The organism is Hahella sp. CR1 (assembly GCF_029813005.1).
GTDB lineage: Bacteria > Pseudomonadota > Gammaproteobacteria > Pseudomonadales > Oleiphilaceae > Hahella.
On the sequence record NZ_JAPELK010000007.1, the window covers coordinates 173014 to 230684 of the forward strand.

A 57671-nucleotide genomic window follows, 5' to 3' on the forward strand; every position below is an offset into this window, starting at 1 on the left:
TCGCCCATTGCGTCGGCGCCACCGCCACCACCATGGCCATACTCAAAGGCTGGCTGGACGATCCCGCCGATTCCTTTATCGGACGGGTGGCCTTCAATGCGATCCATCCTTGGATTATCCCTTCCCCGGTCAACCGCAGCCGCGCCAAGCTTGGCAGCTTCCTGCGCGACTCGGTGAATGACGCTCAGCTCAACCCTATCCCGCAACCTGACCCCAGCGCCTTCGACTCCATGTTCGATCGCCTGGCGTTCTCTTTCGCACGCCTGGGCGAGCTGCAGGAGGCGGAAGAAGGCAGAGCGCGCAACGGCGCCGAGCTGCATACACACAGCGACCATGCGCCCGATGGCGGCGTGGAAATATCCCAGGGCATCTGCGACAAAATGAGCTTTCTGTACGGCCGCATGTGGCGACACGATCAGATTTCTCCCGCCACCCACAAAGCTTTTCAGGATATGCTGGGGCAAGCTCCCGGCGCCGTCTATCGGCATCTGTATTACTTCGCCCAGCAACAGCGGGTGACCTCCCGGGACGGCGAAAACACCTTTCTTACCCCCTCTGCGGTGCGCAAACACTGGAGTTATCCCACGCTGTTCATCCATGGCGAGCAAAGCAAGGTGTTCAATCCGCAATCCGCCACTCGTTCCGCCATCCGGCTCAGTGAAATGCTGAAAGGCAGCCCATCCGCGCCGCCAGTGCTATTGAAGCGGGTGCCGCAATACGGCCACATGGATGTGATCCTGGCTCAACACGCTTACAAGGAGGCCTTTCCCAGTCTGCGCGCCTTTTTCAGCGAAGATGTAGGGTGTCTGCGCCACTCCGCCGGGGACCGCGTTGAATTTCACCATCAACTGTTCGACAGCTATCGCGCTGCGGATGACTTGCATGCGGTAAGCGCCAACCTGTTCAGCGCCGGGCCGATCATCCGCGGAGCCTGGCTGGATAGCGCCGGGATTGGCCGCCCGCGTATTGTGCTGCGTTTGTGGGCGGAGCTTTCCGATCTGGCGGATCTGGCCGACGCCCTGGCGACGCCGACACGACGTCTGGCGTTGGAAGGCGCGGAATTGATTCAATGTCAGTTCTGCTCCGCCAATGATCCGCATCACTTGTTGCTGGATGTGGCGGTGAAAGTCGATCCGGGACAGGAACGAGAGGTACGCATCCGCTTCAGTCTGACCCAGCGCCAGTTCGATCCGGAAACCCAGCTGGCCCTGTCGCAGACATTGCATATCCCCGCCTCCGCTGGGTGGCTGCGGCGTTTGCGCGAGCTTTGCCTGCATCGCGGCGTCAGCCCCGCCATGCGCTTTCTGGTTGGCTCCTGCCGCTATCCGGGCGCGATGCTGGAACGGGATCTCGCCGATCAGGCGTTCGTCGGTATGGGACGTCAGGTCAGAGGCGACGCCCAACTGCCCGGCGCGGATTCGGTCTTTTTTATCGGGGATCAGATATACGCAGACGCCACCGCCGAGGCGTTCGATAACACCGCCCTGAAAGAGCGCTACATCACGCGCTACCGGGAGGCGTTCAACTCGCCCAATATGCGCAAACTGCTGCAACTGGCGCCCGTTCACTTCACGGTGGATGACCATGAGTTCAGCGACGATTGTTCTGGGCGCCCTCCCCAATTGGACGCTCACCTGAAGGAACGCGAACGCTTTGACTTCGCCCTGCGCGCCGCCCGTAGTTTTCAATGCAGCGGACGCCAACCGGACGCCGCGCTCTGGTATCCCCAGGGCGTTAGCGCGGCTCGGGAATTCGACTGTCCGATCTTCGTCATGGACACCCGCACCGAACGGCGACTACGCAGCGCTGGCGCCGTCGGCGCGCAAGCGGAAATGATCGACGCGACCCAATTCGCCGCCCTGTCCAATTGGCTGTCCGAGGCACAACGGCTGACGCCGGAACGACCTAAATTTATCTTTTCCGGCAGCGTGATTGCGCCAGTGGAAAAACGCCTCACGCAGCACCCTGACCTGTGGCGCAATCACGACAGCTGGTGCGGCTATCCTCATACCCTGGCGGCGGTAATGGGGCTGATCTACGAGCGGCAGATCGCTAACGTCATTTTCGTCGGCGGCGACCAGCATTTATGCGCTCTGGCGCGCATGACTCTGGCCAACCCTGCGGATCAGGCGGTATCGAACCGCAAGCCCGTGACGGTATGGCAGATCGTGTCGTCCGGTCTGTACGCGCCACTGCCCTTCGCCAACGCCAATCCCCGGGACTTCGAGTGGGATAAACCCAGCGTCGTTCCCATGCACGGATCGCAGTTACAACTGCAGGCGGAAGCGCGCTTGTTGCGGGCGGATAAATCCCAGTTCGTGCGCGTGGACGCCGTCCCCACAGGAGAGTGCTGGACGCTGGAAATCCGCGTATGCGACCCAGGAGGTTTCGTGGCGCCAGTGGCGCAACCAACGGCGCTGAAAGATGGCGAACTGGCGGACGACGACAAAACCTGGCGCATCCGGCTGACGGCCAATGTCGAGGCGGAACCGGGTAAGCCCGTGCGCCCAGAACCTGCGTAATCAGGACACTCAATCAGCGACAAGGAATGTAAATAAATGCAGACGTGAAGGGATAGAGAGGTGAAAAAATAAGGGCAAAGGGAAATAGGAAAAGAGAAAGAGAAAGAAAAGAGTAAAGAAAGGCTGCGACGGCAAAAATCGGGGGCCGCGCAGCCAAGGCAATGGAAACTATGACTTTAACAGGAGGAGAGCGGGCATAGTTTCCACACCGAGGAAAAAGGGTCTCTCGACCCGAAAATGGGACCAAGACTTACAATCAAATCTCAGTTGCGCGCCCGTCCCTGGACGCAAGGGTCAATCGGCGGTCACCGCCTCGTCCACTTCGTGATCGACGCCTTTCATGCGCTTGCGCAGAATCGGCCCGATAACGTAGGGAGCGATTAGACCCACTCCAGCGACAATCCAAAGCGTGATGGACAGACCGCTGCTCCAAAGGATGCTCCAGTCGCCGTCCGACAACGTCATGGCGTGACGCAGGTTTTTCTCCATCTCCGGCCCCAGCAAAGTTCCAAGAATGACAGGAACCAGTGGGATCTCGACCTTGCGCAGAACATAGCCAAGCACGCCGAAGAAAATCATAAAGTACAGATCAAACACACTGTGGCTGATTGAATAGACGCCAACAAAAGCGACCATGGTGACAATCGGCAACAGATATTTGGGCGGCACCGACAGCAGTTTCACAAACACGCCGACCAGCGGAATGTTGAGCAACAGCAGCATCAGGTTACCGATCAACAGCGCGGCGATAACGCCCCAGACAATGTCGCCATGCTGCTGGAACATCAGCGGGCCTGGGGTGATGTTCATGGAAATCAGCATCGCCAGCAGAACCGCTGTGGTGCCGCTGCCGGGTACGCCCAGGGTCAGCATGGGCACCAGCGCGCCATTGGCGGCGGCGTTGTTGCCCGCTTCCGGCGCAGCCACCCCGCGAGGATCGCCTTCGCCGAACTTGGCCTTCTTGCCCAAGATGCGTTTTTCCAGGGTATAGCTGACGAAGCTGCCCAAAGAGGCGCCGGCGCCGGGCAGAACCCCCGCCAGAAAGCCGATGACGCTGCCGCGAAGCGATGTTGGGAAGACGCTGGTGAAGTCTTTCCACTTCATTTTCAGCTTGTTCATCGCAATCATCTTGCGGCCTTCTCCGGCATGCGCTTCGATGAAAAACAGCAGTTCCGAGATAGCGAACAGACCCACGATCAGAATGATGAAGTCAACGCCTTCATACAGCTCCAGGGTATTGAAGGTGAAGCGCTGCACGCCGGTGTTCATGTCGATGCCCACCGTCGCCATCATCAAGCCAATGGCCGCCGCCAGAATCGTCTTCACCGGGTTCTTGCCGGTGATGCCGCCCAGGGTGGCGAACGCCAGCACGAACAGCGCGAAGTATTCCGCCGGCCCAAAGGTCAGGGCGAATTTCGCCAGCCAGGGAGCCAGCAGAATCAAGCCGATCGTCGCGATCACGCTGCCGATAAAGGAGGCTACTGCGGAAATCGCCAGCGCTTCCGCGGCTCTGCCGCTTTGCGCCATGGGATAGCCGTCCAGGCAGGTCATCATCGCCGGCTCGTCGCCGGGAATATTCAACAGAATCGACGAAATGCGTCCGCCGTACATGGCCCCGGCGTACACCGAGGTCAGCATGATCAAGGCCGTTTCCGGTTTCAGCCCGAGGGTGAACGCCAGCGGGATCAGGATCGCCACGCCATTGGCGGGGCCCAATCCCGGCAGCGCGCCGATCAGGGTGCCCAGGAAGCAGCCGAGGAGCGCGAACATCAAGTTTTCCGGCGTCAGGGCGACAGCAAAGCCCTGCATCAGAAAGTTCAAGGTTTCCATCAGCTTACCTCCAGTACGCCCAGCGGCAACGGCAATTCAAGCACGTAGTTGAACAACACGAACACCACTACGCCGCCAATCAGGCCGGACATATAGGCCGGGAACTTGCGGGCGCCCATGCGCCAGCTCAGGGTGCCCACCGCCAAGGTCGTGGTGATGATGAAGCCCAGCGGCTCCAGCAACACGCCATACAGCGTCAGCACCACCACCGCCACCACCATTTCAGCGCCGGTGCGGTTCCAGGGCCAGTGATTGTCCGGGTCAGGACGCAGCATCAGATAAAGACTGCTCAGACCAAGCACCACCGACAGGAGAATCGGGAAGGTCTCGGGTCCGACCGATTCATTGCCGCCGAAGGGCTCGGGCAGTTGATACGCGCCCCAGCCATAGGCTATGGCCAGGACGAGCATCACTAAACCGAAAATACGGTCATTCATGGCGATTAACGGATCAAGCCAATTTCTTTAGAAAGCGCTTGGATGTCCGAGATTTGCGCTTTCACGAAATTGTTGAATTCAGCGCCGCTTTTGTGGAACGGCATCAGTCCATTTTTCTCCATCAAGGTTTTCCACTGCTCACTGGCGTAGATTTTGTCGATGGCTGCAGTCCAGTACTCTTTTACATCCGCCGGCGCGCCGCCAGGGATGTAGAAGCCGCGCCAGTTAGGAGCGACGGACTCAATGCCCTGCTCGCGAGCGGTAGGGATAGTTGCGAATTTGCCTGGCAGACGATCTTCAGACAGCACCGCCAATACGCGCAGGTCGCCGGATTCGAAGAAGCCCTGCACCTCAGTGATGTCGCCGGTGAACGCGTCAACGTGACCGCCCACGACCTGAGTCATGGCTTCGCCGCCGTTGTTGTAGGACAGGTAAGAGATTTTCGGCAGATTAGTGACGCCGGCCGCCTTCGCGCTGATCAGCACTTTCAGGTGATCCCAGCCGCCGTTGGCGCTACCGCCTGCGAATTTAACGGAGCGCGGATCTTGTTTCAGCGCCGCCATCAGATCGCTCAGGCTTTTGTAGGGAGAGTTCTTGGATACCGCGATAACGCCATAATCCGCGCCGATTGCGCCAATCCAGTTAACCATTTCCGCGTTCATGCCGGGATACTGTCCCTGAGCCAGACGGGTTGTGGTGGCGGTGGAAGCGGCGACCACCAGATTCTGATCGTTCTTGCGCTTGCTGACGGTATGCGCGAATGCGACACCGCCGCCTGCGCCCGCCATGTTAATGGTCTGTACGCTGCCGGGAACTAACTTCAGTTCCTCCATCACGTTGCCGACGCTACGACAGGTGAAGTCCCAGCCGCCGCCAGGATCTGCAGGAGCGATACATTCAACTTTGCCTTTAGGTTCGTAGGCCATGGTCAGGGTAGCGCTGACGGTCAACGCTGCGGCCACAAGCATTTTAATCGGAGTTCTGATTGTCATTATTGTTACCTCACACAGGTTACAGGAATTAATTCGATCGCAAATATATTGGTTTTGCCCTTGTGGGGCTACCGGCGTCAGCCGTCCTGCTTATTAAGCCGGCGGCATTCCAGGTGCTGGGGGGTGGGATTGTCGAAAAAGATTCGTTGTGTTCATGTCACGCTCCTATTATTTTTGTTGCGCTTTATATTTAGTCGCTTGTTGTGGTTTTGGAAACTTTGTTTCGATTACCTCTTCAGCGACCTATGCTTGATATGGAACAGGTAATGACTGCATCCTAACTGCTGAACCTGTCATAAACCTGTCACGTCCTGATTCGAAAAAGTGAAGTCGGCGCATGCATATCCTTGTTGTAGAAGATTCTGAATTGCTGGGTGAATCCATCCAGGCGCGGCTACAGAAAATGGGCCATGGCGTAGACTGGGTGAACAACGGACGCCAGGCCAACGGTTTGTTGCAGCACCAGCAATTCGATCTGATCATTCTGGACCTCAACCTGCCAGAACTGGGCGGCGAGCAGATTCTGTCGGAGCTGCGCAAACGCAAAGACACCACGCCGGTGTTGATCCTGACCGCCCGCGAACAGGTGGATGATCGCATCAAGCTGCTCGACGCCGGCGCCGACGACTACCTCACCAAGCCCTTCGATTTTGGCGAACTGGAAGCCCGCTGCCGGGTGCTCATGCGACGCAACCAGGGCTTTTCCAGCAACCTCAGCCGACACGGCAATCTGTCTTTTGACCGCTCCGCTAAAGCGGTATACGTCAATGAAGAAAAGCTGGACCTGAAGAACCGCGAGTTCCGCCTTCTGGAAGTGTTTCTCGGCCATCTGGGCCGGGTTATGAGCAAGGAGGAGCTGGCCGATCGCCTGTTCGCCTTCGATGAATCGCCGGGACCCAACGCCATCGAACTGTACATTGCGCGCCTGCGCAAAAAGCTCGCGGAGTCCTCCGTTCAGATACGCACCTTGCGGGGATTGGGGTATCTGGCGGAATGCGATGATGACTGATTCGCCGTTGCGTCCGGATCAGCCGGTCTCACTGCGCAACAGGTTGATCCTGGGCGCCGTGGCGCTGATTCTGGTGCTCGGCACTCTGGCTATCATCGCTATCGACGGATACGGCAAGCGCGCGGCGGAACTCTCTTATGACCGGCTGCTGGCCAGCGCCGCATTTCAGATTGCGGACGCCATTCACGTTCGCGACGGCGTGGTGGATGTGGATCTGCCAGTGGCCGCCTTCGAAACCCTCGCCCTGGCCCGCGACGACCGCGTGTTCTATCGCATCAGCGGCCCCCGCGACGCGTACCTCACCGGCTACGCCGACCTGCCCCGCCCGGCGGCGGACCAGGGCTTCAGCAAAGACGGCGCACGCCTGATCCAGCAACGATTTTTCACCAGCCGCTATCTGGACGAACCGGTGCGCTTCATCGTGTTGCGGCGTTTGTTGACGGAGGCGGACATCACCGGTTACATCACCGTGCAACTGGGACAGACCATCAACGCCCGCGCCGATCTGGCCGAAGACATCACCGGCAAAGGTTTACAACTGATCGCCATCGCGTCCGTCATCGCTTTGGGACTATTAGGCTACGGCATCAAACGCGCCTTCTCGCCCCTGGATCAGATCGAAAGAGAGCTGGCCGCGCGCTCCCCTACCGATCTGACGCCCCTGCACGTTACGCCGATCAAGGAAACCTGGCGCTTACAGCAAACCATCAATCACTTCATGCGGCGCCTGCAGGATACCCTTGACCGCATGCAGCGCTACACTGGCGAGGCGGCTCATCAGATTCGCACGCCTCTGGCGGGGCTGCGCGCAGCTTTGCAGAACCTGCGCGACCATCCCGATATCGACGATCCCAAGCCGGTATACAACCGCATCATGCAGTCGGTGGATCAACTTAACACCACCGTGTCGCAACTGCTCAATCAGGCCACTATCACCCATCGCCTGCAAAGCGAGGCGCTGCGGCGCATCGAACTCAACAAAGTGGTGAAAGAGGCCTGTTTGGAGCTGGCGTCGCACGCCATCAACGAGAAAGTGGAACTGGCTTTTGAGGCGGACGCCGAGGACACGAACCTGCTTGGCGACGCCTTTGCATTGAAGCAGTTGTTCCGCAATCTGATCGAGAACGCGGTCCGCTACAGCCCGGTGGATGGCGTGGTGGAAGTTCGCGTCCACCAAAGCGTCAACCGACTGTTCGTGGAAGTAAAAGACAACGGCCCAGGCATCCCTGTGGAATATCGGGACAAAGTCTTCACCCGCTTCTATCGTGCGCCAGCCGCCGTCGGCGTCGGCAGCGGACTGGGTCTGGCCATCGTGCGGGAAATTGCGGAGCGTCATAACGCAGAGGTGGGACTGATGGATAATCAGCCTCAAGGCCTGACGGTGCGTGTCGGTTTCCGCAAGGAGAGCGCCCATGGCAAATAGTCGCTTCGTTTTTTTCCGTACAGATTTGCTATGCAGAGCGCTTCTCGTGCTCGCCCTCTTCAGCGTCACTACCGCACGGGCAGTGTCCGGTCCGCTGCCGGTCGTGCTTTATCCGGCGCAGCAGAAGCCGGTCAGCGTGCTCAATATTCACGCAGTGCTGGATTACGTGGTGATGAACCCCATCATCAAGGCGTTTCAGCAGCGTTATCCCAATGTGGAAATCCGGCTGATTGAGTTTGAAACCGCCGACCTGTTCCAGCACACCGTGGAAGGCTCCACTCACACGACAGAACCGCCGGACGCCATCGTCGGCGACCTGCTGATCAGCTCGGCGATGGACCTGCAAGTGAAACTGGTCAATGACGGCTATGCGCAGCGCTACGAGTCCCCCTACACCCGCCGCATTCCCGACTGGGCGAAGTGGCGCAACGAGGCTTTCGGCTTTACCTTTGAACCAGTGGTGACCGTGGTAAACACCAAATTGTTGCCGGGTCCGCCACCGCAGGACCGCCAGCAATTGCTGGAGCTGATCCGTAGCCAGGGCGAAAGTCTGGCGGGAAAAATCGCCACCTATGATATCGCCCGCAGCGGCGTCGGTTATCTGTTCGCCGCCCAGGACAGCCAGCAGGCGACCACCTATGGCCGACTATTGGAGGCCTTCGGCACCCACTCCGTACAACTGGCCTGCTGCACCGGCGACATTCTCGACGGTCTGGCTTCCGGGCAGTACGCGATCGGCTATAATCTGCTGGGATCGTACACCAAGGCCCGACTGGCGTCGGCGCCTAACCTGAAAATGATCCTGCCGGCGGACTACACCTTGATCATGACGCGCATCGCTCTGATTCATAAGCACGCCGTCAACACGCAGAACGCCCGGGATTTCCTGGATTTTCTGCTGTCTCCAGCAGGTCAGCAGACTCTGGCCAGCGAGTCGAAACTGTATCCTATCGACCCCGGCGTGCACGGCGAAGTCACCGCAGACTGGCTGAACAAGCATGCGCCGGGACCGCTGAAACCCATTACGGTGGGACCGCAACTGCTGGTTCCGCTGGATAAATTAAAACGGCAACGCTTTTTAAGCGAATGGCGCCGCTCTCTGGAACGTGAAACGAAACAATGAAAGACACCGATTTAGTCGCCAGACTGGGCAAACGCATCCAACAACTCCGCAAGTCAGAAAAGCTGACGCTGGAGCAACTGGCGCAACAATCCAACGTATCCCGCTCCATGCTGTCGCAGATCGAACGCGGCCAGGCCAACCCGACTTTCGCCACCCTGTGGAACCTCACCCGCGCCCTGGGCATTGAGTGGTCGGAGCTGGTGGACGAAAGCGAGGGCGTTTCGCACTCTCCTATCGAACATATCATCGCCGCGCAAACGCCGAAGATCGACAACCCTCAGGGCGGCTATCACCTCAGCATTCTCAGCCCACCCCATCTGGTGGGCTCCATTGAATGGTACGAGCTGCGTATGCGTCCCCAGGGCAAACTGGAAAGCCAGGCCCATACACAGGGCTGCATGGAGCACCTCACCGTGCTAAGCGGTCAGCTTGAAGTCGTCAGCGGCCAGCAATCCCAGCGTCTGGCGCAGGGCGACACCGCCCGTTATCACGCCGACGTCGCCCACACCATTCAGAATCACGGCGACAGCGACACCATCGCTCTTTTAGTCGTGATGAATCACAGTCATCGCTAGAGTCAGTCGACGTTTTGGCGCACCTTTCCGCTTAACAATCAGGTTAGGCGACGCAACGTGGCAGGGAGGCCGCCATGGCCCTGATTCAGGGGGCTGGGTATAATTTTCCCTATTGCTTTGCAATCATTTTTCCACTATACAGGAAACACGTCCGATATAAGGGAAAATTCCAATGAACCAGACTTTCCAACAACAATTACAGCAAACCCTTGATGAGATTGAAAAAGCCGGCCTGTTTAAAAAGGAACGGGTGATCGACACTCCACAAGCGGCCGCCGTCAAACTCGCCGGAGAAGCTGGCGATAAACAAATTCTCAATCTTTGCGCGAACAATTATCTGGGCTTGGCGGACAACCCGGAAGTCATCGCAGCGGCGCATGAAGCGCTCGACAAATACGGTTTCGGCATGGCTTCCGTGCGCTTTATCTGCGGCACGCAAACGCTGCACAAAGAGCTGGAGCACAAAATCGCAGAGTTCCTGGGAATGGAGGACAGCATCCTGTTCGCCGCCTGCTTCGACGCCAATGGCGGCCTGTTCGAGCCGTTACTGAGCGCCGAAGACGCTATCGTCTCCGACTCCCTGAACCATGCCTCCATCATCGACGGCATCCGTCTGTGCAAAGCCAAACGCTACCGTTTCGGCAACCGCGACCTGAACGATCTGGAAGCCCAGCTGAAGCAGGCTCGCGCCGATGGCGCCCGCAATATTCTGGTGGCCACCGACGGCGTCTTCTCCATGGACGGCTATATCGCGCCGCTGAAGGATATTGTCGCCATTGCGCGTAAATACGACGCCCTGGTGATGGTGGACGACTGTCACGCCACCGGCGTCATCGGCCCCCAGGGCAAAGGCAGCGCCGCCTACAACGGCGTGGAAGTGGACATTATTACCGGCACGCTGGGTAAAGCCCTCGGCGGCGCAGCCGGCGGCTTTATTGCAGCGAGCCGCGATATTATCGAACTGCTCCGCCAACGCGCCCGCCCCTATCTGTTCTCCAACTCCCTTCCCCCGCCTGTCGTCGCAGGCAGCCTGAAAGCCCTGGAAATTTCCATCGCCGGCGACCATCTGCGCGACAACCTGCGCGAACACGCTGCGTTTTTCCGTAACAGCCTGAGCGAAGCCGGCTTCAAACTGCTACCCGGCGAACACGCCATCATCCCGGTCATGCTGGGAGACGCCAAGCTGGCGCAGGACTTTGCGAAAGCGTTGTACGAGCAAGGGGTATACGTCACTGGATTCTTCTATCCGGTGGTGCCGCAAGGTCAGGCGCGCATCCGCACCCAGATGAACGCGGCGCTGACCCGCGAACAACTGGAGCAGGCGGTCGCCGCCTTTACCCGCGTCGGTCAACAACTTGGGGTTATTGGAGGCTGAACCATGCAGTCGTCAACCATGAAGGCGTTGGTCAAAGCACAATCTGCTCCCGGACTCTGGCTGCAGGAGCAGCAGGTTCCCGAATGCGGGCCCAACGATGTGATCATCAAGATCAAGCGCACCGCGATCTGCGGCACCGACATCCACATTTACAACTGGGACGACTGGGCGCGCAACAACGTCCCCGTCCCTCTGACCACCGGCCATGAATACAGCGGTGAGATTGTGGAACTCGGCAGTCACGTGGACGGCCTGCATATCGGACAGCGCGTGTCAGGAGAAGGTCACGTGGTGGGGATGCTCAGCCGCAACGCCCGCGCAGGACGTTTTCACCTGGCGCCGGACACCAAAGGCATCGGTGTTAACCTGCCCGGCGCTTTCGCCGAGTACCTTTGCCTGCCTGCGTTCAACGTCGTGCCCCTGCCGGACGCAGTGAGTCTGGAGCTTGGCGCGATACTGGACCCGCTGGGCAACGCCGTCCATGCGGCCCTGGCTTATGATCTGGTGGGCGAGGACGTGCTCATCACCGGCGCCGGACCTATCGGCATCATGGCCGCCGCCGTAGCGAGATTCGCAGGCGCCCACAAAGTGGTGATCACTGACATCAATGACTACCGCCTGGAGCTGGCGGCCAAAGTCGCGGATGTGGAGCCGGTGAACGCGCAACGGGAGTCTCTGCGCGACGTCATGGGACGACTAAAAATGAAGGAAGGCTTCGATGTGGGCCTGGAAATGAGCGGCATTCCTTCCGCCCTCAACGATATGCTGGATGTGATGATGATGGGCGGTCGTATTTCCCTGCTGGGTCTGCCGTCCAAGCCGGCGGAGCTGGATCTCAGTAAGATCGTGCTCAAGGCGCTACAGGTCAAAGGTATCTACGGCCGCGAAATGTTCGAGACCTGGTACAAGATGCTGGCGATGCTGGAGGCGGGATTGGACATTGAACCGATCATCACCCACCGTTTCGAGTACGCCGACTACGAACAGGGTTTTGACGCCATGCGCAGCGGCCAATCCGGTAAAGTCATTCTGAACTGGTCAGACTGAGTTTTTCCGTCTCGGCCCAGGGAGCGACCACGTCGCTCCCTCTTGTTCTTTGTTACCCCTCTTCTTCCCTATCCCTCTCCTTACTCTGACTTACTGACAGCGATTATTGCCATCCCGCAGCCACTGGGTTCCATCCAGATACAGCTTGTTATTGGCCAGCGCCAGCGTAAAAGTGACGCGTTCTCCACCTGGGCCGGATTCATTCCAGTCAAAGCCCGGCGTGCTGCCCTGCATGCTGTAGCCGGGGCCGTATTGCAGAATTAATCGGCCCTGAGCGTTCATTGAGCCCTGCGCCTCCCATCTGCCAGAGCCCTGACTGCCAGTGGCGCCGCTGGCTCCACCGCCATAGCCCCCGCTGTTGCCGGAGCGATAGAACTCACCATTGCTGCATAACCAGATGTGTTCTTCTTCGTGGTAACCGGAGCCGGTGTAATAGCGCACGATATGACGCCCCCGCATGTAGGTGCTCCAGCCGCCGTCGCCCCCGCCTTGCGCCAAAGGTTTCGGCGCGGAGAATTTAACCGAGGAGGCCACGGTCTCAGCCACTTTCCAGACCTGCGCGGCGGTGCTCTGATCCGCGACCGCGATCAACGCCACGGAGGTGGAGCCTTTGCCGGTGACGGCGCTGATACGGCCTTCCATGTTAGGCATATTGCCGATGCTGTAATCCGCCGTCAGACGACCATTGCGTTTTTGCGGCGCGCTTTTGGGATACAGGACGACGGAAGCGTCCAACGGCACCGGTTGCGCCATCTGTTGCATCAGCGCCTGCTCGCCGGACTGGTCGATGTACACGAAGATATTGGCTTTCAGCGCCTGGGATTCCAGTACAAAAAGTTCCGATCCCGCCGGCCAGACGCCCTGCCAGCCGTCAGGAACCTTGAACGACAGGCCCAGTGAGCCGGACTCAATCAGGGTTCCGCCTTCGTACAACTGGTTTTGCTGAACTTCCACCGCCGTTACGGAGGTCGCGCACAGACTGCAATAGAGTCCCATGGCGACCAGTAGAGATTTCGCTGTCACGCCGCTCATTTCGCTTCGCCTCATGCTGAGTCCACAGCGCGCGGCCCGGTCTGGCGCATCCTTCATCCAGCCGCATCGGACGCCGCAGAGATGATGTCGGAATGGCCCGGCTACAGCGTTTCTTTCTTACTGAGCCTGACCGCCTCAAACGCTCCATCGCGATTCAACTGGGTTCCCCATACCCGATGACTGCCCTGGTGATCCGAGGCGCGGAAAGTGATCGTCTCCCCAATGCCCAAGTCCACGCCGTCAAACGACTCCAGCGTGTCCACCAGTGATTCGGTATCGAAGTGCCGACCCGCCCGCTCCAACGCATGGAAAAACAAGGTCGCCACAATGTAGCCTTCCAGAGAAATAAAGTCCGGCTGCTCATTGGGATAGAAACGGCTCAAGGCCTCCCGGTAGCGCAGCACGCCAGTGGCGTAGGAATCAAATGGCGGCACTACCTGAGACACCACCACGCCCTCGCCGTATTCCACGCCTAACTCTTTGAACTGCTCCGCCAGCGCTCGCGCCCCGACAAAGGAGACATTGGCGAAAGGCCCGGTGAATCCAGCCTGACGCAGACGTTTGGTCAAACGCGCGCTGGCGGTGTAGGTGCTGATGGCCACCACCGCCTGTATCTCGCTCAGGCGACCCAACATGCCCTGGGCCGCGCCCTCAATCTGCGCCGTATTGCGCTGATAGCTGAATTTGGCGATTTCATGGGGACGCACGCCGTAATCCGACAGCGCATCCTCCACCCCTTTCAAACCATCCTGGCCGTAGCCGTCGTCCTGGTAGAACACGGCGATCATTCTGGGGTCGACGTCCTGTTCCTCGATGAAGTAGCGAATCAGGGCGTTGGTTTCATCTTCGTAACTGGCGCGATAGTTGAACACGTATCGCTCTGGCGGACTTTTCCGCAGCAGGGCTGCGCCGGAGAAGGTGCCGAACACGATGGTTCTATCCTTCAGGGCAACCGGCAATATCGTTTCCGCCGTGGGCGTTCCCACATTGCCCAACATGGCGAATACGCCGTCCGGCTGCATAAATTTCTCGACGTTCTGGTGCGCCGCCGCAGGTTCGTAGCCGTCGTCTAAGGCGCGCAGTTCGATATAGCGTCCGTGGATGCCGCCCTGCTCGTTAATTTCGCGAATGCGCACGTCAACGCCCAACTGCATGGCGCGACCCAGCTCTCTGGCGCCGCCGCTAAAGGCCGCGCTCATTCCCAGCGCTACCCGGTTCTCACTGACGCCGCGCGGCGCCTGCCAGCCGGTTAACTCCGCATATCCGTCCGCCACGCTGTAGCGCACCACGGGAACGGCGTAACCCACGCCAACCAGGATCAAGATCAGCGCACTCAGCCCCAGCCAAAGCGGCATGCGACGTCTGGCGCTCTGGCCAGCAGCCGTCGCCATGCCGGTTCCCATCGTAGGAAGCGTTCCCGGGGCCACCACGGTAGTGGTCTCATCATCCAGCGTCGGCGCAACGGGATGTGTATACCCCTGCACGCCGAACGGGGGCGGTTGCGAACCCAGATGCATGGGCTCCGCCAACGTGGAGGCGGCCACCACAATGGGCTGGCTCATGGAGCGTTCATCCATGCTGTGCGCCGGATCGATGCGGGTGGCGGTATCCATTTCCTCGATCTGCCCTAAAGCGCCGGCGGCCTGAAACGCCTCGTCGTACTTTTTCGCCTTGCCCAGACTGAGATTCTTCTTCACCACCACCCGCTTACCGCTGAACAAGCGGGCGCAGGCCGCATCGCTCAATCCCAGCGCCGCTTTCAGTTTTTCCTGGGTGTCCTGCAACTCCACGTCGCCGCGAATTTCGCCATAGAAAATGAATTGATAGACGTCTGGATTCGGCGGAGCCATCTCCATGGCCTTGGAGTATTCCGCAATGGCGGCGTGAGCGCGGTTCTGGATGTCCCGCACCATCGCCTGGGCGTCTGGATAGCGACCATCCGGGCTTAACGCCATGGCCTTCAGAATCACCGGCTCCAAAGCTTTATTGCGAGCGTCGGTCAAGCGGTTTTCCCGCAGCGCCGGCGGCGGTCCGGCGCATTGCCGGTTCATGATGTCCTGGGGGTTTTCGCCGGTGTAAGGGCGTTCGCCAGTGATGCAGTAATAAAGAATCGCGCCCAGGGCGTAGATATCAGCGCGTTTGTCGATATTGCGCGCGCCTTCAATCTGCTCCGGCGCCAGATAACCCGGGGTGCCCATCACCATGCCCAAACGGGTGTATTTAAGATCCCCTTCTCCCAGCGGCTTGCTGATGCCGAAATCCAGCAGCTTGGCGACGGAATGGTCGCCGGACACCCGCGCGACAATGATGTTGCCAGGCTTCAAATCCCGGTGCACGATGTTCATCTGATGCGCAGCCTGCAACCCGGCGCCGATCTGCTCCAGCAGCCACACCACGTTTTCCAGCGGCAGCCCGCTGCGCTTTTCCACCAGATCGGACAGGTTCTCTCCGCGCAGATACTCCACCACCAGATACATCATGCCGTCGTCGGTGTTGCCGAAGTCGATCACATGCATGACGTTGGGATGATTCAATTGACTGGCGATGCGCGCTTCGCGGAAAAACAGCTGGATAAAGTCATGATCGTCCATGCCCGCCCGCAGCAGTTTAACCACCACCAGACGGTCCAAGGATAACTGGCGCGCTACATAGACCAGACTCATGCCGCCTTCCGCCAGGCGGGATTCGATGCGATACATGTCCTTCAGCATTTTGCCGATAAGCGGGTCGCGGCGCTGCTTATCCACCAATGTGGCCCCATCGGCGGGACAGTAATCGCCCTGGGGAAAATCCGTACTGCAAATGGGACAAACCTTCATAGACTCCCCGAGTCGCAAACTGCTGAACTACTGCTTCAGGTTCGTGTCCGGCGCCTGGAAATAACTGGCTGGACAAAGAAATAGAAATGAATGCTAGGGAGTATAGACAGGGAATAGCCGCAGCGCGAACGCTGCGGCGGAGGGATCAATCTCTGCGGCTGGATTTCCATTTCTGGTTTACGCACAGCCGCTCCGCTTCACGGGCCAGCTCGTATCCCGCCTCCTTGATCTGAGGGATCAGGCAGCGCATGACCTCCAGATCTTCGTTATGCAGCGCCAGCCGACACCAGCGCTGCAATTCCAGACCACATTCCGCGATGGTAGGCAGCCCCTGGCTTTCCGCCGTAGCGACGATGCCGCTGGCGATGTCCCGCATCATCGCAATCATACGGGAGGTCTCCATCAGACTGGCGCAATGCAGTCGGGAGCCGCTGGAACTGATTAGTGACATGCTATCGGCGAGATGCTCCAGAAACTTGTTTCTGACGACATCCGCAGCGAAGTCCCCTTCATCAAAAGCCATAATCTTCTCTGCGTTCATTTCAATTCTCCAGCTCCACTATCGCTGAGCTGCGCCAGACTTTCCTTCACCGAAAGGATGTAGTTCTCGATAATTCGCGTGGAGGCCTGTTGGTGCTCAAACTGCTCCATCAGTTGGTCAACGATGTTGAAAATGCTTTGCTCCGACTCGATGTCCAGGTCCAGCCCCATGATGGAGCTTTGGATGGTCCACTTCAGATCGGAAAAACTTTGGATAGAGTGTGCGCCGCAATCCAGCACCATCTTCATGATGTTGTCCAGCAACGCCTCTGTACGTCTTATCGCCCGTTGCATGATGCCTTGGCGCACCATCTTCTCCTGAGACTCCCGCACCAGATTGGAGAGGACGAAATTCGCCACTTGCGCCAGCCGGGTAAGATTATCCAGATGGGCCTCTTTCTCCTCCGCCGTCATGGTCAGACAAATAGAGAAATACGGGAAATTGATCAGGGAATATTGATCGAAATTAACAATGCGTTCACGTTGCAGCGTCAACGTGGTGATCACGTCAAACTGCAAATTGGTGACATAGTTTTTGCCGCCGAACACATAATGTTGCTCCGGCAGGTTGAGGATGAATACGTAAGGCACTTGATAGCCGCTCAGCGCATTCTCCATCGCCAGACCAATTTCAGAAGGCTCACGAACTTCCGAACAGCGCTCGAAAAACTCAATCATACCGCCCAGGAAGCTGTTGGAGCGTAACAGCCCCATCGCCATTTGGTTCACACTGGCCAGACTTTGCTCCAACTCGGCGTTCTTTTGCCTGCTGCGTTCCAGCTCGTCTTGTGGCGCATTAGAGGCGACCAGGGAAACTACTCGATTTGCTGACATAAATCCTCCTGAACGTTATGTGCACAGATTAATCAGTTTGTCCGTGCAAGAGGATTCGTACGCTTACTGAAATATCAGAGCCGTTCTCAGTAGTACTACGGAGAAGTGATAACAAATCCGCTGAAGGTGTGGCATTAAGGGGGAAGCATTAAATCAGAGGATCAACAGGTTCGTGAGTGAACTTAGTCAGTTGACGCTGTTCTCCTCCGCCGCCAAGGGCAACACTTTGACCAGCAGGTCCTTGATAGAGGAGACGTCGAATTTCGCCAGTACATTGCGGCAGTGCGTCTCAATGGTGCGGGGGCTGATGAACAGTTTAGCCTCCATCTCCTTGGTGCTGAGCCCCTGCAACAGCAGGTCGTAAATCTGCTTCTCACGGGCGGTCAGTTGCGAAATAGAGCGCTGGATGTCGAGACGTTTCATATAACGTTCGCGGTGCAGCTTTTCATGGGCCACCGCCTTTTCCAGCAGGGGGCCTACGTCGGTGATGCTGATAGGTTTGAGCAGAAAATCGAAGGCGCCGCCCTGCAGCGCTTCTTTCACCACCGGCACCGTGGAATACGCCGTCATTAATATCAACGGCGGCAGGTAGCCGGTTTCGGACATTCGGTTCAGCAAGTCCAGGCCTGTCATGTCCGGCATCATGATGTCGGAGAGAATCACGCAGTGGTGATCATTGCTGAACTCGGATAAAAACGCTTTGGGATTGCCGTAGGCTTTGGACTGGTAACCGTAGGATTCCAGAATAGCCGACAGCAGATCCGCCTGCATCTGGTCATCTTCGATGATATATACGCACGTATCTTTCATGGCGTTTTTGCTTATCCCAAGCAGAAAAACACGGATGGAACCTTATTGTTATCGTCGCCGCCCCCAAAGCGCCATCCAATACGAAGCGCCCTCAGTTAATTGATAACTATTGGACAGAGTGAGGGTAATGTCAAAGCGAAGCGCCCAACATTTCATCCCAGAATTCCTGCGCCAGCGGCGATAACAACTGATTGCGCAACCGTATGAGATAGATGGGGACCAGACTGCGCGAAGGAAAGTTCTCCACCTGCAGGAACCTCAGTTCTTCGCGCTCCAGTTCGGCGTCCACCATATGCAGCGGAATCCGCGCCCAGCCCATTCCGGAGAGAAGCAGCCCCTTCTTCATCAGAAAGTCATTCACATACCAGCGATGGCCGCCGGGAATCACATTGACGTGATCAAAGGGGGCCAGCGAGCCGCTGTCGGCGATCAGAATATGCGGCAGATTGCGTAACTGCGCATGGCGCACCACGCCGTCCGCGCCTGCTTCGACGAACCCCGGCGCCGCAACCGTAACCTGGGTGACTTTCGCCACCTCGGTAAATTCATAGCGATCATCCAGCCCAACCTGGGGACCGATGGCCACTTCCGCTTTCTCAACCAGCAGTTGCTCCAGCACTCCAGACAAATGCTCCGTATGTAAATGCAGGCGCATCTCGGGTCGCTTTTTGGCGAATGCTTTCAAGGTGTCCAATCCCGGCAAGTGCGCGCACATGGCGCTCAGGGAAATGGACAGCTCCGGCGCTTTGCCCTGCGCCAGACGATGCCCCAGCATCTCCAGATCATGGGCTTTGGAAAGTAGCGCCTTGGCTTCCCGGAACAACGCCTTGCCTTCAATGGTCAGCGTCGGTCGATAGGTCTCGCGACTGAACAACTGTAAATCGAACTCCTGCTCCAGCGCCGCCACCGCCGCACTGACCGTAGATTGGGTTTTAAACAGAGCCGCCGCAGCAGCCCGGAAACTGCCATGCTCCACCACGCCAACAAATGCGCGTAACTGCTCATTCGTCATGCTCGCCCTCCCCTGAAGCTTCCATCAAAATCAACGACCACAACAATCGACAATACCGATCAACTTGAGCGATATATATCGTTATTTTACGGTCATATAACGGAGTAAGCTTGCCCCGTCAAGATCTGAGGGGGTTGTATGGACTTTGATACCGCATTCTTCTGCATTCTCGCCGCCGGGTTTATCACCGGCTTCTCCAAGTTCTCCATTGGCGGCATGGGGCTGCTCATTCTGCCGATTATCGCTATCGCCTATCCCGGCCCGGAAGCGCTGGGGATTCTGATTCCCATGTACATCGCCACGGATATTCTGGCGGTGAAAAGCTATGGCCGCCACGCCTCCTGGCCTATCGTTCTGCGCCTGTTGCCATTGGCGTTAATCGGCATCGGTCTGGGAATCTGGTTGCTCTCCAGCATCAATCCAGAACAGTTCACGCTGTTGCTGGGCGTCATGATTGTATTGATTCTGGCGCTGGGGCTTTGGCTGGATTATCGCCCCTCCGCCGTCATGCGCCATCCGGCGGCCACCCAGGCCATGGGACTGCTGTCCGGGTTCGTCACCATGACGGCGAACGCCGCAGGTCCTCTGCTCAGCCTGTATCTGATGGAGCAGCGCCTGTCCAAGGAAGCTTATGTGGGCACTCGCGCCTGGGCGTTCATGATCCTGAACAGCGCCAAAGTGCCGTTGCTGATCGCAGCGGGATTTCTCAACGAGGACATCGCCCTGCGCAGCCTGGCGGGATTGCCCGGGTTACTGGTCGGATCATGGGTAGGCTATTGGCTGCTGAGAAAGTTGAACATCAACCAGTTTAAGTGGTTGATACGGGGCATGGCGGCGATCGCCGCGGTCAAGATGCTGGCGTTCGGCTGAACGCCGCCGGGGTCGGTTCAAGACCCGTTCGGAGCGCCCGGAGTCAGCGCTGTAGCCGCTGCGTCTCCGGACCTCGATTGGCTATCCGCAATGTTTATTTGATGGGAAAGACTACGACAATGCCGTCATCGTTGTAGCGGCGATGATTATAGTAGCTGTAACGATTATCCCATCTACGGCCGTCATGATGTTTGTAATAACGATGATGACGGTGGTGGTGACGGTTATGATGCTTATGATGTCCGCCACGATGACGACGGTTGTCGTGATGACCGTGGTTGTGGTGGTTATCGTAACGCTTACCGTCATGACGTCCGCCGTCGTGGGCCATCGCTGAGGTGGATGCGCCGGCGATCGCCAGTCCCAGGGTCAATATCAACATCGGTAACTTTTTCATTTTTAATTCCTCGCAGGTTTATCGATCACGGTTGTTACGATAAGCCAGCTAACGTGAACCTTAACTGAATGAAAAACCGAATATTTATCCGCGGGACTTCATCTTCCTCCCGTCATCTTGGCAAAGCCTGCGCCTGAGGCTACATTCGCAGTGGGCGAATCCCATCGCCGTCACCTGATAATCAATAAATTGAGAAAGCCTCCATGAAGAAAGCGCTTAAATCCACTGGGCAAATCCTGCTTGGCGTCGTTGTATTGGTCATTGTCGCCGGATTTTTTCTACCGGACTCCACTCATGTCGAACGCAGTGTGGTGATTAACGCGCCGCAGCGGCAGGTGTTTGATTTCCTCAATAGCTACCGCAACTTTAATGACTGGTCGCCCTGGGCCAAGCTGGACCCCAACGCCCAGTATCAGTTTTCAGGTCCGCAATCCGGCGTAGGAGCCAAGATGAGCTGGCGCAGCGACGACCCGAAAGTGGGTCAGGGCTATCAGGAGATTATCGCCGTCAAAGAGGCGGAGGAGATTCAAGTCGCGCTGGACTTTGGCGATAACGGCCAGGCTTCCGCGTTTTACCGCCTGCAGCCTGCCGACAGTGGCGTGAGAGTGACTTGGGGCTTCGACACCGAGCACGGCTTCAACCTGTTCAACCGCTACATCGGCCTGATGCTGGAAAGGCTGTTGGCGCCCATGTACGAAGAAGGACTGCAAAGCCTGAAGCGGCGCATAGAGAACCCAGGCGCCGCCAGTTGATGATTTAACGATAACGGGCGTAGATGCGCCGCGCCCATTCCAGCTGCGGCTCCAGCTCTTTGACGGTCTGCGCCAACGCCGGCGGCGGGTCTTGCGGCCACGGAATATCGAAGGATTCCGGCTGCAGAAACGGAGTCAGCAATGAGGCCGCCGTCAGATCCGCCCGGGTGAAATAATCCCCCACCAGATAACCGTCGGTCCCCACGCGTTCATTGATACGGGCCAGCGCCGCCCGGATGCGATTTAATGCGTCCGCCGCCGTTTCATCATTAATGCGCATGTGCTTGCGCATAATTTTGCTTAACTTGCCAAAGCCTAGACGCAACAGCCACTTGCCGTACCAGGGCCCGTGGTGCGCCAGCATGGGAACCACCTGATCCGGACGCGTCAATAAATAGTGGTAGCAATAGCAGCGGATGGAAACGCCAATCTCTCTATCCAGATACTTTTCCCACTCCAGAGCGGCGGACCTTGCTCCCGGCTCCACCGGCGTCAAAGGTCTGTCCGAGGACAGGCCATCAAGATAGTTAATGATTTCCGCTGAGCCCTGCACAATTTTTCCATCATGCTCAATGACCGGCACCGTGGACTTATCCGCCAGCTTTTTGATGGCTTTGATGTGCGCCCCCGGCATCAGGTTTTTCACCTTATATTCCAGCCCTTTATAGTCGAGCGACCATCGCGCTTTTTCACAGAAATGGGAAATAGGGAACTGATAAAGAATGATCATGCGTTAATCCACCAAGATAGAAAAACCGTATTTAGAATACGCGGCAAATAGTTTGAATATAAGGCGCGTGGATTAAATTATAAGACTCTGTCACATCCTTTATTGACAGTAACTCTCCGCGCTTCTATCTTCAAAATAACCGCTTTTTTCAAGGCTGTCCCTCGCGCGCATCCCTTGAATGATGCGCCTTCCAGCCAAAACGTTGACAAGGTCGGAACCAGTTGACAGGGGTTCTTAGAACGGAAGGATATTATGGAAACCACGCCGATGGATGACGATGTCATCAGCTTCGCGCAGGATGAGCCGGAGACGCCCGAGCACATCACGCGAGAAGCCTGGAAAGTGCTCACCGTCGATGACGATTTCAACTACCAGCGCTCCACGGAGTTCGCACTCGCCGGTCTGAAAGTCCTGGACCGCCCCCTTCAAATACTACGCGCCTACAGTTACGCAGAAGCCTCCAAACTACTCTCAGAACACGCTGACATCGCCATTGCTCTGGTGGACGTGGTGATGGAGACCGACGACGCAGGCCTCCGCCTCGTGCGCGCCATCCGGGAAGTGCTCGGCAATGCGGAAATACGGCTGGTGCTGCTGACCGGACAGCCCGGCATGGCGCCCATGCTGGACGTCATGAAGGAATACGACATCAATGATTATTGGACCAAGTCCGAGCTGACCGACACCCGTCTGCAAACGGTAATGACCGGCTGCGCACGTTCTTACATTCAGATTCGGGAAATCGCGCGGGCGAAGCGGGGATTACAGTTGATCGCCGAGTCCAGCGACTCCGTTTACTCCGCCAAAAACCTGCAGGAATTCTCCGCACGCATGCTGGCGGAGCTGGCCAAACTTCTGGGACTGCCTCCTGACGGGCTGGTGTGCGCAAAGGCGTATACGACGACCAAGCCTGAAAGTCGCGAAAGCTACATCATCGGCGCCGCGGGAATATACTCCAACTGCATCGGCAAAACCCTGATGGAGTTTGAAGCGCCCAAGGTGCGGGAGCATCTGAACCAATGCCTGCAGGCCCGCAAGTCCATCCATGAGAAAGACTTCACTTGCCTGTTCTTTCTCGACCCCATCGGCGCCGCCGATTACGCGGCCTACATTGAGACGGGCCATCCGCTCGACTCCACCGAACAGGAGCTGATCCGCGTATTCAGCCTGAACATCGCCAACGGCTTGCAAAACGTTTCCTTGTTCAACCGGTTGGAGCGCCTGGCCTACGAAGACGATACTCTGCGCATTCCCAACCGTAATGCCTTGCTGCGCAGGCTAAGCCAAATACTCTCGCGCACGGATCGAAACCAGTATCAGCTGATGCTGGTGGATATAGACGGCTTCGCCAGCATCAACACAGCATTGGGCGCCCGTTACGGCGACTCGGTTTTGAAACTGGTGTCCAGCCGGCTCAAGAGCGCCTTCAAAGGAACCGTTCAGGTGTCCCGGGTCAAGGATGATCTATTCGCGGTGTTGGGAAACGTCGAAGACGTCTCTGTCGACAACCTGGACGGTTTGTTCGATGGACTTACCGTGAGCGAAAAAAGCTTAAAGCTGCTTAACATCAGCTCGGTGATCTATCCGCTCAATCATCCTGACAGTTCGCCGCCGGAAGTCATCACCCGCGCGGGCATCGCTCTGAAGCAGGCGAAAAAACGCGGCATCCGCCAGCACACCACTTACGACCCGGAAACCGAAGCCGCCGCCGCCAGTCGCTTCCACTTGCTACAGGCGCTCCAGGACGCTTTGACCCAACAGAGCATCTACGCCGTCCTGCAGCCTCAGATCGATCTTGAAACCAATCAGGTCACCGGGGTGGAAGTCCTGGCGCGCTGGCGCCTGGAAGACGGCACGCATATTCGGCCGGATCAATTTATTTCTCTGGCGGAAACCACCGGACTCATTCTGCCCCTGGGGCAACAGATACTCACCCAGGGCTGCGCCGCCTGTCACCGCTTGCAGGATGCCGGTTATCGCGACCTCCGCATTGGCGTGAACTATTCGGTTATCCAGTTCGAACAGGACGACATGGTGGACACCCTCATCCGCAGCGCCGAGGCGGTAGGAATCAGACCCCAGCAAATCGAGGTCGAAATCACCGAATCCACGGTCATGCATAACTTCTCACTGGTGCGGGATAAGCTGGAGCGTCTGCGGGAAATTGGCGTCGCCGTGGCCATTGACGACTTCGGCACAGGCTTCTCTTCTCTCGCCTACCTGAGTCGCCTTGCGGTGGACAGATTGAAGATCGATAAGTCGTTCATTGATAAGGTCACCACCGATCAAGGCGCCGCCGCGATCGCAAAAACCATTATCCGACTGGGGGAAAGCTTCAATCTCGACATTATCGCCGAGGGAGTGGAAACCAAGGAGCAGGCGCAATGGCTTCTCGACAACGGCTGTAAGAGCGTGCAGGGCTATCTCTACGCCCGTCCGATGGAGGTGGATGACCTGCTGCAATGGCTGGCTCAACGACGCTGACGCAACCCATGACCATTCAGGAACCATCCCTATACCACATCCGCAAACGCCTGCTGAATTTGATCGCGCCCTGGAGCCTGCTGCTGCTGGCGCTTTCATTCTTTTTGTATGACTACCTGTTGGATAACAAGCTGTCCCCCCTGCAGGAAAGCGCCTCCGGTTCACTCAGCTCCGCCTACGAGACCATGGCCAGAAACTTCGGCGATCTGGCCACAGATATTCGCTTTCTGGCGCACAATAAAGCCATTCGCAACGCTACGCCAGAGAACAAACAAAGCGCAGAAACCTTGTTGCAGGACTTTTCCGAGGCATCCGGCATTTACGACCAGGTTCGCTGGCTGGGTCCAGACGGCGGTGAATTAGTGCGCGTAGAAATGTTCGGCGCTCAGGCGATACGCATTCCTGACGAACAGTTGCAGAAAAAAAGCCAACGCTACTATTTCACCTCCGGCATGGCGTTGAAGCCGGATGAAATTTACTTTTCTCCGCTGGACCTTAATGTCGAACACGGCTCCATCCAGATTCCCCATAACCCCGTGCTACGCGCAGTGACGCCCATTCACAATGATCAGGGCGAGCATAACGGCCTGGTGGTGTTGAACTACAAAGCCAATCTGATGCTGCAGGCCTTGCGCAACTTACACTTGCCCGCCAGCCTGCGTCTGCACTTGCTGAATTCCGATGGCTACTGGCTGTTGAGCGATAATCCCAAAGAAGAATGGGGGTTCATGTTCAAACGCACGAAGCAGCGCTTTGGCGTTCGCCATCCTGGGGGCTGGGAACGCATCGCCAACGCCAACTACGGCACTTTTACGGATGACGATGGCCTCTGGCTGTTCACCACGTTCTCGCCCACCTCAAACCAGAATAAGGATGATCAATACTGGAAACTGGTGGTGAATGTAGACCCTGCCGCCGTCTCCGCGCTGCAGCGGGAGGCGCTTGCGACCACACTGGGGGTGATCATCGGGCTTTGGGTGATTCTGTTTATCGTCGCCATCCGCATCGCCAGAGCCGACGCCTTAAGAGACTCGCTTAACGCGCAGCTGAGCGCACGCAGCGGCGAGCTGGAGCATTCCAACACTCTGCTGCAGGAGTCGCTGGATAATTTGATGCACACTCAGGACGAGCTGGTGCGGGCGGAAAAGCTGTCATCCCTGGGAATGATGGTGGCCGGTGTGGCCCATGAACTGAACACCCCCATCGGCGCCTCGCTGGTAACGCTGTCTTCCATGCAACGACAAGCGGAAGAATTGAAAGAAGCCTTCGCACGCGGCCTGCGCCGCTCCGATATGAACGACTACTTCACCCGCTTCGAACAAGGCTCCGCCATCATCCTCAGCAACCTCAATCGCTCGGCGCAACTGGTGCATAGCTTTAAACAGCTCGCCACGGACCGCGCCGGAGCCGAACGCAGGGTATTCTCGCTGAAAGGACTGATTGAGGACATGCTGCTGACCACTTGGCTGCGCATTCACAAAAGAGAGCACCAACTGGTGACGGACATCGACGCCGGGCTGGAGCTGGACAGTTACCCCGGCGCTTTGAGCCAAGTGCTGGAAAATCTGGTCAACAACGCCATGAAACATGCATTTCAAGATATGCCGCAAGGCAGAGTCTGGCTCACCGCCCAGCGCCGCGATGATCAGATTGCGGAAATAGAAGTGCGCGACAACGGCGCCGGCATCCCCCCGGAAATCCTGCCCAAAGTCTTCGACCCCTTCTTCACCACCAAACGCAACCAGGGCGGCACCGGCCTGGGACTGCACCTGACGCATCAACTGGTCACCAACGTATTGGGCGGAACCATCAACATCTCCAGCGCCGTCGGACACGGCTGCGTCGTCAAAATAGAACTACCGCTACATGCGCCCGCCACAGAAGAGCGCGATGAAAAACAAAAAGAAGAAGAGAAAGAAGCCGACACTGGAACTCGTGATGCGTCTATAACTTATTAGAACCGATATCCAGCGAAACGCTTCCAGTTATTCAGGGGGATTGCGGAGCTTCCAACCATTATTTCCCCGTGATGCAAACCAAACTTTCCGCCGCTCTCTATCAGACTAATCAACGGATCAAATATATCTGGGTAGGCTAAAGCCACGTCTCGACCTTCATCGACTCCTTCGCTCCACTCCAAGTAGCATTCACATGAGCGTCGCACGTAAGCATTTTTAACAAGGTCAGCATCTTCCGCTATCGCCATGAACTCCACCATCGCATCAGCAGATTGATCGCCGCTTATCACTAAAATTTTCACCGGCTTAAAAAATGGCGAGGATAAATCCAGTCCAAGCTCATTCGACATCACCGCAACCCGTCGCAAGTACTCGGCTATCCATTGCGCATGACTTTCAGGATCACCTGACACCAGCCAATTGATGCGCTTAAGTCTATTCAGGCTATCGAACAATACGTGTCCGTATTTGCTGTTGGGCATGTCTTAGTCTGTGGGTCGGTTTGCTTTGGCGAGACTCCAAAAGAATAGTATCAATCACCCGGTTTGTTCTTCTCTCACTGCAAACCAAAGTTGTTCCAGGAGTTGATTGATATGCGCGGCAAGATGCAGTCGTTTTTCGATTTCCTTTGCGCTCAAGTTGGCGCAAACGGGCAAGGCGTATAGGTCATCCGCTTCCAGGTCGTGGTGTTGCAGGAGCGAGGCCATGTCCAGCCAGGGCCAGCCCAAGCCGGCATATTCCCAGTCCAGCACGATCAGCTGTCCTTGATCCAGACACAGGTTGCCTGAGTGCAGATCATGGTGGGTCAGCGCCATTGTATCGTTGGGGATAGCGGAAAACGCATCTTCCAGTTGCTGCAGACAAGCCTGATGCGCGGCCGCAGCGGCGCGCTCCTGAAGACGACGTCGATAGAGCGCTATCAGGGCCTGATAATCGAATGCAGGACTTTCCGTGATGCGCTGCAGATCTGCGACGAACGCCAGTAACTGCTCGACGGTCTGTTGCGAGGCGACGTCCTGACCACCGGCTTCGGTCAGGCTGGCGCCATGATGCATCATCAACAGCCAACCTTCCCGCCACGCGTTACAGAGCACTCGCGGCGCCCAGCGAGCGCCCTGGATCAGTCGCAGCACATCCGCCTCAAGTCGCCGGTCAACGCCAAAGGCGCGTAACGAGCTGGCGTTGATACGCAGCACCAAATCGCCTTGCGGACCTTGCGCTCGAAACAACATATTGCTGTGACCCGACGCCAGCATGAGTCGCCAGTCCATCCTCGCCCCCAGAAAGGCGTCAGCCGCCCGCAGCCGCTCCGCAACAAACGGGCGTTGTGTGGGCTCTTGTGACTGTGGGGTATCGCTCATGCCGTGCTCATTATTTAAGGGTGTGAAAGGTTTATGGGTGTAAAAGGTTTATAGAGGCGACAGGTTAATGGGTAGTCCAGTTTCCCGCCGCAATTCTCGCGTACACGCAGGTGTTACGAAACTGTCCCTGGTTATCCATGCGCTCGTTGCGCAACACGCCTTCAAGCTGAAATCCTGCGCGCTCCGCCAGTTTGCGACTGCTGAGATTGCGTTCGTCCGTGGTCAGATAAACCCGGCTGGCGGCCAACTCAAGCAACGCGTACTCCGCCAACGCCTTTACGCCCTCCGTCATATAACCGGCGCCTTGCAGGCGCGCCGAGCCCCAATAGCCCACCTCATGATGACGCAAAGCGGCGCTGGCCTTACGCAAACCGCACACTCCCGCCAACGCGCCATCTTCCTTGCGCAGCAGCATCAGATTCACTTCTTCCTCCAGCAGATAGCGAGCGTATGCCTGCCGACACCAGCGGGCGGTCTCCTCCACGCTCGGCGGCGGCGTCATCCAGTCCAGCCAGGGTTGTAGCTGATCCAGAGATTCTATGATTGTCTGGTTGAGCGCCGGACCGTCTTCCGGACTCACCACCCGCAGCGTTAAACGCTCGGTTTCCATCTTTGTAAACGCCATCCTGTCTTGACTCCTTGTTAAGGTTTACTCGCATTACGCCAGCGCAGACAGAGTTTCCTCACTGCAAAATATCCTGCGTCCGCGTAGATTGTCCCATCGCTTTTGGTTAGAATCCGGGCAGTCTCATCGGGGCGCCTGACTCCACTGCGTTTATTCGACGCGCCATTGCGCATGAATGCGCGCCAGTCAGGCTGAGAGTGTACCCGTAGAACCTGATCCAGTTAATGCTGGCGTAGGAAATGAGGCCGGCTAATCCACTTTCTGGATCAAGCCGCCGCTTCCGCGCCTCGCTGTTTAGAGGAGCCTCCATGTACAACCTGTTTCACACTGCATCCGTATCTCGCGTCGCCCGTACGCTTATCGCCGCGTCTATCGCGACCTTCGCCACCTGCGCCAGCGCGGCGGAAGAGCTGACGGTCTACACCTACGACTCCTTCATCAGCGAATGGGGACCCGGTCCCGCGCTGGAAAAAAGCTTCGAAGCCGCCTGTCAGTGCGATCTTAAATTCGTCGCCCTGGAAGACGGGGTCAGCATTCTCAACCGGCTGCGCATCGAAGGCAAGAACGCCAAAGCGGATGTGGTGCTGGGTCTGGACACCGGATTGATAGAAGAAACCCGCAAAGAAGGTCTGGTGCAGCCGCACTCGGTCTCCTTCGACTCCCTGACGCCAGTGCTGAAATGGAGCGATAAAGACTTCGTACCTTTCGATTACGGCTATTTCTCATTCATCTACGACAGCCAGAAAATCAAGCAACCGGCGCAATCTCTGCAAGAGCTGGTGAACTCATCCGCCTCGGTGATTTATCAGGACCCGCGCACCAGCACGCCGGGACAGGGCATGATGATGTGGATGAAGAGCGCATATGGCGATCAGGCGGAAAACGCCTGGAAACAGTTGGCGCAACATACCGTCACCGTCACCAAAGGCTGGTGGGAAGCCTACAGTATGTTCCTGGAAGGCGACGCGGATTACGTACTCAGCTACAGCACGTCTCCCTCCTATCACCAGGTGGCGGAGGACAAATCGCAATACAAGGCGGCGCTGTTCAGCGAAGGCCATGTGATGCAAGTGGAAGTCGCCGCCATCGCGGCGAATAGCGAGAAGAAGGCGCTGGCCAATCGCTTCCTTGAATTTCTGATTTCTCAGGAAGCGCAGGAAGTTATCCCGGTGACCAACTGGATGCTGCCGGTCCGTAAGGGAGTCAAACTGCCCAGCGCTTTCGATACGCTGATTCAGCCCAAGCCCATTGAGTTAACGCCGGAGTACATCGCGGCGAACCGTAAAACATGGATCAAGGAATGGCGCAGCGCCGTCGCTCAATAAGCGCCGCCATCTCTATTTGTTGTCTTAACTGGTCGGCTTTTCCATGCAGGTTGTACTTTGATGAAGCTGAGCGCATTCACCTCAGGCAAATGGGCCGGCTGGCCCGCCCTGGGTTTGGTCGCCGCCGCGACGGCCCTGGCCTTCGGCGGCCTGATTGGGTTCAATCGCAGCGAGTTCGACTGGAGCTATTTCAGCGATCCCTACTTTCTCGCCATCCTGCGCTTCACTCTGTTGCAGGCGACGTTGAGCGCTGCGTTGTCGGTCGTCCTGGCCTGGCCGATGGCGTTGGCGCTCAGTTATCTCAAGGACAGCACGCACAAGCGCGCGTTTCTCAGTCTGTGCGTGCTCTGTTTCGTGATGCCGACGCTGATCGTCATCACCGGCATTATCAGTCTGCTGGGTCGCTCCGGCAGTCTCAGTCCATTATTGGGAGACGACTGGAACCTGTATGGCCTGAGCGGCATCCTGATCGCGCATATCTACCTTAATCTACCCTTTGCGGTGCGCACCCTGTATTTGCGTCTGCAGTCCATTCCCGACGCCAGCTGGCGTCTGGCGCGCCAGCTCAAATTCACCCGCGCGCAGCGTTTCTGGCGCCTGGAATGGGCGGCGGCGCACAGCGCTACCTGGCTATTGCTGGGTTTTATCTTCGTCATTTGCTTCAACAGCTTCGCCGTAGTGCTCGCGCTGGGCGGAGGTCCCAAGGCCACCACCCTGGAAGTGGCTATTTATCAGGCGTTGAAATACGACTTCAATATCTCTGAAGCCCTGGCGCTGGCCTGGGTACAATTGTTGATCGCCGGCTCCGCGTTTCTGCTGGTGTCGTTCTGCGGCAAAGTGTCCTGGCTCAGTCCCGCCTCAGCGCCAGCGCAACTGCGTCCGCCGGCGACGCGTCTTGAACAGTTGGCGTATCGCCTGCTCTACGCCTGCGGCTGGCTGTTTTTATTGGCGCCGCTGCTGGCGCTGACGCCGCGGGTAATCCATAGCGGCGTGGATATGGAATTCTGGCGTTCTCTAAGCCGTCCCTTACTGTTCACACTTGGCCTGGGCGTCGTTTCGACGGTGTTGTCGATCAGCCTCGCCTACAGCGCCCTGCGCCCCTATCGCCGCGCTCGTATGCAACAATCCCCCGCCGCGCTGTGGCTGGACTGGCTCACCTCGCATTCCCTGGCGGTGCCCGCTATGGTGCTGTCCGTTGGACTGTTCGTGTTGCTATTGCCGCACCTGGACCTGGATCATTGGGGCATCTGGCTGGTGGCGGCGATTAATGGGCTGATCACCGTTCCTTTCGCCGCATCGCAACTGAAGCCCGCGCTATTGAACTTCGACAGTCAATACCACCGCTTGTCTCTTTCCTTGAAACTGACTTCCCGGGAGCGCCGACGCATTGAGTGGAGCTATATGGCGCCGGCCATTCGCACCGCCGCCGCCTTTGTCGGTATGCTGGCCATGGGGGACGTGGCGATTTACTCTATTTTCGGCAACCAGGATTTCGTTACCCTGCCCTGGCTGATTTATGGTTACGCCAGCACTTATCGCCTGGACGAAGCCTCACTGGCCTCCATGGTGTTCCTGGGCGTCTGCGGCCTGCTGATTTTTTATCTGGAGAAACAATCCCCCCGTCATGCTTGAAATCCGCGCACTTCAAATTAAACGGGGCACCCGCACCCTGCATTACGATCTGCAAGTCGCCCAAGGGGAAATCATCGCCCTGCAAGGTGTCAGCGGCGTGGGGAAATCCACGTTGCTGGAGGCCATCGCTGGCTTTGTCACGCTGGAAGCAGGACACCTGTCGTGGGAAGACAAGGACCTCACCCACACGCCGCCGGAGCAGCGACCGGTCGCCATGTTGTTTCAGGACTACAACCTGTTCGAACACCTCACTGTCATGGCGAATTTGAAACTGGGGGTGGACGTTGCGATGCAGTCTGAGATCCCCAACCAGGCCCAGGCTTTGGGAATCGCCGACCAGTTGGACAAACTTCCCGGCCGCCTCTCAGGGGGACAGCGTCAGCGAGCCGCTTTGCTGCGCACAATGCTGCGGCCAGAGCCGCTGATTCTACTGGACGAACCCTTTTCAGAGCTGGATGCGGACACCCGTCGCCTCGCGACAGAGTGGACCCGCACGATGGCGGAACGATTCGGCAAAACCCTGCTGATGGTCACTCATCAAAGCGAGGATGTCAGTCGGCTTGCGCACCGCGCGATTCATCTCGACAACGCGGAGACAGGCGCTGTTTAGGCAATCTCTTGTGAGCCATCACCGTCGATCCGCGGTCTTGCTCAACACGTCGGCATAAACGCCGCGCAACGCGCTCCACGCGTACTCGCCCATATCGCAAGGGCTCGCGGATGGGGCGTCCAGCAACAAATCAACGGCTTCATCAATATCCTGATAGCGGCGACTCTGCGGAAACAGTTCAGGATAACTCAGGCGATCCGGCGTCACTGGCGCGCAACCGAGCGCCGCCGCCTCCATCATCGCCAGTCCCTGAAACTCATGCTGCGCAGTGGATAGCGCCGCATGGGCGCGACTCAGCCAGCGCCAGTAGGCTTCGCGACTTTCCGCGAAATCATCGAATAGCAGATGCGCAGCGAATTCTTCCTGCAGTTGGCTCCAGGCGGGAGGCGCTTGTCTGAAGCGACGTCCGAGCAAGACGAGCTGAAAGTCATGGGTCCGCGCCCGCAGCCGCCGCAATATCATCAGCAAGTCATCCACGCCTTTGTCGTATTCCACCCGATGATTCCAGGCTATGGTCAACGGCTGATCGCCGTTTTCCTCCCGCGGAAAGCGCAGTAGTTCGTCTTCCAATGGAACGGGAATCACTTGGCTTTTATCGCGAATGCGGCGACACAATTCTGCGTCCACTGCATCCGGCAAGCGGGCGATCAGACTCTCCAGGCCGGCGAGAAAAGATTCCAGATTGAACGTCGTGTTGAACAGCACACGGTCGGCGGCCAGTGCGGCGTAGATATTCACCATGGCCGGATCGATACTGTCGTGCTGTTCCCCGGAACAGGGGTAGGCCAGTTGATTCTCGTGAAAATAGACCAGCAATGGCGTCGCCGCCAGATTCGGATACAGCCCGCGCAGGGTGGCGACGTCCGCCATGGAAGTGGCTACGATCAGGTCATACGCCCCTCGCAGCGCTTCGTCTTCATACAGGCTCCAACTGATCGGCGCCCCGCGAATGCGCCAGCGAAAGAAGCGAGGCGGCAGGCTGAGCGAAACCCAATCGTGTTCAGGGAACGCATTCAGCAAACCTTGTCGCCAACGTTTATGGCTGTCTACATCGTAGGCGGATAGCAGCAGTATTTTCATGAGTGATCCGTATTCTGGATGTGGGCGGCCGCGCGACGTGTCAACACCAGCTTATTAACATGTCATGATCATCGCCATGTTAATAACAATCAGGGAGTTAGAAAACGTCTGTAAATGGCCTAAAAAAACCGCCCATCATTCCACAAAGTTTTACGGGCGTTCTACGAATTTTGCGATAGACTTTTATTGAGCGGCGCAATTAAAAGCGACCCTAGCGGAGCACTTCCACCCCGTCGCCAATGAGGCGCCGCAAGCTGTAAGCGAACAATTTCCCCTGGCCTGATTTTCAGCAGACCTTCGTGATACTCACGGACGTGAGCAGGTTGACGCAATGCCGCTGTTGTCGCTTAGAGACCTAGCCATAGGCTCTCTCAAACCTTTCTCCAATCACCTTTACGAGGGTGACTGCGTCGCTCTGAGCGGCCCTTCCGGCTGTGGTAAAAGCCTGCTGTTACGGGCTATCGCCGATCTGGACCCGCATTCTGGAACCTGTTTCCTGCGCGGAGAAGCCTGCGATCAGATTCCAGCGCCGGAGTGGCGGCGCAGGGTGATGCTCACCCCCAGCGAATGCCGCTGGTGGCTGCCTACCGTGGGAGAGCATATGCCCGCCGGCATGCCGCCTTCCTGGTACGAAAAAGCCGGTTTCAATCCTGATGTGGCGGGCTGGGAAGCGAGCCGTCTCTCCAGTGGCGAACGTCAACGCCTGGGCCTGATCCGCACCCTGTCGCGCGAGCCTGCCGTCGCGCTGCTGGATGAGCCGAGCGCCAATCTGGACAATCGTAATCGTGAGCGCGTCGAGCGGATGCTCACCGCCTATCTGGCGGAGCCTGGCCGGGCGATCTGTCTGGTCAGCCACGATCAGGAGCAATGTCTGCGTCTGGCCAATCGCTTCTGGAATATCATTGACGATAAAGTGAGAGAGCTGAGCGAACTCACTCCCACTTTCCAAGTTTAAGCGCCATATTTTAGGCTGCATGATGAGCATTATTCATTTAAGCATCTGGGACCTGGGCTTATGCGCACTGCTGGTGTGCAGTCTGGCCTGGATCAACTGGCGACAGGCGCCGGACCTCAGCTCAGGCATACTGATCGGCGTCGCGCGCCTGACGATACAACTGAGCTTGATCGGTATGGCGCTGAAGTTTCTGTTCGCCCAGACTTCGCTGCCCTGGGTGCTTATGGTCTGCCTGTTTATGGCCGCCATGGCGGGACGGGAAGTCGGCGCGCGACAAGAACACAGATTTACGGAAGGCTGGACTTTCCGCATCGGTCTGTTCGCCATGACGGCGAGTTCCTATTCCATGATTTTGATTGTCCTGCTGGCGCTCATCCAACCGGAGCCCTGGTATAAGCCGCAATACGCCATTCCTTTGCTGGGCATGATTCTCGGCAACACCCTGAACGGCGTGTCACTGTGCCTCGATCGTCTCACCGCCGGGGCCAGAAACCAGAAAGATCTCATTGAAGGCCGCCTTATGCTCGGCGAACCCGCCGAAGAAGCGATACAGGACCAACGCCGACAGGCCTTGCATGCGGGTATGACGCCGGCCATCAATGGCATGGCCACCGCAGGCGTCGTGAGCCTTCCCGGTATGATGACGGGACAGATTCTCGCGGGCAGTCCGCCGGAAACCGCCGTCGCCTATCAGATCATGATATTTCTGATGATTGTCGCCGCCACCGGCTTTGGAACCTGGATCGCCAACCGCCTGGCCATCTGGCGTCTGTTCGACGAGCGCCACCGTTTGCGCCTGGATCGGCTGGCGTTGAAATGAGCCGCGCCCGTTGTCATCAGAACGTCATCGCTCAAAGCCAAGATCGGCCACAGTTCTTTACGCTCCCGTTTCAGGCTATATTAGACGCACAACCAGCCGTCAGACGCCCGGCTCGGGCCAGACTCCAACCTAGCGAATCCGACTACGCCTATGCTGACAATCGATATCAGAGCGGCCTCTTGCGCCGACGCAACTCCCATCTCCCATTTAATGACGCAATTGGGTTACGCCGTCTCACCTCAGGAGGCGTCAGATAGAATCGCCCTGATAGCCGAGCGAGGCGGCGAAACCTTCATCGCAGAAAAAGACGGCGTCGCCGTCGGCTGCATTCAAGCCAGTATGGACGTTCGACTGGCGGAAGGATGCTTCGGCGAGATTATCAGTCTGGTCGTAGACGAAAACGGACGCGGTTTAAGCGTGGGCAAACAATTAGTGATGGCGGCTGCTGAATGGCTGCAGGCGCGCGGCTGCGAACGACTGCGCGTGCGTTGCAATGCCGTGCGGCTGGAAGCGCTGGAGTTTTATGGCAAACTTGGCTTCGAACATATGAAACAACAATCCATCCTGGAAAAAAGCATCGGTTAATCTATCACGTGACTATCCTAGCCCCCACTCAGGCACTACTGCCTCACATTGAAATTGAACCCAATAAACCGGCGGACGCCGCCTTCATCATGCTGCACGGCCTCGGCGCCGACGGTAATGACTTCGCCCCCATCGTGCCGGAGCTGCGTCTGCCCGAAGACATGGCGGTGCGTTTCATCTTTCCCCATGCGCCATCTATCCCGGTCACGATCAATGGCGGTTACGTCATGCCGGCCTGGTATGACATTCTGGAGATGAACATCGAACGCAAAGTGGACGAGGCGCACTTACAAGCATCCGCCAACGCGGTGCGCGCATTAGTGGACAGAGAGATCGAGCGCGGCATAGACAGTCGCCGCATTATCGTAGCTGGATTTTCCCAGGGCGGAGCGGTCGCCTATCAGACCGCATTGACCTACCCTAAACCACTGGCGGGCCTGATGGGGCTTTCCACGTATCTGGCCACCGTCGCCAGTCTGAAGCCTGACCCGGCGAACCGCGACATTCCCATCCGTATTTGTCATGGAACGGTGGATTCTGTCGTGCCGGAGAGTCTGGGACGGGCCGCCCTCGGCCATCTGCAGACAATGGGATATGCGCCGGAGTACAGCACTTACCCGATGGATCACAGTGTGTGTCTGGAAGAGATCCACGATATTTCGGCGTGGATTCAGAAAGTACTGGCTTAATCTTTGAACCGGCGCGCTAAACGCGCCGGTCTCGTTTACCTCAGGCGTTCACACGCCTTACCAGCCGCTTAGAGCGCAGCCAGCGCCGCTTCATAATCTGGCTCGTCGGCGATTTCCGCCACTTGCTCGTTATGCAGCACCTTGCCGGATTCGTCGATAACCACAACCGCCCGTGACAGCAGCCCTTTCAGAGGACCGGTCATCACCGTTACACCATAACGATCACCGAACTCGGCATTGCGAAATACAGAGCCGTTATCCACATTTTGCAAACCTTCCGCGCCGCAGAAACGCGCCATGGCGAATGGCAGGTCGGCGGAAACGCACAGCACAGCGGTATTGTCTTTCTTGCTTGCTTTCTCGTTGAACTTGCGAACGGACGTGGCGCAAGTAGGCGTGTCCACACTAGGGAAAATATTCAGCACCAAACGCTTGCCGGCGTAATCCTTCAGCGTCGCCTCGGACAGGTCAGGTTTGACCAGAGTAAAATCCGGCGCGCTGGAGCCCACGGCAGGCAGGTCGCCTTTGGTTTCAACCGGATTGCCTTTTAAGGTGATAGAAGCCATGTTTTATCCTTTTCGACAGGTAAGTAATTGAACGGGAATCCCTGAATCCAGCGGGAAGGCAGGGCCGCTTACAAAGCTAGCACAAATCCCGTTGCGGAGAGATGAAATCTTGGCAAGCAGCGCCCAGGCATATGAGAAGCGATTGTAGCCTTATGGCAGGCTGAAAAATGGCCTATTCTGTTTAGTCCCACCGATCCGCTATGCTAGCGCCCTATGAAAAATAAAATACTCTCTCTTACACAAACATCCGTATTGCTTGGCGCTGCTGCGTTCAGCGCGCACAGTCTGGCGGACTGTCAGGCTCAGGCCCGCACGGATATGGAGCGCCTCTACTGCGAAATTCAGGACAAAGGCGAAGGGGCCACGCTGCCAAAACTGGAGGATTTTCGCCGCAACGACCGCCAGATTCAGGCGCTGCTGCTTAAACGCCCCGCCGCCAAGCTGGGACTATCGCTGCCCGGCGCCGGCAAGTCGCAAAAGCCGCGGAAAACCGAAACCGCCGCCACGCCTCCTGCAACCGCTTCCAAAAATAGTACTCGCCCGGAGCCTAAGGCGGATGCGCAACCAGCCACCCGCTCCAGCGCTCCCGCCGCCGACGACTGCCTGCTCTACAAGGACCAGATAACCTGCGGCTCTCACCAATATCATCTGGCGACCAACAAGCAGAACAAATTTTTGAAGCAAGGCGCTCTGACGGAAAACAACAAATTAAACCTGCCGTCCTTCCAGGGCGACCCCGCCAATGAAACCGCGGTGAAGGATTATCTGTCTCAAGCCTATCGCGTCTACATCCCCAAAATGCTGGAGATAGGCCTGGGCGACGCCACCATGAGCTTCACCAAGTTCTATTACTCCTTCAAAGATATCCAAAAGCAAAACCTGAGTTTTTCAGATCGTTTTGAAACCATGTACGGCTTCCTGAAGCGGGATAAGTCCGCCATGGCGATCCAGCCGCGCTACTCGAAAGAGTTGCCGTCGGATATCAATCAATGCAACGGTCTGTCGGACGCTATTATCGTTTGCGATAACGGCGCCACCAACTGGGTTTACGTACGCCAATCCTGAGCGCTCTCTGCGCTCAGCCTTCGCTTAACTCCACGCAGTCATAGATGCCGGTGACATTGGTGAAGTGCAGCACCAGTGTGTGGGACAGACGCTTCTCTGCGTCATGCAAATGGTACTTAAAACGCGTTTGCTTACCGGTTTGCAAGAAAGCGTCGTAGTCTTTCAGCAACTCTCTCACATCACTGACCACCTCCGTGCTCCATGTCGCCTTGAAGGGCCCCAGCACCGCTCCGCCCGTTAAGCAAACGGTGACTTCGTGATTGGTCAAACCTTTGTTTTTGGTTGTCATAGATCGTCCTCTGAAAAGATATTTCGCCCTGTGTTCACTATAGAATAAAAACCTCTTCTCCATGTGAAAAGCTCAACGCCATCCCCTTTTGATCATAGTCAAAGTCTTGGATGACGATACTTTTGAGCCCACAACCTGCGACTTTACCTGACTTACTATCGCTTTTGTTCAGCCCAGGTTCATGCTGGTTCGGCCTTGAGGTTGGCGACGTTTACGTCCTCGACCTTTTTCAGCAATACAAGAAAGTGAGGTATACGCTATGGCGATAAAAATGATCTCTACGTTAACAGCAAGCGCCTGTTTGCTGTTTGCATCCACCAGCTTCGCGGCGGATAGCATGCAACATTTCTCTCAAGCTGCGACGCATTCCGCGCAGGCGACAACCAACACCGTCTCCGGCGGCGTCAAACTGGCGTCAGGCGCTGCGGCGGTTCCATTTAAAGCCATCGCGGTGGTCGGCGAAGCCAGCGCCAAGATCGCTGAACCGCTGTGGAACAGCGCTACCGGCAAAAAACTGGAAGTATCTGACGAAAGCGTGACGGCAGGCCCTGCTCCCGCACTCGCCGTCGCAGCCCGCTAAGTCAACGTACAAGAGGCTTACTATGTCCGCATCAGGCTCCATATCGGGAGCACGCATCGCATTCGCTGCGTTAGTCCGGCTTGTGGCGCTGACCGTAAGCCTCTTTTTATTTCAGTCCAGCGCTTACGGCGGGAGTCGCCAGCAAGAAGGCCCCTCCCCTTTCACAGCGGAAGAAATCGCGACCTTTGCGAAAAAAGTCGAGAAAACCGCCGCAGCGCGAGGCGCCTACGTGTTCTTGCTGGCCAGGCAGGGCGTTCCCAGCAAGGATCTCCCGGAAGGCGTGGAATTCACCCATACCGGACTCGCCGTCTACTCCACCATCACCACAGAACAGGGAGAGACGCTGAAGGGATACGCCATCCACAATTTATATCAAGACGATGACAATCCCCGTCGCAGTCATTTGGCGATGGATTATCCCATCGACTTTTTCTCCGGCGCCAAAGTCTTGAAGGCTGGCGTCATCATACCTGCCCCAGCCTTGCAACAGCGGATACTGCAAAGCCTGGAGTCAGGCATTTTGGAGAGCGTTCACAACAAGAACTATTCAATGGTGTCCAATCCGTTCAACACCAAGTATCAGAACTGCACAGAATATGTGCTGGATATTCTTTTCGCCTCGATCTATCAAACCGACAGCATTAAACAGATCAAGGTCAATGAGCACGCATGGTTCCAACCGCAAGAGATCAAACTCGGGCCGCTGAAAGGACTGCTTGCGCCGTTGATCGCGAAGGAATTTCGCACCTCCGACCATTCTGGCGACATCAGAACCACCACATTTGGCGCCATCGCCGATTTCCTGAAGAGCCAATCTTTGGCCGAAGAGGTATTAGTGGTATATCCCTGATTCAAAATATTGATCCATCTTAAAGTCTTCCCAGCATTTAGCATCGATATTCGATACTAAACTGCGAATATCCCAACACCCCAAAAGCGTTGATAGCCGGACGCCCGGAAATATTCCATGATGGCTTCCACGACAACATCTCGCTTATGCGATATTTAACGCTTACCCTCGGGAAGACATTATGAAACTGATCAACGATTATCTCAGCCGTCATGGTCATGCGCCTTTCAAGTTTGGCCAGGGCCGTATTTCCGGATACATTTCCGCCACACTTGGCATTCTCAGTTTCCTTGCAGTTTTGTGTTTCCATTTCCCTGAATATCTGACCACGCAGGAATTGCGTCAGGTTTATACTGAACAGTTCGCTCGCACTCTTCTGCTGGTAGCGCTTAGCGCCTCTTTTATACTTGGACTGCTCAGTTTCCTGCTGAACCAGCAGAAGCGCCTCAGCATGACCGGCGTGCTGTTTTCCACCGCTGCAGTGGTCGCAGGCGGCGCGGACATTCAACTCAACAGCATTGGCGAAACGCCTTATTCGTTGGGTCTGGACTGGTTCATTCTGGCGCTGTTTTTCTCCGCCCTCGTCTTTATTCCCATGGAGCGCACATTCGCGCAGAAGCCGGAAACGCATACACTGCGTCCCGAGTGGCGCACCGATCTGGCTTACTTTTTTATGAGCCACATGCTGGTGCAGTTCATTCTGATTTTCACCACATCCTCCTCCACGTATCTGGTCGGCTGGGTGGCTTCTGATTCTTTGCGTGACGCTATTCAATCCATGCCTGTCTGGGCGCAGTTTCTGCTGGCTGTATTCATGGCGGACTTCTCCCAGTACTGGTTCCACCGCCTGTACCACACTGTGCCATTTCTGTGGAAGTTCCATGCAGTGCACCACTCCAGCAAACACATGGATTGGTTGGCCGGTTCCCGCGTACATTTGGTTGAAATACTGATTACTCGCAGCGTGGTTATGGTTCCTCTATTCCTGCTGGGCTTCTCCGCCGAAGCATTGAACGCGTACGTTATTCTGGTGGGAGTGCAAGCCGTATTGGCTCACGCTAACCTGAACTTCAACTTTGGCTTCCTGAAGTACATTCTGGTAACGCCGCAGTATCACCACTGGCACCACGCGGATGACCCTGCTTACGCCTATAAGAACTATGCGATTCACTTACCGATTATTGATATGCTGTTCGGCACCTTCAAACTGCCTGGTAAAGAATGGCCAAAAAGTTACGGACTGCTGAACAACAAAACCGTACCTAAAGGCATCGTGCGCCAGCATATGTTTCCTTTCGGATACGACGAATAACTCAAACTATTGATACGCCCCGGAAAACCACAGTTTTACCGGGGCTTGTTAGGCTTATAATAGTGCGAACTCATTCAATGACTGGAAGTATGCATCTGATGATAAAAACCAAAAAACTCATTTATTCCCTGCTATTGATTCTTGGCGTCGCTTTCAACGCTTCCGCTGCATCCAAAGTGGAAATTGACGCCAAAGTGAACGCCGCCCTGAAAGTCTTCTACAACAAAGTTCCTTCTGGGCAAGAGCTCGCTTCCAAAGCGCAGGGCGTATTGGTATTTCCTGAAATACTGAAAGCTGGCTTCATTGTCGGCGGCGAATACGGCGAAGGCGCACTGGTGAAAGGCGACGTCATTCAGAGCTATTACAATATAGCTTCCGCATCCATCGGCTTTCAGGCGGGCGTGCAGGAGAAAACGGTCGTCATGCTGTTCATGACGTCCGACGCGCTTAACAAGTTCACCCGAAGCGAAGGCTGGGAAGTCGGCGTCGACGGCAGCGTCGCCATTGCCGAATTCGGCGCAGGCAAGTCAATCGACACCAACACCATACAAGAGCCAATCATCGCCTTTGTCGTCTCCAACAAAGGCCTGATGGCGGGCGTATCTCTGGAAGGCTCAAAAGTCACGCCTATCGTGAAATAGTCTCTTCCTTTGAGACGAATACAAGAAGGGCGACTCACCGCCCTTCTTGTCGACTACAAACCGTACTTTTCCTGAATTTCCATCTGCGCTTCCAAAGCGGCTTCATCTCCCAGCTTTTCCAGTAGGTCCGGCCAAATCAGAGGATGTTCCAGCTCAGCGGAAAAGCCGCTCAGTAGCGTATTGACGGCATCCAAGTCTGCGCTGACGGGAACCGCGATATAGATATAGACTCCAGGCAATTCGACGTCGTCCTCCAGATACAGGACATAGTCTTCATTGCTGCGACGATCAAAGTGCACCTGCAGCTCCGCGAGGCCATCCTGCAAACGCGCCAGATTTTCATCGCCGGGATGCGCGCCATCAATGGCGAAGTAGTCATATTCAGGAGCTTTAAGGATATGCACGACGGAAAACAGCAAAGTGTAATACCCTTCGCTATCACGCATGACTCCTTCTTCATCTTCCTGATCCAGTTTGTTCAACGGCGCAGCGTCAAACACCACTTCACACCCGAAACGTTGGGGTTCGCCGAGTCTGGCCAAACCGATGACGCGAGCCGTGACCGGACCATTGCGCACCGCCAGATAATCCCGCGTCTCTCCATCTGCATCCGTAAAGCGAACTCTCACATAAATGCTGTCTTCATCGATAGGTCCTTCTCCTCCGGGAACATCCATTCCCAAGACTTGCATGGATTCCCTGACGCAAACCCAGTCGCCAGCGATAGTCGCAGGAACCATGCGGTCCCAATGCAGACTGATTTCCTCCGGGTCCAACGCAATCAGACGCGTCCACCAGTTAACGGACTCCTGATAACTACCGAGTTTCATCGCCAGCCGCGCAGCGGCGGCAATAGCAAAACCTGCTTCTGGCGAGCGATCGATCAATTTACAGACATGCTCATAGGCCTGTTGCGGATCGCTATTGGAGTAGAAGCGCATTTTCAGCCAGCACAAACGGCAAAACAGATCATCGTCCAGTGCAGGGTCGATTTCCGCACCGAATTCCCGCAAGAACTCATCCGTATGATCCTGATCGATGAGAATATTGCCGTAGGTCATCAACAACCGTGGAGTCTGAAAACCGGATTTCTCCCGCAATACCGCAAGCGCCGCCTCACTCCAGCCGCTAGCGCCCAAGAGTTGGGTGTATTCGAGCAATACTCGCTCGTCGTCCGGCCACTTCCGCAAGGCGTCCGCAGTCATTTCCAGCGCCGCTTCACGGGTTTCCGCCTGTTGTTCAAGGAACTGTTCGATTTCGGAGAATTCCCATGGCGTTCTTTGCGCTTCAGCCTGAGTGACCGCATCATTTAGCCCTGCCAATTCTTCTGTGGCGCCGCAATCCCGGTGCAATTGCTGAACGGCTTCCGCCACTCGCTGGGCGCATAAGCGGGCGATAGATACCGCGCCACGGGACAGCGCCAGCCGAGCCTGCACCAATCCAAGGTTGACGGTATCTCGCCAGGCTTTGCTATTAAACAGCTCCGTCAACATAGCGTTAATCTGCAAATCCAGCTCTTCCGAGTTGGCGCTGGCTTGCTTGGAGGCCAACACTTCCTTGGTCTTGATCCAGGGCTCAAAAAACGCGGGGGACAGCATGGTCTCGTCGTAGCTTAGCAATGCTTCCTCAGCCTCTTCCGCACGCTCCAGCAGCGCCAGACACCATGCCAGATAGTTCTTTCTGCGGCGCTCGAAATGTTCTCCGCCGCCGTCATTTCTGGCTTTACGCGCCAGTTTTTCCGCTTCTTCGTATCGATGCAGTCCAATCAGGGCGTCCAACTGGCAAAACAGCATATTGGTGTCATCAGGCGAACGATGACTGGCGGTCAACGCCTTTTTCTGATCGCGGATAGAAGCCAGCGCATCCTCGAATCGACCCGCGTCAATCAACGCGCTGTTGTATTCGCCGCCAATACAGGTGAAACAGGGCCAAGTCGCATCGATCCTGCTCAAGGTTTCCTGCGCCACCGCCAGTCTTTCCTCCACATAGCCAGGGCCGTCGGTTATCGCATAACAACAAGCCAGATCCTGTACGACACAGATGCTTTGCGGGCAGTCACGGGTTTCTTCGCGGTGAGCGAACTCCAATAAATCCACCGCCTCGCCCAACATGGCCTGGCCTTTACGCCGAGTCAGCACCTGACTTTGCAGATGCCAGTGACGAAAATAGATCTCCAGCCACTTATGGCCGTTCTTGCGCGCCAGACTCAACGCTTCCGGGTACAGCGCATCCACTTTGTGGTGCTCATCATTCACTGAATAATGGGAAATATCGTAGACAAAATCCGCCAGACGATGCTCGCCACTGTCTCTCAACGCCGAGACGCGTTCGTGAACCCAATTCCAGATATCCATCGTTACACCCCTCGCGTGATCGCCAACAACGCCTCGCTGAAGCGCTTGAGTTCATCGGAAAAATTAGAGTCGCTATCGTCGACCTGATGGGTTAACGATTCCATATAGGCCCGAACCGCCACCGCCAAATGCCTTGCCGACTCTTGAGACGCGTCCATCATGGCCGCAACCAGAGACGAATTCAGGTTGACGTACAGACGTCGCTCAATTTCCGCCGAAATGGCTTGCGTATGCAGCCGCGCCAGACTCAACGCCGCCGAGCCGATGCGCTTATCCGCCTCATCCCGCTCAATTCGCTTCTTGAGCGCCACGTCCTGATCGTGGATGACCAGCAGCGGCACATGAGCCGGCTCAAACCGCGCGCAGAAAAGCGCCTCATTTTTGCGCAACAAGAGCGCCGCCAGCTTGTCGTGAATCGCTTTATCCACCGTCTCTTCGGCGAACAGCTTGGTTTCTGTATCGCCGCTGCCCAGAATGTGGGCTTTCAGCTGATTCCAGTGCGCATACTTCTGGCAAAAGCCGGAGGCGGCATAAAGATAGCCAGAGACCAATGGCTTCATTTGCGCCCGGAACAGCAGCTCTTCCTGGCTGTTCTTGTCTTCATTACGGATATAAATCACGCCGCAGCTCTGCTTGAGATACGCGGGAAGCGTCACGTCGCCAATCGTGGTTGGTATTTTCAGGTCGTTCTGCATGACCTCAAACAAACGGTCATCGCTCAACGCCGCCCCTAACAGCGTCTGGTTATGACGGCTGAGAATACGTCGCCACACGCTGTTCTCGTTGGCGGCGATGGTTCGCAGGCCCTCAATCAGGGTTTCGGCCAGAAAGTCGCGAATTTCATAAAAGCGCTCGTCTTTTTGAATATCTTCACGGCTCGCCGTCGGCGACAGCGCCACCGACTCCACTACGCCGCCTGCAAATCCCGCCCACAGCGGCAATAGCTCGCGACATTCTCCGGTGATGAACATACTGCGCACGAACACCGAAATATTGCGGTAGTCCGAGGTGGCGTAGCCGCCGCGATCCTGCACCCAAAGTAAGCCTTTCAGACTCCAGGGGTTATTTTCAGGAATGGGAATGGCGCACAAAGGCTCAAAGGCGCCTTCGAAAATGGCGGCGAATTCCAGACGTCGTTTCTTGCGCTGTAATTCGGAAGTGGCGGTGTCCAGTCGCCAAGGCGCTACCAGACTGTTGATCTGCTCATCGTCGTTATTCAGAAAAATGGGGACGCGCAGCAGACAACAGTAGCGTTCAATCAGCCCCTGTAATAAATCGCTTTCCGCCAAGTGATAAAACTCCTCCCGCAGGTGAAGCTTAACGGTAGTTCCCACCTGCGCTGGCGCAGTAGCGGAAATGGCGAATTTCTTGCCGCCGGCGGTGGAGAAATACCAGGTCTGCTCCGGCGTCTGGTAGGACGTCGTCCAGACTTCCACTTTCTCCGCCACGACATAGGCGGATAAAAAACCTAGCCCGAAATATCCCACCATGTCTTCATTCTGCGAGCTGTCCCGCAACACGCGGGTATAGCCCGAGCCGATAGTGGCAAGGTATTTCAGCACTTCCTCGTAGGTGAGACCGGAGCCGTTATCGGTGATGACAATCTGGTTGCGGTGGCTGTCCGCCTGAATGCGGATGGCGAAATCGCCGTCGCGGCCTGTCTCCAGCCGGGAACGCACGCAGGCGTCATGGGCGTTCTGAATAAGCTCCCGGATTGCGACGGCGGGAGTGGAATATAAATTGCGACCCAGCACCTCCAACAGTCCATCGAGGTCAACCTGGGTTTGATGAAGTTCACTAGCCATGAAATAACTACTTTTTTATTAGTTGAAAACGATCAATCGAGCGACGATATGGCAGACACAGTGCGTCAGTCGCCGCGCACGACATTAAAGGTTCAGTATCTGTGTTTGATTACGGGATCACATCCATTATGAGAGTAGGTCAACTTTGCAGGGAGAACGCTATTTAACCGTTATTTCGCCCTGATTTAAAGGGATCGCCGTGCATAAATGTCGCGTCAGACCTTCCAGCGTCTCTCCACCCTGTCGCCAATAATGCCAGTACAACGGCACTTTTTGCGCATAGCCTGGCTTTACTTCCACCAGCCGTCCCGCCGCCACCGATTCCTGCGCCTGAATCTCCGGCATCATGCCGTACCCTAGCCCAGCTTCCGACATGCGGATAAACCCTTCTGAAGAGGGACATAAATGAAACGGAAATGCGCCCTGATACCCCAGGCTCTGCAACAGGCGATGCTGCAATTGATCGTCAGGACCGAAATTAATGACCGGCGCAACCGCCAGCGCATCAGCATTCAGCCCCAGCGGAAAGTAACGGGACATAAACCCCGGGCTGGCGTAGGCGCGATACACCAGGGTTCCCAGATAAACGCAACGGGAGCCCTGCACTGCCTGCTCCGCACTGCATACGCATCCCGCCACATCGCCATCGCGCATGCGTTTGAGCCCGATATCCTGATCTTCGATCACCAAGTCCAGCAGCACACCTTCGCGCTGGCAGTAATCGCCCATCACAGGAAACCACCAGGTGGCGAGGCTATCCGCATTAATAGCGATGCGCAGGCGCAGCGCCTCCGCGCCCAGCGTCGGCACGTCCAGTAACAGATCATGCTCCAGTAGACGCACCTGCTGCACATGATTGAGAAGGCGTTTTCCCAGATTGGTAGGCGCAAGTCCCGGAGAGCGGATCAGCACTGGTTGCCCGAGTCTCGCTTCCAACAGCTTGATGCGCTGAGAAATTGCGGACTGGGAAATACCCAGCAAGGCGGCGCCCTTCTCAAAGCCCTGGCCTTCCACTATCGCCGCCAGCGCCTGTAGTAACTTGTAATCCAGCATGATCAGTTTTTCTAATGATAGGTTAGGATTATTTGTTTTATTAATATTCAGAAACACCCTAATCTTCAACACAGACAAACGCAAGGCGCCTGCGACAACCTGAATCACAACAACGTACATGACTATAAACGTCCATAACGACACAACGTCTATAGCGGCAATGTACATCACAAAAAGGTGTTAACTGCATGTGGCAGAGCTATTTCAACGGGTTTAGCCTCTCTCTGGGGATTATCGTCGCCATAGGCGCACAGAACGCATTTGTATTGGCGCAGAGCCTGAAGCGGGAGCATCACTTTCCCGTCGCCGCAATTTGCGCACTGGCGGACTTGGTGCTGATCGCCGCCGGCGTTTTCGGCATGGCCGCGTTACTGAGGGAGTTCCCGCAGATTGCAGAGTGGGCGCGCTGGGGAGGAGTGATTTTTCTCACTGCTTACGGCGCCTTTTCCGTCAAGCGGGCGTTCTATCCGGGTCCAGGGCTGGAAGCGGAAGGCGCCGTCAAACGTAACCTTGGCATTGTCGTAGCGACTACCCTGGCGGTGACGCTCCTCAATCCACATGTCTATCTGGACACGCTTTTCCTGATCGGTTCAGTGGGCGCTCAACAGTCCGCCCCCGCCGCTTACGCAGCCGGCGCCGCCTCGGCCTCGATCATCTGGTTCTTCGGTTTGGCCATCGCCGCCGCCGCGCTGTCGCCCTGGCTGTCGCGGCCTTCATTCTGGCGACTGGTGGATGGGCTGATCGCAGTGCTGATGTGGCGTATCGCCTGGGGGTTGTTTCAGAACGGCGCGTAATGCGCCGTTTTTTATGCGCGGCGGGAAATAATTTCAGCGAGAATCGAAATCGCAATCTCCGGCGGCGTTTTACCACCGATATTCAGTCCAATGGGCCCTTTGACGCGATCAACCTCCGTCGCACTGACGCCTTCCGTCGCCAACTGCTCTCGCCGTAGAGCCTGCGTCCTCAGACTCCCCAAAGCGCCGATATAGAAGCAGTCCGTGCGCAACAGGTTGCGCAAAATAGGAAGTTCCCATTCATGGTCGTGGAATAACAACGCCGCCGCCGTCCAGGCGTCGCTCCAGCCCTCCTCGAAATGGTCCGGCGTATGCAATCTGGTCACGCCGGGCGGGGCATATCCAGATGCATCCCCGGGAGAGACCGCCAACACTTCATATCCCATCGCAGGCGTCAGCATCAACAACTGTCGAAATATCTCTCCCCTCCCAAACGCCAACAGGCGGGTGGCGGGGTTATAAACTCTGACAAAGCGATCGCCGTTCGCATAGGAGTCGGAAGCCTGCATTCCTGAGCAGGCTTCCAGTTGCAGATACGCGCCATCACCGCTGGCTGCGCGCTCCAGGTCCATGCACAACAACGCTGGCTGACGCTGCAGTTGCTGATCTCGCACTGCGAACAACACATCAGCGCCGACATTAACGTCAATCAGCACATCGATCCCAGAGCCGCAAGGCAGCCGAATATCGAAGAAAGGAGAGTCCTTACCGTAACGCAGCTTACGATTGCGTCCGTCCGCCAGAGCGGCGACCGCTTCATGGGTTAACGCCGCCTCAACGCAACCTCCCGAAATCAAACCTACCGCCACGCCGTCCTCACGCACCGCCATTTGACTCCCCAGCGGGCGCGGCGAAGAACCGTCGGCGCCCACCAGAGTAATCAACGCTACCCTGGCGCCCTGAGCCAGCCAGGCGCAGGCCGCAGGTATCACGTTTTCCACAAACATCGGCGCGCTCATATCAGGCGAACAGGTTCTTGAATGGAAGGCTGCGAGGGATTTCTCCCGTCGCGGCGAACAACGCATTGGCTACCGCTGGCGCTGCAACCGGCGTACCCGGCTCGCCAACCCCGGTGGGCGGTTCCGCCGAAGGCACGATATGCACTTCCACATCCGGCATTTGATTCATACGCAGTACCTGATAGTCATGGAAGTTGGATTGCTTGACTGCGCCATCCTCCAGGGTAATCTCACTGACCAGCGCTGGCGATAAGCCATAGCCAATCCCCCCCTGCATTTGCGCTTTGATAATGTCGGGGTTGATGGCGAGCCCACAGTCCACCGCACAGGTGATTTTCACGATACGGAAACGATTGTCATCCACCGCTTCAATCTCCGCGACCTGGGCCACGTATGAATTGAAAGATTCATGCACCGCCACGCCACGAAAACGCCCTTTCGGCAACGGTTTATCCCAGCCGGCTTTTTCCGCCGCCAGCTTCAATACGCCTTGATGACGTGGATGGCCTTCCAGAAGTTTCATACGGTAGGCGACCGGGTCCTTACCGGCGGATTTGGCCAGTTCGTCGATAAAAGTCTCTGTAGAATAAGCTGTGTGGGTCGATCCCACGGAGCGCCACCATAGAATGGGCACGCCCTCCTTGATCGTGTGCAAATCCACCTGCATATTGGCGACGTGGTAAGGCAGGTTGGAGGCGCCTTCTACAGAGGTCGGATCAATACCGTCTTTCATCATGCCTTCAAAGCCAGTGCCGGAAATAATCGACTGGCCCACAATGCGATGACGCCAGGCGGAGGGGTAACCGTCCGCACCCAAGGTCGCAGATATCTGGTGTACATAGATGGGACGGTAGTACCAGCCACGCATATCATCTTCACGGGTCCACACCAACTTGATCGGGACGGATTCCGAATAGGCTTTGGCGACCTGCGTAGCTTCAACGATGTAATCAGAGTGCGAGTTGGCTCGACGGCCAAAACTGCCCCCCGCCAACAGCATATTGATCTTCACGTTTTCCATCGGTACGCCCAGGATCTGTGAGACCTGCATCTGGTCTCCCGTCTGAAACTGGCAGCCATACCAAAGCTCAGCGCCATTCTCTTTCTTCTGAATCACGCAGTTCATCGGCTCCATCGCCGCGTGGGCCAGAAAGGGGAACTCATAGATGGCGTCAAACTGCTTTTCCGCCGCAGCGTATGCCGCATCGAAGTCGCCATTGCGCACGACGGGCGTCCCCGGCTTATTCAGCTCTTCGCGGTATTCCTTGAGGATAGTCGCTGAGCTTTTACGAAACGCAGCGCTGTCGTCCCATTCCACTTTGAGGGCGTCGCGACCTTTTTTCGCTGACCAAAAGTCCTGCGCCAATACCGCCACGCCAGCGGGTATCTGCATGACCGACACGACACCAGGCACTTTCCGCGCCGCGGAGTCGTCCACTGTTTTGACTTTGCCGCCCACTTTGGGAGCATGGGCGATCAACGCCGTCAGCATGCCTGGGAGTTGCACATCCTGGGTAAAAATCGCCGTTCCGTTGGTTTTACCCGGATCTTTACGCACCAGCTTCTTACCAATCAGGCGAAAGTCTTTGGGATCTTTCAAGGTCGCCGTTTCCGGCACTGGCTGCGTGGCCGCCAGTTCCGCCAGATCTCCGAAGCTGGCTTGCCTGGAGGTTCCGCTGTGGCTCACTTTGCCGGATTCGACCTTGATTTCCGCAGCCGGAACCTTCCACAAGGTCGCCGCCGCAGCGACTAGCATTGCTTTGGCTTTGGCGCCCGCTTCCCGCATCTGCTGGTAAGAATTCGCCATGGCGGTGCTGCCGCCGGTGCCCTGGAATGGCCCCCAGAACAGGTTGTTATAACGCTTGGCGTCCGCTTCCGCTCCTTCCACGACGACCTGGGACCAGTCCGCATCCAATTCTTCCGCCAGCAAGGTTGCAAGACCCGTGTAGGTTCCCTGCCCCATCTCGATGTGCTTGCTGATAACGTACACTTTGTTGTCTGGGCTGATGCGTACGAATGCGTTGGGAGCGAAGTCTGAATTAGCCGCCTCTCCCGCGGTCTTCCCCGGACCGGACTCCGCTGCGCCTGCCAGAGAAGGCAGTGATAGCGCCAACGTCAGTCCCGCTCCGCCCAAGGTGGATTTGCTGATAAAAGAACGACGGCTCAGGCTGGGATTCATGGTTTTCATAGAGCCTCCTTACGCTATTTTTTCCGCTGCGGACTTGATCGCAGCGCGAATGCGGACATAGGTGGAGCAACGACAGATATTGCCTGACATAAAGCTGTCGATGTCACTGTCGCTGGGCTTGGGGTTGCTTTGCAAAAGCGCCACCGCAGACATGATCTGCCCAGACTGACAGTATCCACACTGTACGACCGCTTCTTCTTCCCAACTTTCCTGCACCGCCTTGGCGACCTTCGACTCCAGCCCCTCTATCGTGGTGATAGACTGCCCCTGAACGGAGCCAACCGGCGTCACGCAGGAACGAATCGCAGAGCCATTCATATGCACCGTACACGCGCCGCATTGCGCCATGCCGCATCCAAACTTGGTTCCAGTCAGATGCAGATGATCCCGAATCGCCCACAACAAAGGCGTATCCTCAGGCACATCCAGCGAGCGCTTTTCTCCATTAATAGTCAGTTCGATTCCCATAATCGCCCCCACAGAGTATTCGTTGATTCTTTATATCCCTGACCCGGGATGTGGTTGATAGGCATACACAGCTCAGTAAAGTGTAGTCCTTGTCAGACAAGAGCAACTACATCATTCCTGCGGGAGACTTGCCTAATACTGCGGAATTGGGGGAAGAGAAAGAAGTAGAAAGGGGCGGAAAAGAACTTCCCGCCCGAAGAAAAATTTAACGTTAATCAGTCACAACAGGAACGTAGACATTTATTTCAATGCGTTCGTCTGACTTTGTCACAACCGTATAATCGCCTTCGCCACCAAACACCGCGACTGGAGCGCCTTCATATTCCTGTTCTGCAACCTTCTCGAAAGCGGGATTCAATTCCGTCAAGAGTGTCCCGCCATCTTCTATCTCCGAAACAGCCAGAAGGCCGCTGCTTTTCGTCCAGGTAGCGCCTTTTAACGAACTCAGAGGCAAGCTAACGGCATTGGTCAGCTGACGCCCCACCTCCTCAAAGCTGTATACAGCCCTATCGATAAGCAACAGATCTTTGAATGGGTTGTACGCTAAAAAGCCGGCTGATACCGGAGCATCGACTTGGGCGATGTAATTCAAATATCCAGAGCTGGAAAATGAAATCATGAGTTCAGGGAAGTCGTGCGAGAAAAAGTATAAGGCATCGTCTTTGCCCGAAGCATACCAACCATTCAATGCCGTCGGTACACTGCTCTCAGACAGAATGCGGCCATTATTGTCGTACAACCAGGCGCCTTCCGACATTGGAGACGCCATGACGATAACCGCATTTCCTCCGGCTATTATAGTGGTGGGATTACCGACCATGTATGCAAAAAAGCGATTCTCATTTTCCTCATCGAAGTATCTGACTTCACCATTCTTGTACAGAACATAAAGCCGCTTAACGCTATCGGAATAACTCATATCGACGACAGGCTGACTTAAACGCCATGGATTTTTATATCCATGGTCGACAGCGGACCAACGATAGATGGCGTTGCGATCGCCATTCAGAGCAAACACATCCCCTTGCCGATTACCCTGAATGATCGTCGCAACAACCTCAGAATGCATTCTCGCGATATCACACAGACTGACGTCCATGGGCGAGCCATGCTCAATCAGAGCGCATGACGAATCATTGGGATAGTCGTCCAGGGACAACCCTGTCGTCGTATCAGCATCGGTGAAGCCGGGGTTCCATTCATCGGGATAACCGTCGTTATCAGTGTCTTTAGAGGCGGAGATGTCCGCTGGAAAAGCATCGTCACGATTTGGTACGCCGTCGCCATCATCGTCCAGACGGATATCGTAGCTGTAAATAGATGTTTCACCGCCATCTTCAACCACAAGCACCACTTGATTTCCGGCGTCAACCAACGCCTTTGCAACTCCCGGGTATATCCGGTAATCCACTACCTGACGAGTATCGTCCCACCTAATGAGATAGGTTTTTCCCTCATGAATGTAGGTCGCCAGAATATGTCCTTCAAGCCAGAGAGTCTGCTTGTATTTGTACTCCCCAAACCCGATGGCATCAGGATCAGTAAAAGGACTTCTAAGCTTAGTTAGGGCGGAGTCTCCGTCTAAGTCATGAATTTGGGCCCGCAGATCAACCAGCGCTCCCCCGTCAGGACTCAACGAAAAATCTCCGTCTTCCAGGCACCTCGCCAACTCAGAGGAGTGCTCAATTGTCGCGGTATCCTTGTTGTAGCGTCTCCAATAGAGACCGCCTTTAGTCACATAATCACCTGATCCGCAGAAATAGTATTCCGTGCCCGGAAATGTCTGGTAACCAAAGAAATAAAGACGGCCAGTCTCAGAATTCCATTGCAGAGTGTATAGCTGATTATTAATAGAAGTACTGCTCTTAACTTGCCCGACTGCGTCCAATAAATAGAGAACATCGGGACTGTAATAAGGATCACGGTCACCTGGGACCACAACCCACAAATCGTCGCCGGCCGCGACAAGTTTAATGATATTAAGACCAGGCTTAGCGAAAGGGCGTTCTGTTTTATCTTTAGTAATATCGATCGCCGTAATTTCGCCGTTCTGATGCCCTAAAAGCAGGCGTTCATGCGATGCGGAATATTCAAGATCGGATATTGGATTTAACAGCGTAATAGGATTGATATAGCGCTGGGTAGTCAGGTCCCATCTATATATCTTGCTTGCATCCTCACTACTCAGGACATACAAAAGACCGGAAGGCCCCGCCTTAAACCTATCGGGAGAGCTTGCCGGCTCCCAATCTTTAGTTCGGCAATCTTCAGATAGATCAGCTTGTGTTCCGACAGGGGCGTCACAGGGATTAGAAGGATTGGAGGGATTAGATGGATTGCTCGTGTCGCCAGAATTATCTCCTTGCCCCCCGCCTGTTTCCACGCTTCCGCTATTGCTGTTATCGGTAGCAGAATTTCCGCCTCCACCACCGCAACCAGGCAAACAAATAAACGCTCCCAAGAGCAACAAAACAGACAAATAACGGGGCAGCATCATAACTTTACTCTAACTTCCACGGACTACATTTGAATAAAAAGCGCGCGATTCTAGCATGCAGTGTACTAAGTAGACAGTGAAAACAAGATAGTTCATCACAACAAAGTGATCGCCTTAACATAGGGGTCACGACGTTTGCGCGAGCTAAAGTTTGCAACTATTTTAAATCAAAGCCTTTTTCCCCGTTTCTGCTTTACGGCGATTAAGAAAGAGGATTTAATTCCGTCCCTGACAACTTGTCCTTTTTATTACTCTTCAGCACTTCAGAATTTCATACAGGAAGGGATGAATGGAACCAACGCAAACCTATCAGGCCCATGCGTTTCACGAGCAATTCAATAACGGCAGAGCTTCTGGCTCCCTGACGGTGTCCGGCGGGTTCGTCGAGTTCTCCAATGGCGAGAGTAGCGTTCGCTTTCCTGTCACCGGCGCCCAGGTCAAAATGGGCGGGGCTAGCGATAGGCTGGTTTTTATCACTCATCCCGACTTTCCCGAGTGGAGCCTCTACACCAGCGACCGCAGCATCCTCAATCACCCTGCTCTGCATCAGGATAATCATCTGCAAGGCCAGCTACGCAAGGCGCGTAATGTACGTCGTATTAACTGGTCAGTGCTGGTCATTGTCGTGGCGTTGATCATCGGTACGCCGCTTTCTATTGTCGTTTTTATGGATAGCATCACCGCCGTCGCCGCAAAGCAGGTTCCCGCTGAGTGGGAAGAGAAACTGGGCAAGACGGTATTCGGCCAGTATCAGGTAGAGAACGAGCTACTTGAATCCGAAGATGGCAAACAAGCGGTCGCCGCGCTTACTGATCCACTGATTAATGCCGTGAAAGATGAGCGTTACACCTACAAGGTTTACGTATCCAACTCATCCGACATCAACGCTTTCGCATTGCCTGGGGGATACATCGTTATTAACTCCGGACTGATCCTGGCCGCAGATAACGCCAGTGAGGTTCTTGGCGTCATGGCGCATGAAATATCACATGTCACGGAGCAGCATGGCGTGCGCAATATTATGGGAGCCGCCGGCACTTACGCGTTGGCTCAGGCGCTGTTCGGCGACGTCAGCGGTCTGCTGGCGACCGTGGCCAACGCAGCGCCGCTATTGCTGAATCAGAGCTATTCCAGAGGGTTTGAGTCGGACGCCGACGCCAAGGGACTGGAATTGCTAAAACGCGCCAATATCGACCCTAAAGGCTTGATTTCCTTCTTCGACAAAATCATCGAAGAAGAGAAAAAGCGCCTTGAGCAAATTGAAGACGAAGACGCCAGGGATCTGATGAAAGACACCATGGGATTCCTGAGCTCACATCCAGCCACCGAGGATCGCATCGCCGATCTTCAAGAGCGGATCAGTGATCAGGAAGGCGACTACCGCAATCTGGAGCCGGAATTCCAGAGACTGAAGCAACTGGTCAAAGAGTTTGTGGCGGAAAAATAGAGTCCGCTCCATCGAAATTCGAAGAAATAAAGTTATCGACAACGGAGATAGCGCATGAAGGCAGAGATAAAAGGAGGCGCCGCGTTCGGTTACGTGGACGTCGAACTGGAGCCCGGCGAGCAGATCACGGCGGAGTCCGACGCCATGTCCAGCATGTCGGCGGACCTGGATATGGAAACGCGCACCAATGGATCGTTTTTTATCGCCATTCTAAGAAAATTTCTGGGAGGCGAAACCTTCTTCATTAACCGCTTCAGCAATAACACCAGCGGCGTGCGAAAGCTGACCCTGGTGCAGCCCACTCCAGGGGAGGTGCGCTGCGCTGAATTAAATAATGAAACCTTGTGTTTCCAGCCAGGCGCCTTTCTGGCCGCGACGGAAGGCGTCACGCTGGGTGTGCGCTGGGCGGGATTCAAATCCTTCATCGCCAAGGAAGGTCTGTTCAAGCTGGTTGTCTCCGGCACAGGCAAAGTCTGGTACGGAGCCTATGGCGCCCTGCTCGAAAAAGAGATTGATGGCGAGTATATCGTCGACACCAGTCATCTGGTGGCCTATGACCCAGGCCTGAGCCTGCATATCCAGCTAGCCGGCGGCCTGTTCTCCAGCTTCTTCGGCGGCGAAGGTCTGGTAACCCGGGTCGAAGGCAAAGGCAAAGTCATCATTCAAACCCGCAGCATTTCCGGTCTGACCGACTGGATCAACCCGAAACTTTTCTAAGGGGCGCACTATGGACATCGAACTTATCCATCGCCCTGGCAACACCGCGGCGAAAGTCAAACTGGCCCAGGGCGAGATCTGTACGGCGGAATCTGGCGCCATGATCGCCATGAGCGGCAATATGGACGTCACGACGACAACGCATAAGAAGCAAGGCGGCGGCCTGATGAAAGCGATCAAACGCATGGTCGCAGGCGAATCTTTGTTTCTTAACCACTTCGAACCCAAATCCGGCGACGGTGAAGTCTGGTTCGGCGCCACGCTCGCTGGCGACATGATGGCCTATGAACTGGACAATGAGAGCCTGATTGTACAGGGCGGCTCCTTCATGGCCTGCGAACACAGCGTGGAAATCGATTTAGGCTGGCAAGGGTTCAAGTCTATCCTCTCGGGAGAGAGCATGTTCTGGCTGCATATGAAAGGAAAAGGCAAAGTGCTGCTCAACTCTTTTGGCGCCATTTATCCTGTGGAGGTGGACGGGGAATATATCGTCGATACCGGCCATATCGTCGCCTTCAACGAGACGCTGGATTTCACCATCACCAAAGCCGGCAAAAGCTGGATGCATTCGTTCCTTGGCGGCGAAGGGCTGGTTTGTAAATTCCACGGCAAGGGCACAGTCTGGTGTCAGTCGCATAATCCATCCAGCTTTGGATGGGCGATGTCGTCAGGCTTGAAGCCACGCAAAGCTTAAGGAGAGTGATGATGAGCACAGCAGCATACCAAGTCACTGTGACAGGTGAGTTGAATCCTGGCGTTACCCGGGAAAGCGCGGTGGAGGCTTTCGCCAAATTGTTCAAGGTCGCGCCTGAGACCGCCGAGCAGATATTTTCCCGCGCCCCGATGGTCGTGAAAAAGGGCATTGATGAAACCACGGCGGATAAAATTCAAATGGCGTTGACTAAAATCGGCGTACAAAGCCAGGTAGGAATGAGCGAAGCGCCCTCTTCCACCCCCATTGCAGCGGAAGAGCCGCAGCCAAACAATGAGATTACCAGGCCAGTTCCGCCTCCTCCTGAGCCTGTATCGCAGCCTGCCCCCCCCGCCATGGCTGAGCCTGAAGCGAGCATCGATCAGGAGCAGGATCAACCGGGCTTTAAATTCAAAATCGAAGGCCGACCTGACTTCGCCTTCCTGACGGTGAAAGTGCCCGGCGGAAAGACACTCAGGGTGGAAGCCTCCGCAATGGCGACCATGGACACCAACATGGTCATGAAGACCAAGGCGAAAGGCGGTCTGGGCCGCTTCTTAACCTCCGAGTCCATTTTCATCAATGAGTTCACCGCTCAAAACGGTCCCGGCGAAATTGGCATCGCGCCAGCGTCTCCTGGGGATCTGGCGCACGTATTTCTACAGGGAGAAACAGTCTTTCTGCAGAACTCCGCATTTGTCGCCTCCGACATGGGCGTGACGGTTGAGACCAAATGGCAAGGGCTGACCAAAGGTTTCTTCTCAGGCGAAAGCCTCTTCCTGATTCGCTGTAGCGGCGATGGCGACCTCTGGTTCAACACTTACGGCGGCATGATCATGCTGGACGTGGATGGCGACTATGTCGTGGACACCGGGAATATCGTCGCGTTTACAGAAGGGCTGGATTACAGCATCACCAAAGTCGGCGGATACAAGTCCCTCTTCTTCTCCGGCGAAGGCTTTGTCTGCCGTTTCAGCGGCAAAGGCAAAGTATGGATACAAACCCGCAGCGTACAAGCCTTCACCAGCTGGGTTTACCCATTCAGACCAGTGCAGAACAAGGGATAATCCTTCCCTGCCCGCCTCTACTTCACTTGCCGAAATACTGGCAAGTGAAGCTTCTCAATAGCGAAGTATGAAAAA

At 56.2% G+C, this 57671-nt stretch carries 52 protein-coding genes and 1 riboswitch (1 of these 53 running past the window's edge); of the genes, 28 read left to right on the top strand and 24 right to left on the bottom strand.

The window, feature by feature from the left end; all coding sequences use genetic code 11:
• Positions 1-2522, top strand: the end of a protein-coding gene (locus ONV78_RS18175; RefSeq protein ID WP_279505266.1) for an alpha/beta fold hydrolase. It extends 3373 nt beyond the left edge of the window; the window shows 2522 of its 5895 coding nt (coding positions 3374-5895); its start codon lies beyond the left edge, outside the window; the stop codon is at positions 2520-2522.
• Positions 2523-2816: 294 nt separating this feature from the next.
• Here ONV78_RS18175 and ONV78_RS18180 read toward each other — a convergent pair whose 3' ends face one another.
• The 3 genes from ONV78_RS18180 to ONV78_RS18190 are packed head-to-tail and all read right to left on the bottom strand — an operon-like array spanning position 2817 to position 5781.
• Positions 2817-4352 (bottom strand): tripartite tricarboxylate transporter permease, encoded by a 1536-nt coding sequence (locus ONV78_RS18180; protein ID WP_279505268.1) that lies wholly within the window; start codon positions 4350-4352, stop codon positions 2817-2819.
• Complete coding sequence (locus tag ONV78_RS18185; RefSeq protein ID WP_127972863.1) at positions 4352-4789, bottom strand: tripartite tricarboxylate transporter TctB family protein; 438 nt, start codon at positions 4787-4789, stop codon at positions 4352-4354. The genes ONV78_RS18180 and ONV78_RS18185 overlap by 1 nt, the downstream gene beginning before the upstream one ends.
• Positions 4790-4794: 5 nt before the next feature.
• Positions 4795-5781: a tripartite tricarboxylate transporter substrate-binding protein gene (locus ONV78_RS18190; protein ID WP_216739576.1), complete on the bottom strand. Its 987-nt coding sequence runs from the start codon at positions 5779-5781 to the stop codon at positions 4795-4797.
• Positions 5782-6118: 337 nt separating this feature from the next.
• Between ONV78_RS18190 and ONV78_RS18195 the strand changes: the two genes are divergently transcribed.
• The 6 genes from ONV78_RS18195 (at position 6119) to tdh (ending at position 12333) form a co-directional block, all read left to right on the top strand.
• A complete protein-coding gene (locus ONV78_RS18195; protein ID WP_127972865.1) occupies positions 6119-6790 on the top strand; it encodes a response regulator transcription factor in 672 nt (223 codons plus the stop codon).
• A complete protein-coding gene (locus tag ONV78_RS18200) occupies positions 6780-8213 on the top strand; it encodes a sensor histidine kinase (RefSeq protein WP_279505275.1) in 1434 nt (477 codons plus the stop codon). Before ONV78_RS18195 ends, ONV78_RS18200 begins: the two co-directional genes overlap by 11 nt.
• Positions 8203-9336 carry an ABC transporter substrate-binding protein gene (locus tag ONV78_RS18205; protein ID WP_216739574.1) on the top strand — a complete coding sequence of 378 codons (1134 nt, stop codon included), beginning with the start codon at positions 8203-8205 and terminating at the stop codon, positions 9334-9336. The genes ONV78_RS18200 and ONV78_RS18205 overlap by 11 nt, the downstream gene beginning before the upstream one ends.
• Positions 9333-9911 carry an XRE family transcriptional regulator gene (locus ONV78_RS18210; RefSeq protein WP_127972868.1) on the top strand — a complete coding sequence of 193 codons (579 nt, stop codon included), beginning with the start codon at positions 9333-9335 and terminating at the stop codon, positions 9909-9911. The genes ONV78_RS18205 and ONV78_RS18210 overlap by 4 nt, the downstream gene beginning before the upstream one ends.
• A gap of 172 nt (positions 9912-10083) precedes the next feature.
• Positions 10084-11286, top strand: coding sequence for a glycine C-acetyltransferase (locus tag ONV78_RS18215; protein ID WP_216739572.1), 1203 nt, complete (start codon positions 10084-10086; stop codon positions 11284-11286).
• 18 nt (positions 11287-11304) lie between these two features.
• On the top strand, positions 11305-12333 hold the full coding sequence (gene tdh, locus ONV78_RS18220) for an L-threonine 3-dehydrogenase (RefSeq protein WP_347815422.1): 1029 nt from the start codon (positions 11305-11307) through the stop codon (positions 12331-12333).
• Positions 12334-12423: 90 nt separating this feature from the next.
• On the opposite strand, the gene ONV78_RS18225 is transcribed toward tdh, so the two are convergent.
• From ONV78_RS18225 to ONV78_RS18250, 6 genes are all read right to left on the bottom strand, one after another.
• Positions 12424-13380, bottom strand: a complete 957-nt coding sequence (locus ONV78_RS18225) for a hypothetical protein (protein ID WP_279505280.1) — start codon at positions 13378-13380, stop codon at positions 12424-12426.
• Between the two features lie 86 nt (positions 13381-13466).
• Complete coding sequence (locus ONV78_RS18230) at positions 13467-16184, bottom strand: ABC transporter substrate-binding protein (protein WP_279505282.1); 2718 nt, start codon at positions 16182-16184, stop codon at positions 13467-13469.
• A gap of 145 nt (positions 16185-16329) precedes the next feature.
• On the bottom strand, positions 16330-16725 hold the full coding sequence (locus ONV78_RS18235; protein ID WP_279505284.1) for a hypothetical protein: 396 nt from the start codon (positions 16723-16725) through the stop codon (positions 16330-16332).
• The gene (locus ONV78_RS18240; protein ID WP_279505285.1) at positions 16722-17558 is read right to left on the bottom strand and encodes a hypothetical protein; all 837 of its coding nucleotides are present in this window, start codon (positions 17556-17558) and stop codon (positions 16722-16724) included. Before ONV78_RS18240 ends, ONV78_RS18235 begins: the two co-directional genes overlap by 4 nt.
• Positions 17559-17744: 186 nt before the next feature.
• Positions 17745-18368 carry a response regulator gene (locus ONV78_RS18245; protein ID WP_279505288.1) on the bottom strand — a complete coding sequence of 208 codons (624 nt, stop codon included), beginning with the start codon at positions 18366-18368 and terminating at the stop codon, positions 17745-17747.
• 130 nt (positions 18369-18498) lie between these two features.
• A complete protein-coding gene (locus ONV78_RS18250; RefSeq protein WP_216739566.1) occupies positions 18499-19380 on the bottom strand; it encodes a LysR family transcriptional regulator in 882 nt (293 codons plus the stop codon).
• A 138-nt stretch (positions 19381-19518) separates the two neighbouring features.
• Between ONV78_RS18250 and ONV78_RS18255 the strand changes: the two genes are divergently transcribed.
• Positions 19519-20250 carry a sulfite exporter TauE/SafE family protein gene (locus ONV78_RS18255; RefSeq protein ID WP_279505291.1) on the top strand — a complete coding sequence of 244 codons (732 nt, stop codon included), beginning with the start codon at positions 19519-19521 and terminating at the stop codon, positions 20248-20250.
• A gap of 94 nt (positions 20251-20344) precedes the next feature.
• Here ONV78_RS18255 and ONV78_RS18260 read toward each other — a convergent pair whose 3' ends face one another.
• Positions 20345-20647, bottom strand: a complete 303-nt coding sequence (locus ONV78_RS18260) for a hypothetical protein (protein ID WP_279505293.1) — start codon at positions 20645-20647, stop codon at positions 20345-20347.
• A 203-nt stretch (positions 20648-20850) separates the two neighbouring features.
• On the opposite strand from ONV78_RS18260, the gene ONV78_RS18265 reads away from it, so the two are divergent.
• A complete protein-coding gene (locus tag ONV78_RS18265) occupies positions 20851-21399 on the top strand; it encodes an SRPBCC family protein (RefSeq protein WP_279505295.1) in 549 nt (182 codons plus the stop codon).
• 4 nt (positions 21400-21403) lie between these two features.
• On the opposite strand, the gene ONV78_RS18270 is transcribed toward ONV78_RS18265, so the two are convergent.
• Positions 21404-22129, bottom strand: a complete 726-nt coding sequence (locus ONV78_RS18270) for a glutathione S-transferase (protein ID WP_279505296.1) — start codon at positions 22127-22129, stop codon at positions 21404-21406.
• A gap of 252 nt (positions 22130-22381) precedes the next feature.
• On the opposite strand from ONV78_RS18270, the gene ONV78_RS18275 reads away from it, so the two are divergent.
• The gene (locus ONV78_RS18275) at positions 22382-24613 is read left to right on the top strand and encodes an EAL domain-containing protein (RefSeq protein WP_279505297.1); all 2232 of its coding nucleotides are present in this window, start codon (positions 22382-22384) and stop codon (positions 24611-24613) included.
• Positions 24592-26571: a sensor histidine kinase gene (locus ONV78_RS18280; protein WP_279505299.1), complete on the top strand. Its 1980-nt coding sequence runs from the start codon at positions 24592-24594 to the stop codon at positions 26569-26571. The genes ONV78_RS18275 and ONV78_RS18280 overlap by 22 nt, the downstream gene beginning before the upstream one ends.
• Here ONV78_RS18280 and ONV78_RS18285 read toward each other — a convergent pair.
• The 3 genes from ONV78_RS18285 to ONV78_RS18295 form a co-directional block, all read right to left on the bottom strand.
• On the bottom strand, positions 26568-27053 hold the full coding sequence (locus ONV78_RS18285) for a hypothetical protein (protein WP_279505301.1): 486 nt from the start codon (positions 27051-27053) through the stop codon (positions 26568-26570). The two genes, ONV78_RS18280 and ONV78_RS18285, sit on opposite strands and share 4 nt — an antisense overlap.
• Positions 27054-27107: 54 nt before the next feature.
• Positions 27108-27932 (bottom strand): phosphotransferase, encoded by an 825-nt coding sequence (locus tag ONV78_RS18290; RefSeq protein ID WP_279505302.1) that lies wholly within the window; start codon positions 27930-27932, stop codon positions 27108-27110.
• Between the two features lie 64 nt (positions 27933-27996).
• Positions 27997-28557: a GNAT family protein gene (locus ONV78_RS18295; protein WP_279505303.1), complete on the bottom strand. Its 561-nt coding sequence runs from the start codon at positions 28555-28557 to the stop codon at positions 27997-27999.
• Between the two features lie 117 nt (positions 28558-28674).
• Positions 28675-28813: riboswitch (TPP riboswitch) on the top strand.
• A 52-nt stretch (positions 28814-28865) separates the two neighbouring features.
• Between ONV78_RS18295 and thiB the strand changes: the two genes are divergently transcribed.
• From thiB to ONV78_RS18310, 3 genes are read left to right on the top strand one after another with little or no spacing between them, the layout of a single operon-like run.
• Positions 28866-29882: a thiamine ABC transporter substrate binding subunit gene (gene thiB, locus ONV78_RS18300; protein WP_279505305.1), complete on the top strand. Its 1017-nt coding sequence runs from the start codon at positions 28866-28868 to the stop codon at positions 29880-29882.
• A 60-nt stretch (positions 29883-29942) separates the two neighbouring features.
• Positions 29943-31514 (top strand): thiamine/thiamine pyrophosphate ABC transporter permease ThiP, encoded by a 1572-nt coding sequence (locus tag ONV78_RS18305; RefSeq protein ID WP_279505306.1) that lies wholly within the window; start codon positions 29943-29945, stop codon positions 31512-31514.
• Positions 31507-32124 (top strand): ATP-binding cassette domain-containing protein, encoded by a 618-nt coding sequence (locus ONV78_RS18310; RefSeq protein ID WP_279505308.1) that lies wholly within the window; start codon positions 31507-31509, stop codon positions 32122-32124. Before ONV78_RS18305 ends, ONV78_RS18310 begins: the two co-directional genes overlap by 8 nt.
• 18 nt (positions 32125-32142) lie before the next feature.
• Here ONV78_RS18310 and ONV78_RS18315 read toward each other — a convergent pair whose 3' ends face one another.
• Entirely contained in the window at positions 32143-33204 is a 1062-nt protein-coding gene (locus ONV78_RS18315; protein ID WP_279505310.1) for a DUF3524 domain-containing protein, read from the bottom strand.
• A gap of 331 nt (positions 33205-33535) precedes the next feature.
• Between ONV78_RS18315 and ONV78_RS18320 the strand changes: the two genes are divergently transcribed.
• From ONV78_RS18320 to ONV78_RS18335, 4 genes are all read left to right on the top strand, one after another.
• Positions 33536-34159, top strand: coding sequence for an ATP-binding cassette domain-containing protein (locus ONV78_RS18320; RefSeq protein WP_279505311.1), 624 nt, complete (start codon positions 33536-33538; stop codon positions 34157-34159).
• A gap of 22 nt (positions 34160-34181) precedes the next feature.
• Positions 34182-34979, top strand: a complete 798-nt coding sequence (locus ONV78_RS18325) for an ABC transporter permease (protein ID WP_216739551.1) — start codon at positions 34182-34184, stop codon at positions 34977-34979.
• A 150-nt stretch (positions 34980-35129) separates the two neighbouring features.
• A complete protein-coding gene (locus ONV78_RS18330) occupies positions 35130-35564 on the top strand; it encodes a GNAT family N-acetyltransferase (RefSeq protein WP_279505313.1) in 435 nt (144 codons plus the stop codon).
• 8 nt (positions 35565-35572) lie between these two features.
• Positions 35573-36253: a carboxylesterase gene (locus tag ONV78_RS18335; RefSeq protein WP_279505315.1), complete on the top strand. Its 681-nt coding sequence runs from the start codon at positions 35573-35575 to the stop codon at positions 36251-36253.
• A gap of 68 nt (positions 36254-36321) precedes the next feature.
• Here the strand turns inward: ONV78_RS18335 and tpx are convergent, their stop codons facing one another.
• Complete coding sequence (gene tpx, locus ONV78_RS18340) at positions 36322-36819, bottom strand: thiol peroxidase (RefSeq protein ID WP_216739548.1); 498 nt, start codon at positions 36817-36819, stop codon at positions 36322-36324.
• Between the two features lie 213 nt (positions 36820-37032).
• Here tpx and ONV78_RS18345 point away from each other — a divergent pair, with 213 nt between their 5' ends.
• On the top strand, positions 37033-37884 hold the full coding sequence (locus ONV78_RS18345) for a hypothetical protein (RefSeq protein WP_279505317.1): 852 nt from the start codon (positions 37033-37035) through the stop codon (positions 37882-37884).
• 13 nt (positions 37885-37897) lie between these two features.
• On the opposite strand, the gene ONV78_RS18350 is transcribed toward ONV78_RS18345, so the two are convergent.
• Positions 37898-38173 (bottom strand): hypothetical protein, encoded by a 276-nt coding sequence (locus ONV78_RS18350; RefSeq protein WP_279505319.1) that lies wholly within the window; start codon positions 38171-38173, stop codon positions 37898-37900.
• Between the two features lie 259 nt (positions 38174-38432).
• Between ONV78_RS18350 and ONV78_RS18355 the strand changes: the two genes are divergently transcribed.
• From ONV78_RS18355 to ONV78_RS18370, 4 genes are all read left to right on the top strand, one after another.
• Positions 38433-38753, top strand: coding sequence for a hypothetical protein (locus tag ONV78_RS18355; RefSeq protein ID WP_127972897.1), 321 nt, complete (start codon positions 38433-38435; stop codon positions 38751-38753).
• A 22-nt stretch (positions 38754-38775) separates the two neighbouring features.
• Positions 38776-39603: a DUF2145 domain-containing protein gene (locus ONV78_RS18360; protein ID WP_279505325.1), complete on the top strand. Its 828-nt coding sequence runs from the start codon at positions 38776-38778 to the stop codon at positions 39601-39603.
• Between the two features lie 181 nt (positions 39604-39784).
• On the top strand, positions 39785-40915 hold the full coding sequence (locus ONV78_RS18365; protein WP_279505329.1) for a sterol desaturase family protein: 1131 nt from the start codon (positions 39785-39787) through the stop codon (positions 40913-40915).
• 98 nt (positions 40916-41013) lie between these two features.
• Positions 41014-41556 carry a YSC84-related protein gene (locus ONV78_RS18370; RefSeq protein ID WP_253938644.1) on the top strand — a complete coding sequence of 181 codons (543 nt, stop codon included), beginning with the start codon at positions 41014-41016 and terminating at the stop codon, positions 41554-41556.
• A gap of 53 nt (positions 41557-41609) precedes the next feature.
• On the opposite strand, the gene ONV78_RS18375 is transcribed toward ONV78_RS18370, so the two are convergent.
• From ONV78_RS18375 to ONV78_RS18385, 3 genes are all read right to left on the bottom strand, one after another.
• Positions 41610-43910: a hypothetical protein gene (locus ONV78_RS18375; RefSeq protein WP_279505331.1), complete on the bottom strand. Its 2301-nt coding sequence runs from the start codon at positions 43908-43910 to the stop codon at positions 41610-41612.
• Positions 43911-43912: 2 nt separating this feature from the next.
• The gene (locus tag ONV78_RS18380) at positions 43913-45715 is read right to left on the bottom strand and encodes an ATP-binding protein (protein ID WP_279505333.1); all 1803 of its coding nucleotides are present in this window, start codon (positions 45713-45715) and stop codon (positions 43913-43915) included.
• 159 nt (positions 45716-45874) lie between these two features.
• Entirely contained in the window at positions 45875-46768 is an 894-nt protein-coding gene (locus ONV78_RS18385; protein WP_279505335.1) for a LysR family transcriptional regulator ArgP, read from the bottom strand.
• Positions 46769-46956: 188 nt separating this feature from the next.
• On the opposite strand from ONV78_RS18385, the gene ONV78_RS18390 reads away from it, so the two are divergent.
• Positions 46957-47562 (top strand): LysE/ArgO family amino acid transporter, encoded by a 606-nt coding sequence (locus ONV78_RS18390; protein WP_279505337.1) that lies wholly within the window; start codon positions 46957-46959, stop codon positions 47560-47562.
• 11 nt (positions 47563-47573) lie between these two features.
• Here the strand turns inward: ONV78_RS18390 and ONV78_RS18395 are convergent, their stop codons facing one another.
• The 4 genes from ONV78_RS18395 to ONV78_RS18410 form a co-directional block, all read right to left on the bottom strand.
• On the bottom strand, positions 47574-48521 hold the full coding sequence (locus tag ONV78_RS18395; RefSeq protein WP_279505338.1) for an XdhC family protein: 948 nt from the start codon (positions 48519-48521) through the stop codon (positions 47574-47576).
• A 1-nt stretch (position 48522) separates the two neighbouring features.
• Positions 48523-50709, bottom strand: a complete 2187-nt coding sequence (locus ONV78_RS18400; protein WP_279505339.1) for a xanthine dehydrogenase family protein molybdopterin-binding subunit — start codon at positions 50707-50709, stop codon at positions 48523-48525.
• 9 nt (positions 50710-50718) lie between these two features.
• Entirely contained in the window at positions 50719-51177 is a 459-nt protein-coding gene (locus tag ONV78_RS18405; protein ID WP_216739536.1) for a (2Fe-2S)-binding protein, read from the bottom strand.
• 211 nt (positions 51178-51388) lie between these two features.
• A complete protein-coding gene (locus ONV78_RS18410; protein ID WP_279505340.1) occupies positions 51389-53674 on the bottom strand; it encodes a hypothetical protein in 2286 nt (761 codons plus the stop codon).
• Positions 53675-53963: 289 nt separating this feature from the next.
• Here ONV78_RS18410 and ONV78_RS18415 point away from each other — a divergent pair, with 289 nt between their 5' ends.
• Genes ONV78_RS18415 through ONV78_RS18430 form a run of 4 tightly spaced genes read left to right on the top strand, consistent with a single transcriptional unit; the run spans position 53964 to position 57596 of the window.
• The gene (locus ONV78_RS18415; protein ID WP_279505342.1) at positions 53964-55121 is read left to right on the top strand and encodes a M48 family metallopeptidase; all 1158 of its coding nucleotides are present in this window, start codon (positions 53964-53966) and stop codon (positions 55119-55121) included.
• Positions 55122-55175: 54 nt separating this feature from the next.
• Positions 55176-55838, top strand: coding sequence for a TIGR00266 family protein (locus ONV78_RS18420; RefSeq protein ID WP_216739533.1), 663 nt, complete (start codon positions 55176-55178; stop codon positions 55836-55838).
• A gap of 10 nt (positions 55839-55848) precedes the next feature.
• The gene (locus ONV78_RS18425; protein ID WP_127972911.1) at positions 55849-56532 is read left to right on the top strand and encodes a TIGR00266 family protein; all 684 of its coding nucleotides are present in this window, start codon (positions 55849-55851) and stop codon (positions 56530-56532) included.
• Positions 56533-56543: 11 nt separating this feature from the next.
• A complete protein-coding gene (locus tag ONV78_RS18430) occupies positions 56544-57596 on the top strand; it encodes a TIGR00266 family protein (protein ID WP_279505343.1) in 1053 nt (350 codons plus the stop codon).
• The last annotated feature ends 75 nt before the right edge of the window (positions 57597-57671 follow it).

Bases quoted from the DNA above. Each gene is read 5' to 3' on its own strand.
- ONV78_RS18315 (WP_279505310.1), bottom strand. From the start codon at position 33,204: ATGAAAATACTGCTGCTATCCGCCTACGATGTAGACAGCCATAAACGT.
- thiB (WP_279505305.1), top strand. From the start codon at position 28,866: ATGTACAACCTGTTTCACACTGCATCCGTATCTCGCGTCGCCCGTACG.
- ONV78_RS18210 (WP_127972868.1), top strand. From the start codon at position 9,333: ATGAAAGACACCGATTTAGTCGCCAGACTGGGCAAACGCATCCAACAA.
- ONV78_RS18290 (WP_279505302.1), bottom strand. From the start codon at position 27,932: ATGAGCGATACCCCACAGTCACAAGAGCCCACACAACGCCCGTTTGTT.
- ONV78_RS18370 (WP_253938644.1), top strand. From the start codon at position 41,014: ATGATAAAAACCAAAAAACTCATTTATTCCCTGCTATTGATTCTTGGC.
- ONV78_RS18345 (WP_279505317.1), top strand. From the start codon at position 37,033: ATGAAAAATAAAATACTCTCTCTTACACAAACATCCGTATTGCTTGGC.
- ONV78_RS18395 (WP_279505338.1), bottom strand. From the start codon at position 48,521: ATGAGCGCGCCGATGTTTGTGGAAAACGTGATACCTGCGGCCTGCGCC.
- ONV78_RS18425 (WP_127972911.1), top strand. From the start codon at position 55,849: ATGGACATCGAACTTATCCATCGCCCTGGCAACACCGCGGCGAAAGTC.
- ONV78_RS18250 (WP_216739566.1), bottom strand. From the start codon at position 19,380: ATGACGAATGAGCAGTTACGCGCATTTGTTGGCGTGGTGGAGCATGGC.
- ONV78_RS18260 (WP_279505293.1), bottom strand. From the start codon at position 20,647: ATGAAAAAGTTACCGATGTTGATATTGACCCTGGGACTGGCGATCGCC.
- ONV78_RS18360 (WP_279505325.1), top strand. From the start codon at position 38,776: ATGTCCGCATCAGGCTCCATATCGGGAGCACGCATCGCATTCGCTGCG.
- ONV78_RS18270 (WP_279505296.1), bottom strand. From the start codon at position 22,129: ATGATCATTCTTTATCAGTTCCCTATTTCCCATTTCTGTGAAAAAGCG.
- ONV78_RS18295 (WP_279505303.1), bottom strand. From the start codon at position 28,557: ATGGCGTTTACAAAGATGGAAACCGAGCGTTTAACGCTGCGGGTGGTG.
- ONV78_RS18365 (WP_279505329.1), top strand. From the start codon at position 39,785: ATGAAACTGATCAACGATTATCTCAGCCGTCATGGTCATGCGCCTTTC.
- ONV78_RS18255 (WP_279505291.1), top strand. From the start codon at position 19,519: ATGGACTTTGATACCGCATTCTTCTGCATTCTCGCCGCCGGGTTTATC.
- ONV78_RS18390 (WP_279505337.1), top strand. From the start codon at position 46,957: ATGTGGCAGAGCTATTTCAACGGGTTTAGCCTCTCTCTGGGGATTATC.
- ONV78_RS18355 (WP_127972897.1), top strand. From the start codon at position 38,433: ATGGCGATAAAAATGATCTCTACGTTAACAGCAAGCGCCTGTTTGCTG.
- ONV78_RS18385 (WP_279505335.1), bottom strand. From the start codon at position 46,768: ATGCTGGATTACAAGTTACTACAGGCGCTGGCGGCGATAGTGGAAGGC.
- ONV78_RS18280 (WP_279505299.1), top strand. From the start codon at position 24,592: ATGGCTGGCTCAACGACGCTGACGCAACCCATGACCATTCAGGAACCA.
- ONV78_RS18415 (WP_279505342.1), top strand. From the start codon at position 53,964: ATGGAACCAACGCAAACCTATCAGGCCCATGCGTTTCACGAGCAATTC.
- ONV78_RS18200 (WP_279505275.1), top strand. From the start codon at position 6,780: ATGATGACTGATTCGCCGTTGCGTCCGGATCAGCCGGTCTCACTGCGC.
- ONV78_RS18405 (WP_216739536.1), bottom strand. From the start codon at position 51,177: ATGGGAATCGAACTGACTATTAATGGAGAAAAGCGCTCGCTGGATGTG.
- ONV78_RS18240 (WP_279505285.1), bottom strand. From the start codon at position 17,558: ATGTCAGCAAATCGAGTAGTTTCCCTGGTCGCCTCTAATGCGCCACAA.
- ONV78_RS18350 (WP_279505319.1), bottom strand. From the start codon at position 38,173: ATGACAACCAAAAACAAAGGTTTGACCAATCACGAAGTCACCGTTTGC.
- tpx (WP_216739548.1), bottom strand. From the start codon at position 36,819: ATGGCTTCTATCACCTTAAAAGGCAATCCGGTTGAAACCAAAGGCGAC.
- ONV78_RS18230 (WP_279505282.1), bottom strand. From the start codon at position 16,184: ATGAAGGTTTGTCCCATTTGCAGTACGGATTTTCCCCAGGGCGATTAC.
- ONV78_RS18305 (WP_279505306.1), top strand. From the start codon at position 29,943: ATGAAGCTGAGCGCATTCACCTCAGGCAAATGGGCCGGCTGGCCCGCC.
- ONV78_RS18205 (WP_216739574.1), top strand. From the start codon at position 8,203: ATGGCAAATAGTCGCTTCGTTTTTTTCCGTACAGATTTGCTATGCAGA.
- ONV78_RS18180 (WP_279505268.1), bottom strand. From the start codon at position 4,352: ATGGAAACCTTGAACTTTCTGATGCAGGGCTTTGCTGTCGCCCTGACG.
- ONV78_RS18400 (WP_279505339.1), bottom strand. From the start codon at position 50,709: ATGAAAACCATGAATCCCAGCCTGAGCCGTCGTTCTTTTATCAGCAAA.
- ONV78_RS18265 (WP_279505295.1), top strand. From the start codon at position 20,851: ATGAAGAAAGCGCTTAAATCCACTGGGCAAATCCTGCTTGGCGTCGTT.
- ONV78_RS18430 (WP_279505343.1), top strand. From the start codon at position 56,544: ATGAGCACAGCAGCATACCAAGTCACTGTGACAGGTGAGTTGAATCCT.
- ONV78_RS18380 (WP_279505333.1), bottom strand. From the start codon at position 45,715: ATGGCTAGTGAACTTCATCAAACCCAGGTTGACCTCGATGGACTGTTG.
- ONV78_RS18420 (WP_216739533.1), top strand. From the start codon at position 55,176: ATGAAGGCAGAGATAAAAGGAGGCGCCGCGTTCGGTTACGTGGACGTC.
- ONV78_RS18195 (WP_127972865.1), top strand. From the start codon at position 6,119: ATGCATATCCTTGTTGTAGAAGATTCTGAATTGCTGGGTGAATCCATC.
- ONV78_RS18275 (WP_279505297.1), top strand. From the start codon at position 22,382: ATGGAAACCACGCCGATGGATGACGATGTCATCAGCTTCGCGCAGGAT.
- ONV78_RS18375 (WP_279505331.1), bottom strand. From the start codon at position 43,910: ATGGATATCTGGAATTGGGTTCACGAACGCGTCTCGGCGTTGAGAGAC.
- ONV78_RS18185 (WP_127972863.1), bottom strand. From the start codon at position 4,789: ATGAATGACCGTATTTTCGGTTTAGTGATGCTCGTCCTGGCCATAGCC.
- ONV78_RS18330 (WP_279505313.1), top strand. From the start codon at position 35,130: ATGCTGACAATCGATATCAGAGCGGCCTCTTGCGCCGACGCAACTCCC.
- ONV78_RS18215 (WP_216739572.1), top strand. From the start codon at position 10,084: ATGAACCAGACTTTCCAACAACAATTACAGCAAACCCTTGATGAGATT.
- ONV78_RS18225 (WP_279505280.1), bottom strand. From the start codon at position 13,380: ATGAGGCGAAGCGAAATGAGCGGCGTGACAGCGAAATCTCTACTGGTC.
- ONV78_RS18285 (WP_279505301.1), bottom strand. From the start codon at position 27,053: ATGCCCAACAGCAAATACGGACACGTATTGTTCGATAGCCTGAATAGA.
- ONV78_RS18190 (WP_216739576.1), bottom strand. From the start codon at position 5,781: ATGACAATCAGAACTCCGATTAAAATGCTTGTGGCCGCAGCGTTGACC.
- ONV78_RS18310 (WP_279505308.1), top strand. From the start codon at position 31,507: ATGCTTGAAATCCGCGCACTTCAAATTAAACGGGGCACCCGCACCCTG.
- ONV78_RS18320 (WP_279505311.1), top strand. From the start codon at position 33,536: ATGCCGCTGTTGTCGCTTAGAGACCTAGCCATAGGCTCTCTCAAACCT.
- tdh (WP_347815422.1), top strand. From the start codon at position 11,305: ATGAAGGCGTTGGTCAAAGCACAATCTGCTCCCGGACTCTGGCTGCAG.
- ONV78_RS18245 (WP_279505288.1), bottom strand. From the start codon at position 18,368: ATGAAAGATACGTGCGTATATATCATCGAAGATGACCAGATGCAGGCG.
- ONV78_RS18235 (WP_279505284.1), bottom strand. From the start codon at position 16,725: ATGAACGCAGAGAAGATTATGGCTTTTGATGAAGGGGACTTCGCTGCG.
- ONV78_RS18410 (WP_279505340.1), bottom strand. From the start codon at position 53,674: ATGATGCTGCCCCGTTATTTGTCTGTTTTGTTGCTCTTGGGAGCGTTT.
- ONV78_RS18325 (WP_216739551.1), top strand. From the start codon at position 34,182: ATGAGCATTATTCATTTAAGCATCTGGGACCTGGGCTTATGCGCACTG.